Annotated in this window: 62 protein-coding genes and 1 tRNA gene (1 of these 63 running past the window's edge); 35 read left to right on the top strand and 28 right to left on the bottom strand. The window is 35.4% G+C overall.

Annotated elements, in window-relative coordinates; all coding sequences use genetic code 11:
• The 13 genes from PLI06_03905 to PLI06_03845 form a co-directional block, all read left to right on the top strand.
• A protein-coding gene (locus tag PLI06_03905; protein HOI76740.1) for an HAD-IC family P-type ATPase crosses the window boundary here: on the top strand, window positions 1-978 show its final stretch. Its footprint begins 1,755 nt before the window's first position; the window shows 978 of its 2,733 coding nt (coding positions 1,756-2,733); its start codon lies off the left edge, out of view; it ends in the stop codon at window positions 976-978.
• 257 nt (window positions 979-1,235) lie between these two features.
• Window positions 1,236-2,792: a 2-isopropylmalate synthase gene (locus PLI06_03900; GenBank protein ID HOI76739.1), complete on the top strand. Its 1,557-nt coding sequence runs from the start codon at window positions 1,236-1,238 to the stop codon at window positions 2,790-2,792.
• Window positions 2,789-4,504: a biosynthetic-type acetolactate synthase large subunit gene (gene ilvB, locus PLI06_03895; GenBank protein ID HOI76738.1), complete on the top strand. Its 1,716-nt coding sequence runs from the start codon at window positions 2,789-2,791 to the stop codon at window positions 4,502-4,504. The genes PLI06_03900 and ilvB overlap by 4 nt, the downstream gene beginning before the upstream one ends.
• Window positions 4,489-4,986, top strand: a complete 498-nt coding sequence (gene ilvN / locus PLI06_03890; GenBank protein ID HOI76737.1) for an acetolactate synthase small subunit — start codon at window positions 4,489-4,491, stop codon at window positions 4,984-4,986. The genes ilvB and ilvN overlap by 16 nt, the downstream gene beginning before the upstream one ends.
• 3 nt (window positions 4,987-4,989) lie before the next feature.
• The gene (gene ilvC, locus PLI06_03885; protein HOI76736.1) at window positions 4,990-5,985 is read left to right on the top strand and encodes a ketol-acid reductoisomerase; all 996 of its coding nucleotides are present in this window, start codon (window positions 4,990-4,992) and stop codon (window positions 5,983-5,985) included.
• Window positions 5,986-6,019: 34 nt separating this feature from the next.
• Window positions 6,020-7,276 carry a 3-isopropylmalate dehydratase large subunit gene (locus PLI06_03880; GenBank protein HOI76735.1) on the top strand — a complete coding sequence of 419 codons (1,257 nt, stop codon included), beginning with the start codon at window positions 6,020-6,022 and terminating at the stop codon, window positions 7,274-7,276.
• Window positions 7,276-7,788, top strand: a complete 513-nt coding sequence (locus PLI06_03875; protein ID HOI76734.1) for a 3-isopropylmalate dehydratase small subunit — start codon at window positions 7,276-7,278, stop codon at window positions 7,786-7,788. Before PLI06_03880 ends, PLI06_03875 begins: the two co-directional genes overlap by 1 nt.
• Window positions 7,760-8,884, top strand: a complete 1,125-nt coding sequence (locus PLI06_03870; protein ID HOI76733.1) for an isocitrate/isopropylmalate dehydrogenase family protein — start codon at window positions 7,760-7,762, stop codon at window positions 8,882-8,884. Before PLI06_03875 ends, PLI06_03870 begins: the two co-directional genes overlap by 29 nt.
• Window positions 8,885-8,893: 9 nt before the next feature.
• Window positions 8,894-10,462: a citramalate synthase gene (cimA, locus tag PLI06_03865; protein ID HOI76732.1), complete on the top strand. Its 1,569-nt coding sequence runs from the start codon at window positions 8,894-8,896 to the stop codon at window positions 10,460-10,462.
• The gene (ilvD, locus tag PLI06_03860; protein ID HOI76731.1) at window positions 10,459-12,108 is read left to right on the top strand and encodes a dihydroxy-acid dehydratase; all 1,650 of its coding nucleotides are present in this window, start codon (window positions 10,459-10,461) and stop codon (window positions 12,106-12,108) included. The genes cimA and ilvD overlap by 4 nt, the downstream gene beginning before the upstream one ends.
• A gap of 1 nt (window position 12,109) precedes the next feature.
• Window positions 12,110-12,481 carry a hypothetical protein gene (locus PLI06_03855; protein HOI76730.1) on the top strand — a complete coding sequence of 124 codons (372 nt, stop codon included), beginning with the start codon at window positions 12,110-12,112 and terminating at the stop codon, window positions 12,479-12,481.
• Window positions 12,482-12,513: 32 nt separating this feature from the next.
• Window positions 12,514-13,419, top strand: coding sequence for an archaeosine biosynthesis radical SAM protein RaSEA (locus tag PLI06_03850; GenBank protein HOI76729.1), 906 nt, complete (start codon window positions 12,514-12,516; stop codon window positions 13,417-13,419).
• 283 nt (window positions 13,420-13,702) lie between these two features.
• Window positions 13,703-13,906, top strand: coding sequence for a hypothetical protein (locus PLI06_03845; protein HOI76728.1), 204 nt, complete (start codon window positions 13,703-13,705; stop codon window positions 13,904-13,906).
• 75 nt (window positions 13,907-13,981) lie between these two features.
• On the opposite strand, the gene PLI06_03840 is transcribed toward PLI06_03845, so the two are convergent.
• Window positions 13,982-14,152, bottom strand: coding sequence for a hypothetical protein (locus PLI06_03840; protein HOI76727.1), 171 nt, complete (start codon window positions 14,150-14,152; stop codon window positions 13,982-13,984).
• A 209-nt stretch (window positions 14,153-14,361) separates the two neighbouring features.
• Here PLI06_03840 and PLI06_03835 point away from each other — a divergent pair, with 209 nt between their 5' ends.
• From PLI06_03835 to PLI06_03820, 4 genes are read left to right on the top strand one after another with little or no spacing between them, the layout of a single operon-like run.
• Complete coding sequence (locus tag PLI06_03835; protein ID HOI76726.1) at window positions 14,362-14,712, top strand: PadR family transcriptional regulator; 351 nt, start codon at window positions 14,362-14,364, stop codon at window positions 14,710-14,712.
• A complete protein-coding gene (locus PLI06_03830; GenBank protein ID HOI76725.1) occupies window positions 14,713-15,018 on the top strand; it encodes an AraC family ligand binding domain-containing protein in 306 nt (101 codons plus the stop codon).
• Complete coding sequence (locus PLI06_03825) at window positions 15,008-15,490, top strand: permease (protein ID HOI76724.1); 483 nt, start codon at window positions 15,008-15,010, stop codon at window positions 15,488-15,490. The genes PLI06_03830 and PLI06_03825 overlap by 11 nt, the downstream gene beginning before the upstream one ends.
• The gene (locus PLI06_03820) at window positions 15,487-16,020 is read left to right on the top strand and encodes a permease (protein HOI76723.1); all 534 of its coding nucleotides are present in this window, start codon (window positions 15,487-15,489) and stop codon (window positions 16,018-16,020) included. The genes PLI06_03825 and PLI06_03820 overlap by 4 nt, the downstream gene beginning before the upstream one ends.
• Window positions 16,021-16,054: 34 nt before the next feature.
• Here PLI06_03820 and arsM read toward each other — a convergent pair whose 3' ends face one another.
• Both arsM and PLI06_03810 read right to left on the bottom strand, forming a co-directional pair.
• Window positions 16,055-16,801 (bottom strand): arsenite methyltransferase, encoded by a 747-nt coding sequence (gene arsM, locus PLI06_03815; GenBank protein HOI76722.1) that lies wholly within the window; start codon window positions 16,799-16,801, stop codon window positions 16,055-16,057.
• The gene (locus PLI06_03810; protein ID HOI76721.1) at window positions 16,791-17,084 is read right to left on the bottom strand and encodes a metalloregulator ArsR/SmtB family transcription factor; all 294 of its coding nucleotides are present in this window, start codon (window positions 17,082-17,084) and stop codon (window positions 16,791-16,793) included. The genes arsM and PLI06_03810 overlap by 11 nt, the downstream gene beginning before the upstream one ends.
• 88 nt (window positions 17,085-17,172) lie before the next feature.
• Between PLI06_03810 and PLI06_03805 the strand changes: the two genes are divergently transcribed.
• Both PLI06_03805 and PLI06_03800 read left to right on the top strand, forming a co-directional pair.
• Window positions 17,173-17,367 carry a hypothetical protein gene (locus PLI06_03805; protein HOI76720.1) on the top strand — a complete coding sequence of 65 codons (195 nt, stop codon included), beginning with the start codon at window positions 17,173-17,175 and terminating at the stop codon, window positions 17,365-17,367.
• Window positions 17,298-17,987 carry a DUF1638 domain-containing protein gene (locus PLI06_03800; protein HOI76719.1) on the top strand — a complete coding sequence of 230 codons (690 nt, stop codon included), beginning with the start codon at window positions 17,298-17,300 and terminating at the stop codon, window positions 17,985-17,987. The genes PLI06_03805 and PLI06_03800 overlap by 70 nt, the downstream gene beginning before the upstream one ends.
• A gap of 92 nt (window positions 17,988-18,079) precedes the next feature.
• On the opposite strand, the gene PLI06_03795 is transcribed toward PLI06_03800, so the two are convergent.
• The 3 genes from PLI06_03795 to PLI06_03785 form a co-directional block, all read right to left on the bottom strand.
• The gene (locus PLI06_03795; GenBank protein ID HOI76718.1) at window positions 18,080-18,571 is read right to left on the bottom strand and encodes a hypothetical protein; all 492 of its coding nucleotides are present in this window, start codon (window positions 18,569-18,571) and stop codon (window positions 18,080-18,082) included.
• A gap of 124 nt (window positions 18,572-18,695) precedes the next feature.
• Window positions 18,696-19,664, bottom strand: a complete 969-nt coding sequence (locus PLI06_03790) for an aromatic aminobenezylarsenical efflux permease ArsG family transporter (protein HOI76717.1) — start codon at window positions 19,662-19,664, stop codon at window positions 18,696-18,698.
• 24 nt (window positions 19,665-19,688) lie between these two features.
• Window positions 19,689-20,195 carry a nitrophenyl compound nitroreductase subunit ArsF family protein gene (locus tag PLI06_03785; GenBank protein ID HOI76716.1) on the bottom strand — a complete coding sequence of 169 codons (507 nt, stop codon included), beginning with the start codon at window positions 20,193-20,195 and terminating at the stop codon, window positions 19,689-19,691.
• A gap of 186 nt (window positions 20,196-20,381) precedes the next feature.
• On the opposite strand from PLI06_03785, the gene PLI06_03780 reads away from it, so the two are divergent.
• The 3 genes from PLI06_03780 to PLI06_03770 are packed head-to-tail and all read left to right on the top strand — an operon-like array spanning window position 20,382 to window position 21,230.
• Window positions 20,382-20,654: a metalloregulator ArsR/SmtB family transcription factor gene (locus PLI06_03780; GenBank protein HOI76715.1), complete on the top strand. Its 273-nt coding sequence runs from the start codon at window positions 20,382-20,384 to the stop codon at window positions 20,652-20,654.
• A gap of 19 nt (window positions 20,655-20,673) precedes the next feature.
• On the top strand, window positions 20,674-20,892 hold the full coding sequence (locus tag PLI06_03775; GenBank protein HOI76714.1) for a thioredoxin family protein: 219 nt from the start codon (window positions 20,674-20,676) through the stop codon (window positions 20,890-20,892).
• A 14-nt stretch (window positions 20,893-20,906) separates the two neighbouring features.
• Window positions 20,907-21,230, top strand: coding sequence for a carboxymuconolactone decarboxylase family protein (locus PLI06_03770; protein HOI76713.1), 324 nt, complete (start codon window positions 20,907-20,909; stop codon window positions 21,228-21,230).
• Between the two features lie 8 nt (window positions 21,231-21,238).
• On the opposite strand, the gene PLI06_03765 is transcribed toward PLI06_03770, so the two are convergent.
• The 4 genes from PLI06_03765 to map form a co-directional block, all read right to left on the bottom strand.
• Window positions 21,239-22,345 carry a permease gene (locus PLI06_03765; GenBank protein ID HOI76712.1) on the bottom strand — a complete coding sequence of 369 codons (1,107 nt, stop codon included), beginning with the start codon at window positions 22,343-22,345 and terminating at the stop codon, window positions 21,239-21,241.
• Window positions 22,346-22,487: 142 nt separating this feature from the next.
• Complete coding sequence (locus PLI06_03760; GenBank protein ID HOI76711.1) at window positions 22,488-24,305, bottom strand: aldehyde ferredoxin oxidoreductase family protein; 1,818 nt, start codon at window positions 24,303-24,305, stop codon at window positions 22,488-22,490.
• Window position 24,306: 1 nt separating this feature from the next.
• Window positions 24,307-24,708 carry a 4Fe-4S dicluster domain-containing protein gene (locus tag PLI06_03755; GenBank protein ID HOI76710.1) on the bottom strand — a complete coding sequence of 134 codons (402 nt, stop codon included), beginning with the start codon at window positions 24,706-24,708 and terminating at the stop codon, window positions 24,307-24,309.
• Window positions 24,709-24,951: 243 nt separating this feature from the next.
• Window positions 24,952-25,848, bottom strand: coding sequence for a type II methionyl aminopeptidase (gene map, locus PLI06_03750; GenBank protein ID HOI76709.1), 897 nt, complete (start codon window positions 25,846-25,848; stop codon window positions 24,952-24,954).
• Window positions 25,849-26,330: 482 nt separating this feature from the next.
• On the opposite strand from map, the gene PLI06_03745 reads away from it, so the two are divergent.
• Window positions 26,331-27,674, top strand: coding sequence for an orc1/cdc6 family replication initiation protein (locus PLI06_03745; protein HOI76708.1), 1,344 nt, complete (start codon window positions 26,331-26,333; stop codon window positions 27,672-27,674).
• A 23-nt stretch (window positions 27,675-27,697) separates the two neighbouring features.
• Here the strand turns inward: PLI06_03745 and PLI06_03740 are convergent, their stop codons facing one another.
• Together PLI06_03740 and PLI06_03735 are read right to left on the bottom strand one after the other, a co-directional pair.
• Window positions 27,698-28,159, bottom strand: a complete 462-nt coding sequence (locus PLI06_03740; protein ID HOI76707.1) for an Hsp20/alpha crystallin family protein — start codon at window positions 28,157-28,159, stop codon at window positions 27,698-27,700.
• Window positions 28,160-28,565: 406 nt separating this feature from the next.
• Complete coding sequence (locus PLI06_03735) at window positions 28,566-29,771, bottom strand: serine hydrolase (protein HOI76706.1); 1,206 nt, start codon at window positions 29,769-29,771, stop codon at window positions 28,566-28,568.
• Between the two features lie 116 nt (window positions 29,772-29,887).
• Between PLI06_03735 and PLI06_03730 the strand changes: the two genes are divergently transcribed.
• The 4 genes from PLI06_03730 to PLI06_03715 all read left to right on the top strand — a co-directional run bounded on the left by PLI06_03730 (window position 29,888) and on the right by PLI06_03715 (window position 37,016).
• Window positions 29,888-31,621 carry a glutamate--tRNA ligase gene (locus tag PLI06_03730; protein ID HOI76705.1) on the top strand — a complete coding sequence of 578 codons (1,734 nt, stop codon included), beginning with the start codon at window positions 29,888-29,890 and terminating at the stop codon, window positions 31,619-31,621.
• 8 nt (window positions 31,622-31,629) lie between these two features.
• A complete protein-coding gene (gene priS, locus PLI06_03725) occupies window positions 31,630-32,568 on the top strand; it encodes a DNA primase catalytic subunit PriS (GenBank protein HOI76704.1) in 939 nt (312 codons plus the stop codon).
• Between the two features lie 53 nt (window positions 32,569-32,621).
• Window positions 32,622-35,723, top strand: a complete 3,102-nt coding sequence (gene ileS / locus PLI06_03720; protein ID HOI76703.1) for an isoleucine--tRNA ligase — start codon at window positions 32,622-32,624, stop codon at window positions 35,721-35,723.
• Window positions 35,724-35,849: 126 nt separating this feature from the next.
• Window positions 35,850-37,016, top strand: a complete 1,167-nt coding sequence (locus tag PLI06_03715) for a 50S ribosome-binding GTPase (protein HOI76702.1) — start codon at window positions 35,850-35,852, stop codon at window positions 37,014-37,016.
• On the opposite strand, the gene PLI06_03710 is transcribed toward PLI06_03715, so the two are convergent.
• Genes PLI06_03710 through PLI06_03690 form a run of 5 tightly spaced genes read right to left on the bottom strand, consistent with a single transcriptional unit; the run spans window position 36,981 to window position 41,703 of the window.
• Window positions 36,981-38,192, bottom strand: coding sequence for a cation:proton antiporter (locus PLI06_03710; protein HOI76701.1), 1,212 nt, complete (start codon window positions 38,190-38,192; stop codon window positions 36,981-36,983). The two genes, PLI06_03715 and PLI06_03710, sit on opposite strands and share 36 nt — an antisense overlap.
• Window positions 38,185-38,967: a DUF1638 domain-containing protein gene (locus tag PLI06_03705; GenBank protein HOI76700.1), complete on the bottom strand. Its 783-nt coding sequence runs from the start codon at window positions 38,965-38,967 to the stop codon at window positions 38,185-38,187. Before PLI06_03705 ends, PLI06_03710 begins: the two co-directional genes overlap by 8 nt.
• A gap of 6 nt (window positions 38,968-38,973) precedes the next feature.
• Window positions 38,974-40,167, bottom strand: a complete 1,194-nt coding sequence (locus PLI06_03700) for an ABC transporter permease (protein HOI76699.1) — start codon at window positions 40,165-40,167, stop codon at window positions 38,974-38,976.
• The gene (locus PLI06_03695) at window positions 40,157-41,056 is read right to left on the bottom strand and encodes an ATP-binding cassette domain-containing protein (GenBank protein HOI76698.1); all 900 of its coding nucleotides are present in this window, start codon (window positions 41,054-41,056) and stop codon (window positions 40,157-40,159) included. The genes PLI06_03700 and PLI06_03695 overlap by 11 nt, the downstream gene beginning before the upstream one ends.
• Window positions 41,057-41,064: 8 nt before the next feature.
• The gene (locus tag PLI06_03690; protein HOI76697.1) at window positions 41,065-41,703 is read right to left on the bottom strand and encodes a hypothetical protein; all 639 of its coding nucleotides are present in this window, start codon (window positions 41,701-41,703) and stop codon (window positions 41,065-41,067) included.
• A 93-nt stretch (window positions 41,704-41,796) separates the two neighbouring features.
• Here PLI06_03690 and PLI06_03685 point away from each other — a divergent pair, with 93 nt between their 5' ends.
• Window positions 41,797-42,399: a methyltransferase gene (locus PLI06_03685; protein HOI76696.1), complete on the top strand. Its 603-nt coding sequence runs from the start codon at window positions 41,797-41,799 to the stop codon at window positions 42,397-42,399.
• Here the strand turns inward: PLI06_03685 and PLI06_03680 are convergent.
• Window positions 42,355-42,795: a GIY-YIG nuclease family protein gene (locus tag PLI06_03680; protein ID HOI76695.1), complete on the bottom strand. Its 441-nt coding sequence runs from the start codon at window positions 42,793-42,795 to the stop codon at window positions 42,355-42,357. The two genes, PLI06_03685 and PLI06_03680, sit on opposite strands and share 45 nt — an antisense overlap.
• 3 nt (window positions 42,796-42,798) lie before the next feature.
• Window positions 42,799-43,386, bottom strand: coding sequence for a hypothetical protein (locus PLI06_03675; GenBank protein HOI76694.1), 588 nt, complete (start codon window positions 43,384-43,386; stop codon window positions 42,799-42,801).
• A gap of 162 nt (window positions 43,387-43,548) precedes the next feature.
• On the opposite strand from PLI06_03675, the gene PLI06_03670 reads away from it, so the two are divergent.
• The 3 genes from PLI06_03670 (at window position 43,549) to PLI06_03660 (ending at window position 45,170) form a co-directional block, all read left to right on the top strand.
• Entirely contained in the window at window positions 43,549-43,842 is a 294-nt protein-coding gene (locus tag PLI06_03670; protein HOI76693.1) for a hypothetical protein, read from the top strand.
• Window positions 43,843-44,085: 243 nt separating this feature from the next.
• Window positions 44,086-44,829: a ParA family protein gene (locus PLI06_03665; GenBank protein ID HOI76692.1), complete on the top strand. Its 744-nt coding sequence runs from the start codon at window positions 44,086-44,088 to the stop codon at window positions 44,827-44,829.
• Window positions 44,829-45,170, top strand: coding sequence for a hypothetical protein (locus tag PLI06_03660; GenBank protein HOI76691.1), 342 nt, complete (start codon window positions 44,829-44,831; stop codon window positions 45,168-45,170). The genes PLI06_03665 and PLI06_03660 overlap by 1 nt, the downstream gene beginning before the upstream one ends.
• 60 nt (window positions 45,171-45,230) lie before the next feature.
• On the opposite strand, the gene PLI06_03655 is transcribed toward PLI06_03660, so the two are convergent.
• The 8 genes from PLI06_03655 to PLI06_03620 all read right to left on the bottom strand — a co-directional run bounded on the left by PLI06_03655 (window position 45,231) and on the right by PLI06_03620 (window position 52,909).
• Window positions 45,231-46,847 carry a cobalamin B12-binding domain-containing protein gene (locus PLI06_03655; GenBank protein ID HOI76690.1) on the bottom strand — a complete coding sequence of 539 codons (1,617 nt, stop codon included), beginning with the start codon at window positions 46,845-46,847 and terminating at the stop codon, window positions 45,231-45,233.
• Window positions 46,844-47,989 (bottom strand): NAD/NADP octopine/nopaline dehydrogenase family protein, encoded by a 1,146-nt coding sequence (locus PLI06_03650; GenBank protein HOI76689.1) that lies wholly within the window; start codon window positions 47,987-47,989, stop codon window positions 46,844-46,846. The genes PLI06_03655 and PLI06_03650 overlap by 4 nt, the downstream gene beginning before the upstream one ends.
• Window positions 47,990-48,069: 80 nt before the next feature.
• A tRNA-Pro gene (locus PLI06_03645) sits at window positions 48,070-48,144 on the bottom strand.
• 38 nt (window positions 48,145-48,182) lie between these two features.
• Window positions 48,183-48,764 (bottom strand): 6-phospho-3-hexuloisomerase, encoded by a 582-nt coding sequence (gene hxlB, locus PLI06_03640; GenBank protein HOI76688.1) that lies wholly within the window; start codon window positions 48,762-48,764, stop codon window positions 48,183-48,185.
• Window positions 48,764-50,329 carry a CTP synthase (glutamine hydrolyzing) gene (pyrG, locus tag PLI06_03635; GenBank protein HOI76687.1) on the bottom strand — a complete coding sequence of 522 codons (1,566 nt, stop codon included), beginning with the start codon at window positions 50,327-50,329 and terminating at the stop codon, window positions 48,764-48,766. Before pyrG ends, hxlB begins: the two co-directional genes overlap by 1 nt.
• Window positions 50,330-50,416: 87 nt before the next feature.
• Window positions 50,417-50,767 (bottom strand): cupin domain-containing protein, encoded by a 351-nt coding sequence (locus tag PLI06_03630; protein ID HOI76686.1) that lies wholly within the window; start codon window positions 50,765-50,767, stop codon window positions 50,417-50,419.
• Between the two features lie 12 nt (window positions 50,768-50,779).
• Window positions 50,780-51,784, bottom strand: a complete 1,005-nt coding sequence (gene arcC / locus PLI06_03625) for a carbamate kinase (GenBank protein HOI76685.1) — start codon at window positions 51,782-51,784, stop codon at window positions 50,780-50,782.
• Between the two features lie 42 nt (window positions 51,785-51,826).
• A complete protein-coding gene (locus PLI06_03620) occupies window positions 51,827-52,909 on the bottom strand; it encodes an ornithine carbamoyltransferase (protein HOI76684.1) in 1,083 nt (360 codons plus the stop codon).
• 303 nt (window positions 52,910-53,212) lie between these two features.
• Between PLI06_03620 and PLI06_03615 the strand changes: the two genes are divergently transcribed.
• Window positions 53,213-53,572 (top strand): DUF1622 domain-containing protein, encoded by a 360-nt coding sequence (locus tag PLI06_03615; protein HOI76683.1) that lies wholly within the window; start codon window positions 53,213-53,215, stop codon window positions 53,570-53,572.
• A gap of 26 nt (window positions 53,573-53,598) precedes the next feature.
• Here the strand turns inward: PLI06_03615 and PLI06_03610 are convergent, their stop codons facing one another.
• Window positions 53,599-54,117, bottom strand: a complete 519-nt coding sequence (locus tag PLI06_03610) for a universal stress protein (GenBank protein HOI76682.1) — start codon at window positions 54,115-54,117, stop codon at window positions 53,599-53,601.
• 269 nt (window positions 54,118-54,386) lie between these two features.
• Here PLI06_03610 and PLI06_03605 point away from each other — a divergent pair, with 269 nt between their 5' ends.
• From PLI06_03605 to PLI06_03595, 3 genes are all read left to right on the top strand, one after another.
• Entirely contained in the window at window positions 54,387-55,607 is a 1,221-nt protein-coding gene (locus tag PLI06_03605) for a tyrosine-type recombinase/integrase (GenBank protein HOI76681.1), read from the top strand.
• Window positions 55,608-55,818: 211 nt separating this feature from the next.
• Complete coding sequence (locus PLI06_03600) at window positions 55,819-57,081, top strand: PQQ-binding-like beta-propeller repeat protein (GenBank protein ID HOI76680.1); 1,263 nt, start codon at window positions 55,819-55,821, stop codon at window positions 57,079-57,081.
• Window positions 57,082-57,311: 230 nt separating this feature from the next.
• Window positions 57,312-57,581 (top strand): hypothetical protein, encoded by a 270-nt coding sequence (locus tag PLI06_03595; protein HOI76679.1) that lies wholly within the window; start codon window positions 57,312-57,314, stop codon window positions 57,579-57,581.
• Window positions 57,582-57,671 lie beyond the last annotated feature (90 nt).

Below are 57,671 nucleotides of genomic sequence, written 5' to 3'. Positions count from 1 at the left end.
GAAATCTCAGAGATGACAGACGATCAACTTTTTGAAGTAGTTAATGATTTCTCAGTGTATGCAAGAGTTGAGCCAGAGCATAAATATAGAATAACAAAACAACTGCAAAAAAGAGGGCATATAGTAGCAATGACTGGAGACGGGGTAAACGATGCCCCCGCATTAAAAGCAGCAGATATTGGTGTTGCTATGGGTGTGGGAGGAACTGAGGTAAGTAAGGAAGCGTCGGATATCATATTAACTGACGATAATTTTGCTACAATAGTTGATGCTGTTGAAGAAGGTAGACATGTATATGATAATATCTGGAAAGTAATCCTCTACATAATGCCAACTAATGGAGGCCAAGGACTAGCTATGGCAGGAGCTTTATTCTTAGCACCTTTTATACCTCTTTTTAGCCATAGACTTCCCATAGAGCCAGTGCAGATATTGTGGGTCAACTTAATAATTGCTATTGCTTGCGCAATTCCTTTGATATGGGAGCCAGCGGGAAATGGATTATTAACTAGACCACCAAGAGACCCTAATGAAAAATTATTCAACAAATTTTTCATTCAAAGAGTTGGGATAGTATCCGTTGTAGAAGTGACAATGATCTTCTCAATGTATTTACTCTTCTTCAAGTCGGTGGGTAACTCTCTGGAATTTTTACCACAAGCCCAGACAATCGCATTCACAACTATAATAATGATTGAAGTTGGGTATCTGTTTACTGCAAGGTCACTTAGAGGCACAGCATTTAAGATAAATCCATTTAGAAACAAATGGTTAACAATTGGTGCTCTGACAACTTTGGTCTTACAAGTCCTCTTAGTCTATTCTGAGCCTCTGTTTGGAACAAGCCCTTTCAGAACTGCGCCATTTCCAGCTATCTGGTGGATTCCATTATGTATAGTGGCGACTACAAGCTTTTTTGTTATAGAAATAGAAAAGTTTATCAGAAGAAGACTAGAAATTAAAAAAACTGTAATATAATCTTATATTTTTTATTTTCTATTAAATTTTATTTAAAAATAACCGAAACATTTAAAAGGAAATAAATGGGCTTTAAAATGCATTAGGTGCATACTATGGAGTTAGTAATAATTAGGGGGGGTGCATTTTTGCCCCTCGCAAAGGTATAAATTCTTAATAAAGTTTCTCCGTAGTCTTACCTGTAACGTTCAAGTTGTAAGTGATTTTTTTTCATTTGAGAGAACTTACTATATAATTTATTTTGATAGGTGGATAGCATGGAAGAAGTTATTTGTGTAAGCGACTATAATAAGAAAGTATTAGAAAAGATGAACATACAAGGTATCAAGATATTTGATACAACTCTAAGAGATGGAGAGCAGACCCCTGGCGTAGCATTTAACGTAGAAGAAAAGATGAAAATAGCAGAAAGCCTCGATCTATTAGGAGTTGATGCTATTGAGGCAGGGTTTCCCATAACATCTGCCGGAGAAAAAGAAGCTATTAAAAAAGTATCTGATATGGGCTTAAAGGCAAAAATTTGTGGCCTTGCAAGATCCAATAAAAAAGATATTGATATCGCATTAGATTGTAATGTTGATAGAGTTCACACATTTATTGCTACTTCTCCAATACACCGAGAATTTAAACTTAAAATGTCAAAAGAAGACATCATGGCAAAAGCAATAGAAGGTGTTGAATATGCTAAGGATCACGGAGTTGAGGTAGAGTTTTCCTGTGAAGATGCAACAAGAACTGAGCTTGAATATCTTAAAGAGATGCATCGAGCTGTACGAGATGCAGGTGTAGACTATATCAATGTGCCAGATACTGTTGGTACAATAATGCCAAAAGCAATGAGATATCTAATAAAAGAGCTAGTTAACGATATCAACGTACCCATAAGTGTCCATTGCCACAATGATTTTGGTCTTGCTGTCGCAAATTCACTTGCAGCAGTTGAAAGTGGTGCCAAACAGATACACTGCACAATTAATGGTCTTGGTGAGAGGGCAGGTAATGCTTCTTTAGAGGAAACTGTGATGAGTCTAATGGCCCTTTATGGTGTCAGGTTTTCTCTCGATACAACAAGACTTACCTATATATCCAAACTAGTTTCAAGAATATCTGGCGTTGTTGTTCAGCCAAACAAGGCAATTGTTGGTGAAAATGCATTTGCCCATGAATCAGGTATTCATGTTCACGGAGTATTAAGCAAAGCTTTCTGCTATGAACCCCTTACACCAAAGTTAGTCGGAAGGGAAAGTGAGATTGTTGTCGGAAAGCACACAGGTCTCCATGCAGTTGAAAAGAAGCTTAAGGACTTCGGAATTGGATTAACAAAAGAACAGGTATTAGAGATTGTTGATGAAGTCAAAAGAATAAGGGAAAGCGGAAAGAAGATTACTGATGAAGATCTAATAGCGATAGCAGCTGGATATGTTGCAAAAGTTCCGGATGAAGAAAAGGAAGTAAAACTTGAAGAGATGTCTATAATATCAGGACTTCATATTACGCCAACAGCTACAGCTATACTAAACATAAATGGAAATAAAAAAATAGGTTCAAACATAGGGAATGGTGCAGTTGATGCAGCATTAAATGCTTTAAAGTCAGTTGTTCCAGAAAAGATAACGCTTGAAGAATACAGACTTGAAGCAATAACAGGTGGATCTGATGCTCTGTGTCAGGTATCTGTGAGAATAATAAATGAAGATAATATAAAAGCAATTGGAAAGAGTGTTGGCTCCGATATAGTCATGACAAGTGTCAATGCAACAATTGAGGCCATAAACAAACTAAGAAAGATAAGTAAAGAGGGGAAAACGAAATGAGCGAAGGTTTGAAAGGAACAGAAATCGTTGTAAAGTGTCTAAAAGAAGAAAACGTAAAGAATCTATTTGGTTTCCCAGGAGGCCAATTAATACCCCTCTATGATGAACTTTATGAAGAAACTGATGTCAGAAGTATTCTTGTAAGACATGAACAGGGAGCAGCTCACGCTGCGGATGGCTATGCTAGAGCTTCAGGGGATCCAGGAGTTTGCATGGCAACTTCAGGCCCAGGTGCAACAAATCTAATTACTGGATTACTGAATGCAACAATGGATTCAATTCCTGTTGTTGCTTTTACAGCTCAAGTTCCTACTAAAGCCATAGGTACAGATGCCTTCCAAGAGGCAGATACTTTTGGAATCACAATGCCCATAACAAAGCATAACTTTCTAGTCAAATCAACAGATCATTTATCTTGGACAATCAAAGGCGCGTTCAAGATTGCAAATACTGGAAGAAAGGGAGCAGTGGTTATAGACCTTCCAAATGATGTCCAGCAGAAGAAATCTAAAGAGTATCATCATGGAGAGGTAAAGTTTGCCGGATATAATCCGAGCATAGTTCCAAATCCTCTTCAGCTAAAGAGAATTGCACAAAAACTTGTAGAGGCTGAGAGACCCTTAATCCTTGCAGGAGGAGGAGTAATACTTGCAAACGCCTCGGAAGATTTGAGACTACTTGCTGAGTATCTTGGTGCTGGTGTAGCTACAACTCTAATGGGAAAAGGTGCGATACCTGAAAATCACCCTCTTTCTCTTGGAATGGTAGGGATGCACGGGAGACTTGGCGCAAATAAGATGATCAATAGCTGTGATGTTTTATTAGTCATTGGATGTAGATTCTCAGATAGAACAACAGGATGGGGGCTTGAATCCTTTGCTCCGGACGCAGTAAAAATTCACTGCGATATAGACTCATCAGAATTAAACAAAAACATAACAGTAGATTTCCCACTTGTAGGGGATGCCAATCTTGTAATAAGGGATCTAATTAAGTTTATCAAAAAATTTGAAGATGTTAAAAAAGACACAAACATCTGGAGGAAACGAGTTAATCAGCTACATAGCATGTGCGAGGAGTGTGAAACTGTTAAACCTAATGGCAAACTTACGCCAGAAATTATAATAAAGACAATTAATAATTTCCTTGATGACAATGCCATTGTCACTACAGAGGTGGGGCAGAATCAGATGTTTGCTGCTCACTACTATATTACAAAAAAGCCAAGGCAGTTTATATCCTCAGGTGGTCTTGGAACGATGGGATTTGGATTCCCAGCTGCGATTGGGGCAAAGGTTGCAAAGCCAGATAGTCAAGTTTTGGATATTGCGGGCGATGGTTCATTCCTAATGGTATGTCAAGAATTAGCAACTGCAATGACTGAGGACATACCTGTAGTTGTTGGAATATTAAACAACTCATTTCTTGGAATGGTTAGACAGTGGCAGGAACTGTTCTGGGATAAGAGGTATTCCGGAACAAAACTTGGAACAATCCCAGATTTTGTAAAACTTGCAGAATCCTTCGGCGCATATGGAGAAAGAGTTGAAAATTCTAGCGACATCGAGAAAGCACTAAAAAATGCTTTTGATTCTGGTGTCGTTTCAGTCCTTGATTTTAAGATAGAATCTGAAACTAATATTCTCCCAATGATCCCGCCTGGGGGCAGGGTTGATGAGATGATAGGGGTGGGAAGATGTCGACACAAATAATATCGGTTCTAGTAGAAGATGAAGCCGGATCTCTAACGAGGATGAGCGGCATGTTCTCTAGGAGAGGTATTAATATTCATTCCTTAACAGTTTCTCCTTCTGAAAAGGAAGGTATGAGCCGGATGACAATAGTAACGACTGGAGATGAAAGAGAAATCGAAAAGATAGAAAAACAATTGAACAAGCTCATAGAAGTTGTAAAGGTAAATATCTTGGATAAAAATACTTCAGTTGTAAGAGATCTTTGTCTAATGAAAGTTTATGCAGACAAGGAAAATAGAGCAGAGGTTTTAGAAATAGCCAATGCATTTAAATCAAATATAGTAGATATTAGTATAAGAACAATAACCCTAGAGATAACAGCAGATCCGCTAGATATAGACAGATTTGTTGAAACAATGAAGAACTTTGGCATAAAAGAACTCTTTAGAACAGGAGTTACTGCCATTTCTAGGGATATTGAAAAGAAAAGTGGAGGTTAAATTATGGCAACAATGTATTATGATTGTGATGCAGACCTTAAGTATTTACAAGGTAAAAAGGTAGCCGTAATAGGTTATGGGAATCAAGGAAGGGCGCAGGCTCTGTGTTTGCACGATAGCGGTATTGACGTTGTCGTCGGTGTAAATGAAGGGGGAAAGTCTTGGAACTGTGCTAAAGATGCAGGGATTAAGACGATGAGTGTTGAAGACGCTGCAAAGGCGGGAGACATTGTTCACATCTTGATACCTGATGAAGTCCAGCCACATGTATATGCAAAATACATAAAAGACAACCTAAAGGAAGGAGATGTTCTAAGCTTTTCTCATGGATTTAACATTACATTCAATCAGATCAAGCCACCAGAATATGTTGACGTAGTCATGGTCGCACCTAAAACACCAGGTAGTGAATTAAGAAGGCTTTACAGAGAAGGTTTTGGAGCTCCAGCTCTACTAGCCGTTGAGCAGGATTACACTGGAAAGGCTAAGCAGACAGCACTCGCAATGGCAAAAGCTATGAACTTAACAAAAGCTGGAGTAGTCGAAACTACATTTGAGGAAGAAGCAATTACAGACATATTCGGAGAGCAGTGTGTTCTCTGTGGTGGTATTACAGAACTCATTACAGCAGGCTTCGAAACATTGGTAAGTGAAGGCTACCAGCCAGAAATTGCTTATTTTGAGTGCCTAAACGAAATGAAGCTAATAGTAGACTTATTCTATGAAGGCGGTCTAGAATTGATGTGGGAGAGAGTATCAAACACTGCAGAATATGGTGGAAGAACTAGAGGTCCAATGATAATCGATGACTCAGTCAGGGAAAGAATGTATGAAGTTCTTGACAATATTAAATCAGGCGAATTTGCAAGAGAGTTCATGATGGAAAACTACACAGGCAGACCAGTGCTAACAAGAGCAAGGAAAGAGGGCAGTGAAAAACTCATAGAAGATGTTGGTAAAGACATCAGAAAGATGTTCTTAAAACCTGAAAAAAAATAATATAATTTAAATTTTTATTTTTTAGTTGATTTTTATGGGAAAGACCATATCAGAAAAAATAATCGGAAATAAGGCTGGAGTAAATGCTGAGGCTGGCCAGATAGTTGAAGCTAATGTTGATTATGTAATGGTAAATGATGTAACTGGACTCCCAGCATTTGAGCAGTTTGAAAAACTTCCAAAAGGCACAAAGCCGTATAAAGAGAAGATAGTGCTTATTCCAGACCATTATGTTCCTAACAAGGACGTTGCCTCCGCTGAGCAGGCAAAAAGAATGAGAGACTTTGCAAAAAAATACGAAATAGAAAACTACTTTGAAGTTGGGAGAGGTGGAGTATGCCACCAACTTATGATTGAGAAAGGTTTTGTTGCACCGGGAAGATTGATCGTAGGTGCAGATTCACATACATGTAGTTACGGTGCTTTAGGGGCATTTTCAACAGGTATTGGATCTACTGAAGCTGCTGCTGTAATGGCAATAGGAAAACTTTGGCTAAAAGTACCTGATAGTATTAAAATAACAGTCAATGGAAAACTTGACAATTATGTTTATGGGAAGGATATAATCCTAAATGTAATCGGGGATATTGGAGTAGAGGGTGCATTATACCAAGCCATGGAGTATTATGGGAATACCATTGAAAATTTAACACTCTCAGACAGGATATCCATTTCAAATATGGCAATAGAAGCTGGGGGCAAAGCCGGTATTATTCCTCCAGATGATAAAGTCTTTGAATATCTTCAGGGAAGAGTTAGAGGAAGCTACAATCCAGTTTATTCTGATAAAGATGCTTATTATATTGAAGAGTTAAAATATGATGCGTCAGATATACCGCCTACAGTTGCGAAACCATTTTTACCGAGCAATACTGCACCGGCATCTGAAGTTGATGTGAAGATAGATCAGGCCTATCTTGGCTCTTGTACAAACGGTAGAATCGAAGATCTAAGGATAGCAGCTGAAATTTTAAAGGGAAAGAAAATCAACTCTGAAGTTAGAATGCTTGTTGTTCCTGCGACAAAGGAAGTCTTTAATCAAGCATTAAAGGAAGGGCTGATTGAAATCTTTGAGAAGGCTGACTGTTTTGTATGTGGGCCTACATGTGGGGCATGCCTTGGTGGTTACATGGGCATACTTGCTGACGGCGAAAAATGTGTTGCTACAACAAACAGGAATTTCATAGGGAGAATGGGCCATAAAAACTCTGAGGTTTATCTGGCAAATCCTGCAGTAGTTGCCGCTTCTGCACTTGAGGGAAGGATCGTTGATCCACGAGAGGTGCTATAATGAAGGAGATCCTTGAAGGAAAAGTCATAAAATTCGGAGATAACGTTGACACTGATCAGATTATCCCTGCTGAATTTTTAGTTACTGGTGATCCCAAAGAACTTGCAAAAAACGCCTTTGTAAAAGTAAGGCCAGAGTTTAGAAATATCGTGAGAGAGGGCGATATAATAGTTGCTGGAAGAAACTTTGGATGTGGATCGTCCAGAGAGCATGCGCCAAGAGCGCTTATGGGCGCAGGTATATCGTGCGTTATTGCAAAAAGCTTTGCAAGAATATTTTTTAGAAATTCTATTAATTTAGGTTTGACCTTAATTGAATATGATGTTAGAGCAAATGAAGGCGATGAACTTTTAGTCGATCTGAAAGGAGGAACTATAAAGAACAAAAGATCTAATGAGGTCTTTGAATTTAAACCGCTGCCTGCCTTTTTACTCAAGATAGTAGAGAAGGGTGGCTTGATGGAATATGTAAAGGAGGTTCTTAATGAAAAAAATAGCCATAATGCCCGGTGACGGCATAGGACCTGAGATAATCGAAGAAGGAAAGAAGGTAATAGACGCAGCTTGCGACATAACAGGATTAGACATCGAATGGGAATACTACCAAAATGGGTCTGAACAATATTTAAAAACTGGAGAATTGATTACAGAAGATACACTAAAGGAACTTAAGAAAAAGGATGCAATATACTTTGGCTCTATTGGGGATCCAAGAGTTGCCCCTGGTGTACTTGAGAAAGGTATCCTCCTAAAAATGAGGTTTTATTTTGATCAGTATGTAAATTTAAGGCCTATTGTATCCTATCCAAATGTTCCTTGTCCTTTGAAAGATAAATCCTACAAAGATATTAACTTTCATGTGATTAGAGAAAACACAGAAGATTTCTATATAGGCATTGGTGGAAGATTCAAAGGAAGAAAAAACAAAGAGGAACTTGAGGTAATAAGAGACCTTTACGAAGTAAAGTTCAATATGGGTATTGATATCGATAGACCTGAAGAGATAGCCTATCAGATAGGGATGATATCCAGAGCAGGTTCTGAGAGAGTAATAAGATATGCCTTTGAACTTGCTAAGATGAAAGGTAAGAAAAGAGTAACATCTGTTGATAAGGCCAATGTCTTGACAAACATTTACAGTTTATGGCGAGATGTTTTTGAAGAAGTGGCAAAAGAATATCCTGGTTATGAAACTGAATTTGCATTTGTCGATGCAATTACAATGTGGTTTGTAAAACAGCCACAGTGGTATCAAGTCGTTGTTGCTCCAAATATGTTTGGAGATATAATTACAGATCTTGGAGCTATGATACAAGGAGGTCTAGGTCTTGCAGCTGGCGGAAATATTAATCCTGATGGTGTTTCAATGTTTGAGCCAATACACGGCTCTGCACCGAAATACAAGGGAAAAAATGTTTCAAATCCTCTTGCTACAATATTGAGTGGAGTCATGATGCTAGAAACTATCGGAGAACCAAAAACAGCAACAATAATTGAAAAGGCTGTAATCAAAGTCTTAGAAGAAGGAAAGGTAAGGACACAGGACCTTGGAGGAACTTCAAAGACAACTGAGGTCGGAGACGAAATAGTCAAGAAGATCAAACAATAGGAGAAAAAAATGATAAGGCTTTTTGATACAACCTTAAGAGACGGAACACAGGGAGAAGGTATATCCTTCTCCGCTAATGATAAGTTGAAGGTATGTGAAAAGCTTGACGAACTAGGCATACATTACATCGAGGGCGGATGGCCAGGCTCAAATCCAAAGGATGTGGAGTTCTTCAAAAATGCCAAAGCTCTTTCATTATCTACTTCAAAGATTTGTGCCTTTGGGAGTACTAGAAGGGCGAAGCTAAAGGCCGAAGATGATCCTAATCTAAAGGCTATTATTGACGTAGACACAGAAGTTGCATCGATTTTTGGGAAGAGTTGGGATTTCCATGTCATTGAAGCATTGAAGATTCCACTTGAAAAAAATCTAGAGATGATATATGATTCTATAGTTTTCCTAAAGGAACATGGAATTGAAGTCATCTACGATGCAGAGCATTTCTTTGATGGATTTAAGAGAAACAAAGAATATGCTCTATCAACGATTAAAGAAGCTGACAAAGCTGGCGCAGACTGCATATCTTTATGCGATACAAATGGAGGGAGTCTGCCCTTTGAGATTGGAAACATTATTAATGAAATTAAATCTGAAATTAAAAGTAAAATTGGTATTCACGCTCATAATGATTCAGAATGTGCTGTTGCAAACTCACTTGAAGCGGTCAAAAATGGGGCTGTGCATGTCCAGGGAACTATTAATGGATATGGAGAAAGGTGCGGTAATGCAAATCTTTGCTCAATAATCCCTGGCCTTAAAATTAAGATGAAGCTTGATTGTATATCGGATGCACAACTAGGTAAACTAAAAAATGTCTCAGCATATATAGCAGAGCTTGGAAATATCTCCCCTGAAATGCATCAGCCATATGTGGGTGCAAGCGCATTTGCACATAAAGGTGGAATCCACGTTAGTGCTATTCAAAGACACCCCGATACCTATGAGCATATTAAGCCAGAGCTTGTTGGAAATAGAACAAGAGTTATAGTATCTGAATTATCCGGCAGAAGTAACATTATTTTTAAGGCCAAAGAGTACGGAGTTGATCTAGAATCTGCTGATGCTAAACTAGATTTCATTTTAGAAAAAATAAAGAAACTTGAAAACGAGGGTTATCAGTTTGAAGGTGCAGAGGCTTCATTTGAGCTTCTTATGAAGAAAGCTCTAGGAACTTACAAGAAGTTCTTTGATCTTGAAGGATTTAGAGTTGTTATTGACAAAAGAGGCGATATGGAATCTCGCTCTGAAGCTACAATAAAGCTTAAGGTAAATGATAAAGAGTTCCATACGGCCGCTGAAGGTAACGGTCCTGTTAATGCGCTTGACAAAGCACTTAGAAAAGCTCTAATTGGCGCTTATCCTGAGATAAAGAACTTCAATCTCACCGACTATAAGGTTAGGGTCCTTGAAGGCGAAGAAGGAACTGGTTCGGTTGTAAGAGTTTTAATAAGAACTCATGGCTACAACAAGATGTGGGATACTGTTGGAGTATCGGAGAACATCATAACTGCTAGCTGGTACGCACTTGTGGATAGCGTTGAATATGGATTATCAAAATTTGTGGATGTGAATAAGTGAGAAGTTCTATAATTAAAGAGGATGTTGATAAGGCAGGGGCAAGAGGCTTATTGAGAGCTGATGGGCTAAAAGATGAGGACTTTAAGAAGCCGTTCATAGGTGTAGCCTCAGCTTACTCTGAAATAGTACCAGGCCACATTAATCTTAGAAAACTAACAGACCTTGTAAAGAAAGGCATTAGAGATGCGGGTGGTGTCCCATTCGAATTTGGTATGCCCGGCATATGTGATGGAATTGCAATGGGGCATCAGGGTATGAGGTATTCTCTACCATCAAGAGATATTATTGCTGATTCTGTTGAGCTAATGGTTTCTTCTCATCTATTTGATGGATGGGTTGGAGTTACAAATTGTGACAAGATAACGCCAGGTATGCTTATGGCCGCGGGTAGAATAAATATCCCGGCTGTTATGGTCACTGGTGGCCCAATGGAACCAGGAAAATATAAAGGAAAACAACTTGATCTAATCTCTATCTTTGAAGCTATTGGAAGTTATAAAAATGGAGATGTCTCTGAAAAGGAGCTTAGAGAAATAGAGAAGAGGAGTTGCCCTGGTGCTGGAGCATGTGCAGGTCTATTCACAGCAAACTCTATGGCCTGTATGACTGAAGCATTGGGTCTTTCCGTCCCAGGGAGCGCTACTGTTCATGCAACTGACAAGAGAAAAGAAGAAATAGCTTACCAAACAGGGAAGCTTATAGTTGAACTTGTTAAGAAGGACTTGAAACCAAGAGACATAATCACTAAGATGAGCTTTGAAAATGCAATAAGAGTTGATATGGGAATAGGCGGATCATCAAACACTGCACTACATCTGCCAGCAGTTGCTAATGCATTTGGAATTGTCCTTCCCTTGACATTATTTGATAAGCTCTCTAAAGAAACACCGCACCTTGTAAATTTAAGGCCAGGTGGACCCTTCTTTATGAGAGACTTTGATGATGCAGGCGGCATCCCTCAGATATTAATTAGATTAAAAGATAAACTAAATCTTGAAACAAAGACAGTTATGGGAAAAACACTTGGTGACGTACTGAAGAAAGTCAAGCTCGTCAAATCAGACACAATTAGAGATATTGATAATCCTTATCACAAGCAAGGTGGAATAGCCATACTCAAAGGAAATCTGGCCCCTAATGGTTCTGTTGTGAAGCAGACAGCAGTTAGCGAGAAGATAATGAAGTTTGAAGGTAAGGCCAAAGTCTTTGAAAGTGAAGAAGCGGCTACAAAAGCCATACTCTCCGGTAAGATTAAGTCAGGCATGGTTGTTGTCATAAGGTACGAAGGGCCAAAAGGTGGGCCTGGAATGAGGGAGATGCTAGAACCAACAAGTTTGATAGCAGGTATGGGGCTGTCTGAATCGGTGGCCCTAATTACAGATGGAAGATTTTCTGGAGGAACAAGAGGTCCTTGTATAGGTCATGTGGCCCCAGAAGCATTTGACAAGGGGCCGATAGCTGCTGTAAAAGATGGAGATATAATCAAAATAGATATACCTAAAAGAAAACTTGAGGTAGCACTAACTGCTAAAGAGATAGAAGAAAGACTAAAAGTTGCAAAGCCACCAAAGAAGAATATTCCAGGTATGCTTTTGAGATACAGAAAACTTGTTTCCTCGTCCGAAAAAGGTGCTGTGCTGGAATAAAATGGGGCTTGAATCTCTAGGATTTCATTACTCAATTTTAAGTTCTATCTTAAGCTCTTTTTTAATAATTTATTCCCTTTTTTTAAGAGACAAGGATTACAAAAAGGCAGAAGAGTTATTCATTTTTGGTGTCATTTTTATAGGTATCAGCTGGAGCGGTATTGAATGGTCACTTTATTTGGTGGGATATAATCTATTCTTACTTCTTTCAAGACCTATATTCCCACTGCTTTGCTATTTTTTAGCTACTTCAGCTTTTATTGTTTATATTTCTGAAAGATATTACAGAAGAAGAATCTGGGTTATCTTTGCAATATTAGCTTTTATTATATCAATCATAGCTGTAAACTGCATGAACTGCCTCTTTGAGTGAAGTTTTTAAACAGAATTTAATAATAGGATTTAATGTTCTTTTATAACAGGGAAAATGTTCAGGGCGAGGAAGCGAAAGCACTTTCTATCATACTGCCTACTGTTGGGTGCAGATGGAGAAGGTGTAATATGTGTTCATACTTTGAGGATTCTCCTAGCGACTCTTCAATTGATATATTCAGCATATTTGTTCAAGAGTTTAACAGTGCTTATGATGAAGAAATAAAGAAGGTCAAACTATTTACATCTGGAAGTTTTCTTGATCCTAAAGAAGTTGATCATGCTTGTGCAAAGAAAATTATTTCTTTTCTATCTGAAAAAGGAATCTTAGAAGTAACATTAGAATCTAGGCCAGAATATGTTGAAGAGAGTTACTTGAAAGATTTAATCGGGAATAATGATCTTCAAATTGAAGTTGCAATGGGATTGGAATCATCAAATAACAGGATACTAAAGCATTCTATTAACAAGGGATTTACCTTTGAAGATTTTCTTTCTGCGAGTGAGATTCTAAAAAAGCTGGATATTGTAAATAAGGCCTACTTGATGATTAAGCCTCCATTTCTAACTGAAAAAGAAGCTATCCATGATGCTATAAACTCTGCAAAAAGTATAGAGATGATTGCTGATGTAATTTCGTTTAATCCTATGACGGTCCATAAGAATACATTTGTGGAGCACCTCTGGAACAAGGGAGAGTATTCACCACCTTGGGGATGGAGCATATTGGAAATCCTAAAAGAGACTGCAAAATTAAGGCCAGATGTAATTTGCCATCCAGTAGCATTCGGCAGATCACGTGGCCCTAAAAATTGCAAGAGTTGTAACAGGGAAATTGAAAAAAAGATTTTAGAATTCTCAATTAATAACGATGTAAATATATTAGAGTCCAATTGTGATTGTAAGAAAGAGTGGGAAGAAGAACTTATGAAGTTTTGAAACTGACCCTATTTTAAGAATAAAAATAACTGTGCCATCGAGATTTATTTTATAAAGAAAAACATCCAAAATTTCTATAAGGTAATTTTTACCTATTTTTGAAATTATAAAGAATGATTATTGAATTAATTATCAATTTTTATTTATTTTAACATTTATATATTGTGTTAGGGGACTAGAACAATTTTATGCATTCCTATAATTGCCGATATTTATAATTTTTTTTAATGCAATCAACGAAATATTTATAAATATATGATAAATAATAGATACGTGGATATAAATGGCAGTAGAAAAAAATTATTCAGATTGGTTGCAAGTAATCCGAGAGAATAAATCAAAAACTAAACCTAATGACATGAAAGGTGAAATTGGCATAGCTTTGAAGACTATAGACAAGATGTATGGTAGTGGTGCGGCAACGAGAGCAATGGCACAATGCGACTTACCTGAATTAGGTTGGAAAACATTTGAAGAATTGAAATAATCTATTTTATTATCTTATTTTAACAATCTCTAACACAAAAATATTTTGTATTAACCCTTAAAATGCCCTACTCTTTCATACATCTCTTGCAGTTATATCTTGGAGCATTGGGACACACCTCACATCCCCTAAAATAAATTCGCCTTTTTGGGAGTTTTCTAAAAGGCCGTGTCCGGGAATTCCATAGACAATTACAACTATCTTTTCTAATCCGCATTCCGGACATTTTGGTGCATTAGTTATCATGATAATAAGTCTTGTATGAATCTTATATCTATATTTGACTCAAGAAAATAATAATCTCCAAAAATATTAATAACTTAGTAAGCATTTAAAATAATAAAAATTGGAAGAGGTGGATTAGTTATTTAGAGTTTTTGCATTAATACAAAGTAATTCTATTTAATATTCAAAATGTAGAAATCCTTATATATAACAATGTTATATAGTATATTGTGAGCGTTGAAAAGGGTCTAGAGAGAGGGTGGCTACAGTTTCTTATATTGAGGGTAGTCTGTGAAACTCCTTCGTATGGCTATGAAATCATTAAAAAAATAGAAAAAATGAGTCGTGGACGACACATAGTCAAAACTGGAACAATGTATACTACTTTGAGAAGAATGGAAAATAGCGGGCTATTGTCTTCAACTTGGGAAAAGAATCAAGATGCACCAGATAAAAGAATTTATGAGCCAACAAAAGAAGGTGAAGAATTTCTTAAGAAGTGGTTTGAAAACCTAATTGAGAGTAAATCAATAATCGATAGTATGATCGAGTTTTACAATAATAAGTTTGGAGGAAGATAGATGTATTTTAATAATTTAATAGAAAATAATTATTTTTCTGACAAAGAGCCTAATAAAAAAGATCTTATCAAATCAGGAAAATTCAATATTGTAACTGTATACTTCAAAGTTGGTCAAGAGATACCACCTCATCCGGAACCGTATGCTGTATTTTTTTATGTGATGAAAGGTAGAGGAATTTTCTCAAATAAAGAAGGTAAATTTGAACTCAAATCTAATCAAGGTATTTTTGTAGGCCAAGATGAAATTCGTGGTATAAAGTGTCTTGACGATATGGTAATCATGGGGGTTCAGGATGGCCATTGATTTTCTTATCTTGAATCTCTTAGTACTGGTGGCTCTGGGCATTTCATTTTTTAAATCAAAAGAAAAGACATCAAAGGTAGTAAAAATTGCATTTAAGTCATTAGTTAATACTGCACCGTATATCATAATAACAATTGTAATTATAGGCATCATGCAGGGATTTATCCCAAATAGATTAATAGCAGAATATCTAGGAGAAAAATCAGGCATTTCTGGCATTCTTCTGGCATCTCTTATTGGGGCCATCTTGTACATTCCTGCTTTTGTTTCATTTCCATTAGTGGCTTCCCTAATTGAAAAGGGAGCGAGTGTGATGATCGGAGCGGCATTTATCACAAGTCTTACAATGATAGGTTTCACATCCATGCCTCTCGAAATAAAAGAATTTGGGATTAAGTTTACAGCTATGAGAAATATATCAAGTTTCATTGCTGCTATATTGATAGCAGTTATAATGGGTGTATTAATATGAAGGACAATAAAATGATGAAAGAAAACGATATATCAAAAATTATCAAGAGCTATGCCGGAGTTCTAATATTTGCAGCACTGTTTATTGGAGTAGTAACATTATTTCCTGAAAGAAAAGAGATAATTGTCAATGAATCTTCAAAATATTTTATAGAAATGCTATTGATTATCCCGGCGGTAATGCTTTCTATAGGATTATTCAGTGTTTGGGTGTCTAAAGAACAGACCAGTAAATATTTGGGTAAAGAATCCGGCATTAAAGGGGCGTTGATCTCAATCATTATTGGATCTCTTCCTACGGGGCCACTTTACATGTCCTTTCCTATTGCATCATCTCTTTTAAAAAAAGGAGCCAGTATGTTAAGCATTGTAGTTTTTTTGGGAGCATGCGCATGCCTAAAAATACCCCAAGGGTTAGTTGAATTAAAATTTATGGGACTAAAGTTTATGGCAATACGATGGAGTTTCAGCATTCTCTTAATTATTCTAATGGGATACATAATAGAACGAGTAATTGATGTAAAAAAATAGATATTGCCAGAAATATAAAATAAGAAAAATATTTTTATTTTTTCTTTGCTACAATGCTCAAGCTTTCAATAGGCAAACCGTAATATTGCCTTATGCTTATTTCTTCATCACTTGATGTAGTTGAGATTTCAAATCCTGTGTCCTTGATTATTTTAATATAGTCTTCTTTTAATATTGAGCCGGCGATACAGCTAACGAGAAGCATCTCATTTTTTCTTAAATCATCACTTAGATTTTGAAGCAAGACTATGTCAGATATGTACATTCTTCCTCCTTTCTTTAGAACTCTGTGAGCTTCATTGAAGGCTTTGGCTTTATCAGGCACAAGATTAATCACACAATTGCTTAATATCACATCTACTGAATCATCATCAATTGGAAGATTTTCTATGTCACCGTGTCTAAATTCAACATTCTTATATCCATATTTCTTTGCATTTTGCGTTGCTTTTTGAACCATTGTCTCAGTGAAGTCAACACCTATGACATTTCCTTTTTCTCCAACTTTATCTGCGGCAAGAAAACAGTCAAGTCCTGCCCCTGAGCCAAGATCTAGTACAGTTTCTCCTTCTTTTATCTCGCCAAGAGTAGTAGGATTTCCGCAACCTAATCCAAGATTGACCTCAGATACATTTCCGATCTGTGTATCTGAATAGCCCAATGATTTAGCAATTAGTTCATTATTATTACCGCCGCCGCATCCGCAACTGCAGCCACAGTTGGAAGATGCTATTTTAGAATAATTTTCTTTTACAATTCTCTTAATATCTTCATCTCTCATATTTAATCCCCTCACAACAAGCCATTCCTTCAATGCCAAAATTTTTTAACATGTCGATTGTGGCCTTATCTTTGATACTGTAGATAATATTCCTGCCTTTCTTTTCTGATTTTAATATGCCAGCATCGACTAAAATCTTAAGATGCCTCGAGATTGTAGTCTGGTCTTTTTGGATATCAAACGTGAATTCGCATGCACAATACTCTTGGGTTAATAGGCATTTAACAATTTTAAGACGAGTTTCATCGCCTAGAGCTTTGAATACATCTACCTGAGCATCCATAATATTCATGTATATATGTGCATATATAAATATTTCTATTATAATAACAATTTTTTTAAATACACTCAAATATATCAAAACTGAGAGTATGAAGAGAATTGGTATTGTTGCTTGCGAGATCTTTGAAGAAGAGTTGTTAAAGCTCTTATCTGAATACAATTACATCAATAGAATTATACTTGTTTCTAATGATTCTTCAAAAGAGTTTCAAAAATGCTTGAGTCTAAATATAACTATGAAAAAATCTCTATTGCAAGAGAACTGTGTTCAACAAGATTTCTAAAAAGACAAGAGCCTCTAGAAGTTGTTGTGAATATCCTGCCTTTTGCCCTCCATCTTTATGCAGAAGATATCAAAAGAGAAGTAGTTGCAGCGTCAAAAGAAATTGAAAAGCATGTTGATTATATTTTATTACTATATGGATTATGCGGTAATGCTTTAGGTTCTATACGAGAATTATTAATTAATAACAAAATAAAAGTTCCTTTTGATATTCTAACTAATGAAAAAGGGGAGATAATGGATGACTGTATATGCGCCCTTTTAGGGTCAAGTGAAAAATATCTAAAAGAATTAGAACAAACTACAAATATTTTTTTTATGACTCCCGGGTGGACAAAACTTTGGCCAAGGCTTTTAGAAGAAAAGACAAAAAATATAGATACAAAAAGAATGGCCGAGTTATCTGAAATGGATGTTAAAGAAAAGTTTAAAATGGCCCTTGGAAGCTCCGACTATAAGAGGGTAATAGGAATAGAACTTGATTTTATTGATAAATTTAATTTTAGGGCCAGATGCAAAGAGTTTGCATCGCATTTTAATAGTGAAATTGTCATAAGGGAAGGAACTATTGATACTTTAAGAGAATCATTCGAAAAAGCTATGAAAGAAATAGAAAAATAATTTATGATTGATTCTATAAGTTAGTATACCTATATCCTGTTTAAAAAATTGATTTTACTATTAATAAAAAATATAAATATTTAGTTAGAGTGTTACCCACCACTGCATTTACTGCAACCACCAGAACTGCTTCCGCCTGCAGAGTGTACTGGTACGAGGCCCATTGTATCGTAGTCTAATGCAAACAAGTTTGATTTTAATGTACTAACAGGCCCATGCCCATCATTTGTCCTAAACCAGTATTCTATCTCCCAGCCTCTTGCCTTCGGAGCTAATTTAAATAAATCTTCCTCTGACAATGGGAGTGTGTATAAAATCCCATCTTTTGAATTATTATCTGTGATGTCTTGCTTTTCCATTACCCTTCTAGAACCATTAATGTAGACAAACATATAGGCAGGCAAGTCTCCGTCAGTATCTTTGTAAATCACTTGAAATTTGTATGAAAAGGTATTTCCTTCAAAAGTATATAACAAAACTCCGCCTTCAAGGGTTGGTGGTGTATTTTGGGCAGCAGAAATAGGCGTTATCAATATTGAAACGGCAAATATAATTGCTGCAAATATCCCAAATAGTTTTCTCATATTTTTACCTCCAAACATAGGTTATTAAACTATTAATATTAATTATAAAAGTCTTTTTATTATAGATTAAACAAATTACTATCTAATAAACTTATTATTTCTAAAAGTTGATAAATCTTTAGAATTATCTCCATATAAGGAATATATAGTAAATTCCAACTATTATAAATATCACTGCAACTGCCTTTCTCATCCACTTTTCAAATGTCTGGACTTTCTTCATGACCTCGCCCATTTTTGAAACACTAAAAACTAATAATAGTGAGAATATGATCACTGGCAATCCTGTTGCAATTGCAAAGATTGAAGGTATAATAATTGGATCACTATTCTGAAGTGCTAAAGGAATAAGCATGCCAAAGTAAAATACACCACTTATTGGGCAGAATGCCAGAGCAAATAACATGCCTAACAATAGGCTGCCAAATAATCCTTTTTCAGATAAATATTCCTTAAGTTTAGCTATTCTTTCACTACTTTTTCCAAAACTTATATTGAATATATTAAGCATTAATATACCAAATAATAGCATAAGTGGTCCTAATAATACTTTTCCGTATTTTTGAAGTCCGATAGATATTGAAAATGTACTAATGCCTACCCATACAATGACTGCTGCTATGCCAATATATACAATCATCCTGCCAATGGTATATAAAATTCCAACAAGCAATGTATGTTTGCTGTTTCCAATTTTTTTAGATGCGTATGCTATAGCAGTAATATTAGTTGCAAGTGGGCATGGACTTATTGTAGTCATTAGTCCTATGAAAAAAGCAGCTATTAATGGAATATTACTTCTGCCTAATGATTCAAATAAAGGCATTAAAGATATAGTACTACCTTTATTGTATAATAAGTAAACAGCACTAATGAGAACAAAAAATAATGGAATAATGAAGTAGAGTTTATTTGAATATTTTCTTTTGGGTGGAATATCTTTAATAGATTCCTTAAGAGTAATTGAATACAAATCCATGATTTCTTTTTTTCTAGCTTCGAATTCGTCTTTTGATATTGCGTGGGACATATATAACTTTGTCAGTTGTTGTATTTTATCATCCAATGCTCTGTCATGATTAGACTGAATCATTTTATCACCAATAAAAAGAGAGAATTATATTTTGGTAAGGTCCCCACTAAGTCTCATATCAACAAGTTGTTTTACATAGTTCATGAAGTTGTCCTTGTTCTCAATTCGGTACCAAACACCAAAATTTTCTTCAATATAAAGGTGGCCTTGGTCATCATATACCCCAATGCACAATGCGGATCCTGGGGGCCTGTATAGTAAGACAAGTTCTTGATTTTCAGGGAGCTCATAGTTAACGTGTTTAAAGGTAATTCTTCCATTGCTTAATTCCTTAGAATAGTATTTGTTAATAGTTTCTTCTGCATATTCCCCCAAAGTCTTACAGCTATAACATTGGACTTTTGGGTGGAAGTGGAGAATCTCAACCTTCAAAACATTTACTTTTTCGGGAGATACATTTGTATTTCCTTGATTTGTATTTGTCTGCGTGGTCGTCTGCTGTGATTGCTCTTGAACTGCACTATTACTGACACAAGCAGAAAAAAGGACTAAAGAAGCGATTAATAGGATAATAAACAAGAATTTTTTCATTATATATGCCCCCATATTATAGTACCACATATAAACATATAAGTAGTTATTTATAGTATATTTATAAACATTTTGGTAGTATGAAATATTCAAATTTTTTTTACTAATCTTATAGAATAAAAATTAAAAAATATCTCACAATCAATCTTTAAAAAAGTTTATATATCAATATATAAATAATCACACATGGTAATTGATGAAAAACGAAATATTTCACTCCTTAAAGCAATGGGGGAGAGTACAAGGTATAAAATTCTTAGCGTGCTTGTTTTGGGGGAACGGTGTGCTTGCGAAATTCCGGGATTAATAAAAAGGTCTCAACCTAACACATCAATGCATCTCGCAAAATTACAGGATTGGGGGATTATACAATCAAGAAGAGACGGCAAAAGAATACTCTACACAATTAAGGATTCAAGAGTTAAGAAAATTTTAGAAATTGTGAATAAGGAGGATTGATTCTATTAAAGTAAAAGTTTTGGGAAGCGGATGCGCAACATGCAAAAATCTATATGAAAAAATAAAAAGATTAGCAAGTGAGGGAAAAATTAATGCAACTGTTGAATATAGTTCTGATATAAATGATCTTATTAATGAAGGAATAATGGGAAGCCCGGCGATACTAATAGATGGCAAAGTTGTAAAAGTTGGAAATCCCTCAGAAGAGGAGCTTAATAAAATTCTTGGCATAAAATAAGTGGAGGGTTATATATGAGAATGTTAGAAGAATTCTTCCCCGAATTTACAAAAAAATTAGATGAGATGGATGAGCTATACAAAGATAAAAGAACAATAGATGATAAGACCTATCAGTTCATATGTTTTGCACTTTCTATTAAAGCCAGATCAAAGCCGTGTGTATTAAAACATTTCAAAGGGGCCCTTGAAGCCGGAGCTACAGTAAAGGAATTAAGTTACATTTTTGCTTTGGTAATGAGAGAAGCTGCTGGGGCCGATGACTGCTGGACACACGACGTAATAGGGGATTGGAAAGAGATACTAAAAGGCAATATAAACTGTGAATGTAAAAAATAATTATTTTATTATATATTTCCAAATATTAGTCCTGCTATAGTAGAATACAATATAACTAGCATTACATAAACTATAGTTCTTTTTGAACCTAACACTTTTCTAATCACGAGCATATTAGGTAAACTCAGACTGGGCCCTGCTAATAATAAGGCCAAAGCTGGACCTTTTGCCATTCCTTTTGCGATAAGTGCTTGTAGTATAGGAATTTCAGTTAATGTGGAGAAGTACATAAATGCCCCAAATATAGAAGCTATCAAATTTCCCAAGACATTATTTTTTCCAACTATCTGTTCAATTAAATATTGGGGGATTAAAGGCATTATGAATCCAGCTATAAAGACACCAATAAACAAGAGAGGAATCAACATCTTTGAAAAATGCCAAGTTTCTTTAAGCCATGATGTAGAAGTTTCTTTAGAAAATTTGAAAATTGCTATTAAAGCTACAACTAATGTTAGAATTCCCATAGTGATGTATTTCAAAGATGGCCCTATTGATAAACCATTTACGACAAGCATCATTACCAGTGAAAAAAAGAATCCAATTAGAATTTTTGAAGAAACAGATACATCAGCACTTTCTTCTAAATATAGTTTACCACCTTCAGATCTTTCTCTAAAAATTAAAGCCATTGAAATCCCAACTATAATCGAAAGACTAACCGCAGAGATAACTCTTGCAAGACCTATAGAGAAACCTAAAACACTAAATGTTAAGAATATAGCTGCAATATTAATAGCTGGACCAGAAAATAGAAAAGTAACAGCGGGGCCAAGACCTGCCCCCCTTTTTCTTATAGATGCAAATAATGGAAGTATTGTGCAAGAGCAAACAGCAAGTATAGATCCAGATACTGAGGCAATACCATAGGATATTAATTTATTACTGTCACATCCAAGATACTTTAAAACAACGTCTTTTTTTACAAATATACTAATGGCGCCGGCAATGAACATGGCAGGAACTAAACACGTCAAAACATGCTTTCTTGCATAATCGTGCAAGAGATAGACGGCACTAAATAATGATTCCTGGAAAAGATTATTTGTGATAGGCATGAAATAAAATCCCAAAAAGAGGATAATTAATATCAAAAGAATATTCTTTTCTTTCATAACGAGCCCTTTGCTATCAATTTATAATTCTAAACATATAATTATTAATTGATATATAAAGTTTTCTACATTAATATAAGAACAAATAATTGGCCTTAAAAATAGCTAAATTAAAAATTAATTAAAATAGAAAAATATATTTTTAAGAGTACTCTTCGAGTCCTAGCCTCTTTAATGTTGCCTTTGTTGGAACTCCTTTTCTATCCCAACCTCTGAGGTCATAATATTCATCGAGCATTGTGTCAAGCTCTTTCTGTGGTGTGTACATTCCTTTTGAAGCACCAGATGGAATTGGCTCGTTCAAAGCTCTCCATGGAATTGTGTCGCCTGTTCTTGCTTTACCCGATTCTCTGATTGTGAATAATCTCTCCATTGTGTAAATTCTTTCTGCAATTAACTTGATTTCGTCTAAAGTTGTGTTCCATCCTGTTACTGCGTTTATCCAATCGGAATGAGCTTGAGCTACTGATGTTCCATAAATTTTTTCAGCAAAGTGACAAACAACAAGTGAGTCTCCTAAGCATGTCCAGTTTTGAGTATTAAAAGCATTCAAAGCCCTTCCTTCTGTTGTTTTTCTCTTCTCTGGGGGTAGTCCATATTCAATTGGTCTTGCATCGTGATGGCTTCCTCCCCTTGGAGATGTTGCGTAACCAACAGACATAGTCTTTTGTGCTCTTGGAGAGTGACCTGCAGGTTCAAGACCTTTGACATGGAACGCATATTTGTATGCATCCCCACCTAATTTTTCTGCAATTGCTCTTGTTCCCTTACAAATCAAGTCTCCAAATTCCCCTCGTCTCTCGGCTATTATTCTAACAAGCTCAAGAAGGTCTTCACCGTTTCCAAATTTAAATGTACGGCCACCTGTATCTTTTTCTGTTAAGAGTCCTCTTTCCATTAATTCCATAATCATTGAAGCTGTTACACCTGCAGATATTGTGTCTAGCCCATATTCATCAGAAAGTCTATCTGCCTCAATCACGTAGTCAACGTCACCTATAGCCGGCATACTACCAAAAGAATATTGAGTTTCATATTCAGGTCCTTCTGAAACGTTGTCCCACTTGTTAACTTTGAAATCTTTTGCGCAGTGAATACAGCAGCTGAAGCATGACCTATGTCTAATTAAATGTTCGGTATTGAGTATTTCTCCACCAATCTTATCAACATGTTCAAATGTTTCTTCCTGCATGTTTCTTGTTCCCATTCCCCCAAATGCATTAATGCTTGCAGGAAGCCCTGTAGTTCCATACTTAGAAAGACCCCCTAAAGTTTCTTTGGCTTTCTGAGCGAATTCTCCGTATAAGGCCTTTACTTTTCCCATGTCAGCTACTTTAACGTCTTTGTCACCGTATATAGCAATAGCTTTAAGGTTCTTTGATCCCCAAACTGCCCCATTACCACTTCTTCCAGCAACTCTTGTATCGGTGATAATTGAAGTCATAGGTACTAATTTTTCCCCTGCTGGCCCAATACATGCAACTTTATATTCATGTGTAAGTTCTTTTTTAATTCTGTGTTGTGTTTCTATTGTTTTAAGGCCCCAGAATCTTTCTGCCTCTCTTATTTCAACTTTATCGTTGTTTATAACAATCATTACTGGAGAAGCAGCTTTACCTTTAATTACAACGGCATCATATCCTGCATATTTCAACATTGCAGCGAATCCTCCACCAGCACTACTGTCTGCAAGAAGCCCAGTTTGGGGAGATTTTGCTCCAAAGTGTGTTCTTCCTGCTCCATGCGCTAAAGTACCGCTCAAAGGACCTGATGCAAATACAGAAACTGCTTCAGGCGAAAGTGGATCTATACCCTTTTTTACTTCGTCATAAAGATATTTTATTATGAATCCGTTTCCACCTAGCCATTTTCTATAAAAATCTTCATTTGGAGTTTCAACTTCAATTTTACCTGTAGTTAGATCTATATGTAAAATTTTACCAGCATAACCATAAACCATTTTAATCACCTACCGACAATGCATTTTTTGGACAAATCTTAACACATTCTGGTTCCCCTTCACATAAATTACATTTAATTGGGAGTTTGTAATCTTTATGCCAATAAATACCATCGTATGGGCAGGCTCTAACACATAATCTGCAACCAATACATTTATCTTCTATGAGAACAACTCTTTCTAGATCTTGATCAATTATAAGGGCATCTGTTGGGCAAGCTTCAACACATGGGGCATCATCACATTGTAAACATACATTGTATTTTGGCGCAACATAGTCTTCCGTCTTAATTCTAATTCTAGATTTTTTTGGGTTAAATGCATCGTACCACTTAGATGAACAAAACAGTTCACATAAATTGCATCCAGCACATTTTTTTTCATCAAAAACTATATGTTTCATTTAAAATACCCTCCTAGGATTGTTTCTGTTAATATTTATTCATATAAAAGATTTTCGGAATTATCGATATGTTTAAATAAATATAACGAAAAAATATATTTATTTAATTTTTTTACCAGTTTTTATACATTCTTTGCAAATTTGCCCTTCTAATACACATGATATACATATTGTTCTTCCACAAAGTCTGCATATATATGGGTAAACGACATGTTTTCCACAAATCATACATATCATAGCTATTTAGGTGTAAACTTCACAACCATTTGAAGTTACAATCAAGCTATTTTCAGCCTGAGACACCAAACCTCCTTCGCTGTCTAATAAAACATTGTAAGGATAAATTGCATTTGCCCTAATAAGATTTCTTAAAGAGAAGTTAATTTTAAGGCCAGTATAGTTTTTTTCTAACCATCTTTCTGCAAATGGTAAAGTTTTATAATTTTGTTTTATAACATTCAATAATTTCTTAGAACTAGGATCTCTTACAGGTCTGTCCTGAAGATATTTGAAAATATACACCTCTTCTGAAGATTTTAGCTTACCTGCCTTTGTAGATGCAAAAGGTTCTATCGCCATAGTATCCCCTTCTTTTAACTTTGTTCCAAGATTACTGTTGTAATTTGGAATAGTAATCCCAGAATGAAGAACATACGGTCTAAGTCCATGACCACAGAGATCTTTTATAGGATTAAAATTAAAATCTTTGATTGTTTCTTCTATTATTTTGCCGATATAATTAGTCTTTACTCCAGGCTCTACCACAGCGATTGCATTTTTTAGTGCTTCTTGTGTTGCTTTTATGAGTTCATCGTCGCTTTCATCAACTTTGACGGTATATGCTGAATCAGCAATACATCCTTCAACATGGCATCCTATATCGACCTTCACATAATCACCACTCTTAAGAACAAGGTCAGCACTAAGATTAGGTGTGTAATGCGCAGCGACACTATTGATAGAAATGTTACATGGAAACGCTGGAAATCCGCCCATTTCGATTACTCTATTTTCTATAAATTCAACAAGATCAACTAATTTATATCCACTAACAACTAATTTTCTTGATTCCTCTTTAACAATTTTAAGTATTTCTCCAGCTCTTCTATAGCTTTCAAAGTAATTTTGATCGTCTTGCATAGAACAACAATTGAATATCCATTTAAATTATTATTTACGGAGATACCCCTTTACTTCCAGTGGAAACTAAATTTTTATAATTCTTCTTTTATATTAATTAAAATTTTTATAAAATCCCATTATTCTATCTTTTTTTAACTATATAAATTTTTCCTCTAATTTAATTCATTTGAGCAATCAAAAACACATATGATAAACATGATCTTATATTTCAACTAAAACATGCAATTTAGAATAAAGCTTAATTAACCTTTGTTTTGTTATAATAGTACAAATTAATTTCCTTTTAATTTGATTTTATTAATTAAAGTAAATCTCCAGTGGAAACAAAGGGGTGGGAGAAATATATAAAAAGGATGGTCATAACATAGAATAGTAGAGTGATACAATTGAATGATGACGAAACACCTTTGAAGTACGATGCAAATACAAAAGCCAAGAATTTTTCTGAAGTTTCTGATAAAGATGAGCTCCAATATACTATTGCTTCAACTGTAGAAGATTTTGTTTCAAATAAACAATCATCACTTGATGATTTGTTTGACGAACTTCTTTTATCAAATTCTATCTTTAAAAATAAAGAAGTTTTGCGACATTCTTATACCCCAGACATATTGCCACATAGAAAAAATGAAATAGAAAAACTTGCTGCAATTTTGGTATCTGCCCTTAAAGGAGAGACACCTTCAAACATATTTGTTTATGGTAAAACTGGAACTGGCAAAACTGTTGTAGTAAAATACGTTGGAAATGGCCTTGTTAAAAAAGTTGGTGGTAAGGCTTTTTTGAAAACATCTCCAACAATTGATTGTAATACAGGCCTTCCGAAACCAGATCTTTGTTCAAATATGAAGATGGACATGCCAATTACTTTTATTTATATTAATTGTGAAGTTGTTGATACACAATATAGGCTTTTATCAAAATTATCTGAATACTTTGGTCAGTCAGTTCCTTTAACGGGTTGGCCAACTGATAAAATTTATGATGTTTTCTCTCAAAGTCTTGATAGTGAAAAGAAACTTGTTATTATTATTCTTGATGAAGTTGACCAGCTCCTCAAAAAAGGAGGGGATGATGTTCTTTATAATTTAACGAGAATTAATGGGGACTTGGAAAATGCTAAGGTTAGCATAATCGGCATTTCAAATGATTTGAAATTTATTGAGTTTTTGGATCCTAGGGTGAAGAGCTCTCTTGGTGAAGAAGAAATCATATTTCCACCATATGACGCTCCACAACTTATGGATATCTTGGAGGACAGGTCAAAAATTTCTTTTAATGAGTCGGTAATTAATCCTGGTGTAATCCCTCTTTGCGCTGCTTTTGCTGCTCAAGAACATGGAGATGCACGAAGAGCCCTTGACCTATTAAGAACTGCTGGTGAAATAGCAGAAAGACAGAATGCTAAAAAAGTTACAGAGCCCCACGTCAGAGTTGCAAAGGATAGAATCGAACAGGATAGAATATCTGAAGTAATTAAAACACTTCCAACTCAATCAAAACTTATACTCTATTCTGTATACCTTCTTGAAAAATACATGCCTGGAGAAATTATCACAGGGGATGTTTTCAACATATACAAGGATTTAAGTAACATCTTAAAAATTGACATACTTACTCAAAGAAGGGTATCTGATTTAATATCTGAGCTTGATATGCTTGGGATATTAAATGCTAAAGTTGTAAGCAAGGGGAGATATGGGAGGACAAGAGAAATATCCTTAGGTGTCCCGCCAACTCAGATTAAATCCCTACTTGAAAATGACTTTAAAATCAAGAAAGTATCTGGATATATCCCGCCAATTCAACACAGGCTTATATAGATTAATTAAAAAGAAAAAGTAAATTATTTGATATTTACTTTTAATGCCTTTTCTTTTTCTTCTGTTTTCTTCATTATAATCTCAAGTACGCCATTGTCAAATTTGGCTTCAGTTTCTTCAGGCTTAATTCCCGAAGGCAAGGGAATTGATCTGTAAAAGCCCTGATACCTTCTTTCTTGAAAGAAATATCCTTTTTTCTCGTCCTCTTCTTTCTTTTCATAATTCTTTTCGGCTTTTATTTCAATTGAGTCTTCTGTTACTTTTATGTCAATGTCGTCTTTTGTAATACCTGGCATTTCTAGCTCCATTATAAATTCATTTTCATTTTCTTTTAAGTCTGTCAAAGGTCTTCTATATCTAACTACTTCTCCTTCTTTTGATTCGCCTGGGCTCAATAAGGGAGTTCTTCTCCAAAATTCAGGAAAAGCCCTCTCAATTTCTTCCTGCATTTTTCTCATATCTTCCATAATATCAAACCAACTCATTTAACTCACCTCTTGTATTTCCTAAACTATATGTTAACCTAACTTTAAGTATATAAATCTTTCGCTTTCAATTTTTATTAGTGTATTTGTACTAATTAATAATTTAATGAGAGAATAGATATATTATATAATATGTGATAAATAATTCACGGAAATTATTATAAATATTAATGCTTTGTGTTTTTTTATGGATGAAAAATCTTCTACAAATAATGGTGCGTCGTGTTCAACTACAGGATGCCCCCTCTATGTACTAGAGACGGTATGATACTAGCTGGGATAGGTTTAGCAGTGGCATTTCTGATGCCGCCGCCATTTGGTTTTTTAGGATTTATAATACTAGGATTAGCCTATTTTCTGCCATCAATTAAAGCTAAAATCAAAAAATAATCTTAATTAATCTTTTTTATTCAGATGGGAACTGATTTGCAAACTGGTATAGTACAATAGGCCACCAATTAATATTTTCGCTGTCCATATCCTTTCCATAACCTATACCGTTTCTAACAATTATCAAATTTTTTTCAGGTGATACATAGATATATTGTCCGTGATTTCCGGCAGCATAAAAATCATAACTTGTATCCTCCCTCTGTATGCCCCACCACATAAGAGAGTAATATCCAAAATAATCTTTGAAAAATGTTTTATCTGGATAATAGTTTTTATCTTCAGGAAAATAAGGTGCTGTAGATGCCACTACCCACCCTGAGGGGATAAGCTGTTTCCCATTCCAATTTCCCTTTCTTAGATATAATCTTCCAAATTTTGCAAAATCTATTGCCTTGCAATTTATTCCGCTTTCCATCTTCTCAAAATCATTTGCGTCTATGCTCCATGAGCCGTCAAACTCCATCCCAACAGGCTTCCATATCTTTTCTTCTATGTATTCTGATACTGTACTATTTGTAGATCTCTCGATAATCATTCCTAGAAAAAGTGGGTTATAATTATTGTATAAGAATTTCTCACCTGGGCTCTCTTCAATTTTAGTTTTTTCTAGAGCTAACTTCCTCAAGTTGGGGGCATAATAAGTATAGATGTCATCGGGCGGTTCGTTATATTCCAATCCTGATGACATGTGTAGAAGATCAATTATTTTTATCTCACTAAATCTTATATCTCGCTCCTTTAATTCAGGGAGATAATCTGTTATGGGGTCATATAAAGATTTGATATATCCTTCATCAATTGCAATACCTATTAGCGCCGATACAAATGATTTAGCAACAGAAAATGACGTGACAGTTGATTCTCGGGTATAACCATTATAATACCTCTCAAATATTATATTATCTTTGTAGATTACAATAAATGATGTCGTATCTGTTTTTTCAAGGAACTCATCCAAGTCCCCTATCTCATTATCTCCGTATTTGACCTCGGCAAAACGACTCTTTACAACACTCTCTAAGTTATTTTCACCAAATTTGAATATTGGCCCTTCATTAGAAAACTCATTATATGGAAAAGCTTTGTAATGATTTACGTTGGCAGGCCCATATCTTAACACCCTTCCTATTGTGGTATTAGAGTAGCTTAAGACAAAAAATACCAGAACAAGAAAAACTAAAATAATCAGTTTTTGTCTCTTTTTGAACATATTATTCATTTCCAAATTTTAAAGGTTTTAGTTAAAGATATTTAAAAATCTATCTCACTAAAGTATTAAGCCCAAACCGATTGATAACCTTTTAATATTGAAATAATATTATCATTTGTGGTAAAATGAGTGAAGATTTGAACAAACTTGCGCTTAAATATGCTCTTATTAACGCCTTTCAATACGGGGGCACTCCAAATTCTAAGGCCGTTACCGGAAAAATCATGGCTGAAATGCCTGAGGTAAGAAAGCAGGCAAAAGATGTAATTTTAGCTGTGGAAGAAGCTATTAATCAAATTTCAAAAATGTCTAACAAAGATATTGAAAATAAATTAAGAGAAGTATACCCTGAACACTTTTTAGAAAAACCAAAGGAAAAAGAAGCTCCCAAAGTGCTCCCTCCACTCGATGGTGCAGAGATGGGAAAGGTAGTGACAAGGCTTCCGCCAGAGCCAAATGGGTATCCTCATATAGGGCATGGCATGTCATTTTACTTCAATTATTATTATGCTAAAAAATACGATGGTAAAGTTATTCTAAGATTTGACGATACCAATCCTAAGAAGGAAAAACTTGAGTACTACGATGCCATAAAACAAGATCTAAAATGGCTCAAAATAACTTGGGATGAAGAGCGAAACATGTCTGATGACATGCAACTTTACTATAAGTATGCTTTAGATCTTATTAACATGGGAAAGGCCTACGTCTGCAACTGTGATTCAGAATATGTATCTAAGCTTAGATATGACTCAAAGGATTGCCCATGCGTTTCAAACTCAGTTCAAGATAATCTCTCTCTTTGGAAGGAGATGGAAACAGCGGAGGAGGGGAAATATTCTCTCAGACTCAAAGGGGATATGACTTCCAAGAATACAGTCATGCGAGATCCAACTATGATGAGAGTTGTTGACCACCCTCACCCGATACAAGGTGACAAATACAGGCTATGGCCAGTTTATGACTTTGCTTGCGCAATTGAAGATTCTGTGCTTGGTGTAACACATGTACTTAGAAGCAATGAATTTGCATTAAGAATAGAATTACAGGATTATATCCGGGGGCTCCTAAATTTAAGAAATCCGAAAATAATTGAATATTCAAGATTCACCGTCAAAGGAGCGCCTACTTCTAAAAGACTAATTAGACCTTTAATAGAAGAACATGTGGTATCTGGATGGGACGACCCACGACTTGTAACAATTCGTGGCCTTAAAAGAAGAGGCATAACTCCAGAAGCTATTCATATGGTCGCAGAGGAGATTGGACTTTCAAAATCAGAACCAGAAATTGATTGGTCCCTTATAGAATCACTCAACAGGAAGGTAATAGATTCAACATCTGATAGATACTATTTTGTCTCAGACCCTAAATCTCTTGAGGTTATTGATGCTTCTTACCAGACTATCCAATTAAAGCGCCACCCAGATTTTGATAGAGGTTTTAGAGATGTTCATATAACAGATAAATTTTTCATATCTGGAAATGATTTCGCGGGTATAACTAATGGGCAAATACTCAGATTAAAAGATCTATTCAATATTTTCATAATAGATACTACCCCTAATTCGATTAAAGCTATGCACACAGACGAAAAAATCTCTAAAGATGAACTTTCTAAAATAAAAAAGATTCAGTGGGTATCCGACAAAAATGTGAAAGTATCAGTTATAGTACCTGGAATCTTATACGAAGGGGAGGATATCAATCCAAATTCTCTTACTACGATAAACGGTTATGGGGAAGAAGGTATTGCCAACCTAAAAGTAGATGACATTGTGCAATTTGAACGCTTTGGATTTGTAAGAGTTGACAAGATAGACCTCAGTGGAGTTACTGTCATTCTGACCCACAAATAAGGTGAGTTATGGATTTTAAAGAAGCCTCTCTGAGGGAGAGGAAGATATACTACCATGAAGAATGGAAAGAAAAAGATGTTCCCGATTTTATAGTCGAGCGGATAACTGAAAGGGAATTTGCTTTCGACCACGACGGTAATGGATATAATGATAGATACAAAGGCTTTGAAAATGTTAGTCTGTTTTCAGATTTTTTAATTAAGAATTTTCCATATGCCGTCTGCACAAGCGTTTCATATTATTCAAAACCTAAAAACAGAGAAGACTGGAAGGGCGCCGAACTAGTTTTTGATATAGATGCCAAAGACTTAACAGTCAAAAGTTGTGACTGTAAAGAAGGGCACGTTTGTGAAAAATGTTTGTCTGAAGCTAAAGAAATTGTTTTAAAAATAAGAGACACAATGATTGGAGATTTGGGCATAAAACAATTAGTCCTTGTATATTCTGGCAGGGGGTACCACTTGAGGGTAGTAGATAAAGAGGTACTTCCACTAGAGAGAAGATCAGAAATACTTGAATATGTCACAGGCTCTAAGAGACCAAAAGACCTTTTTTTATCTCATGGATATCCTGCTGTTTACAGAAAAATGTTTACCTTGACTTTTAATAAAATGAAGGAAAAAGATCTCCCTTTTAGTAAAAATATTGTTGATACTCTTCTCGTAGAAAAAGAATCAATTTTATCGAAGCTAAATACTTACCATGCCGATTTTCTAGATATTAAAGGTATAGGGGATAAGACAAAAAATGAATTTTTGGGCCATATAGAGCGAATAAATGCATCTTTAGTCGACGGGAAGGTTACTGTCGATGTAAAAAGAATATTGAGGCTGCCTTCCACGCTTCACTCTAAAGTTTCTATGAAATGTGTCGAAATAAAGGATATTGAAAATTTTGATCCATTAAAACAAGCTGTTCCAAAGTTCGTTTTAGAGAGAAAAGATTAGATTTACCAAAAGCCTTTAAAACATTTATAGTTATTGACTTCATGGTTTCCGAGGTGCCCGAAGACTACAATCCTGTTTCTTTAGAAACAAAAATACTAGAGGACTGGAATGACATAGATATCTATGCCAAATTAAAGCAGTTAAGATCAAATGGCCCTAAATATTTCTTTCTAGATGGGCCACCCTACATGAACGGAATGCCACATATAGGTCATGCTAGGACAAGGGCTTTGAGAGATCCCGTCTTAAAATATAAATCAATGAATGGGTACAATGTATGGCATCAACCAGGATTTGATATGCATGGGCTTCCTATTGAGGTAAAAATTGAGGAGTTATTAGGCACCAAAACAAAGAGTGATATTGAAAAAATAGGAACAGAAATTTTCATAAAATCATGTAAAGAAAGGGGCTTATCATTCCTTAAAATATGGATTGATTTTTACAAGAGATTTGGAATGATAGGTGATTTTGAAAATCCTTACATGACATTATCTAATTCATACATAGAGGCCTCTTGGTATTTCTTTAAGAAAGCTTGGGAAAAAAATCTTTTGTATAAAGGCAAGGCCACAGTTGCCTGGTGTCCGAGATGTGAAACGCCACTCTCCGGCTATGAGTCAACTGATGAGTACAAAGATGTAGAAGATGACTCAATTTATGTTAAATTCCCCTTAGTTGACAGAAAAGATGAATATATTATTATATGGACAACAACTCCATGGACTATTCCAGCAAATGTAGCTGTTGCAGTAAATCCAAAGTATGATTACGTTAGGGTAAAAGCAGGAAATGAAGTATGGATAGTTGCAAAGGAGCTTTTGGATAAACTAATGACCTTGTTTGAAATTGATGATTATCAAATTATTGAAACTTTGAAAGGAGAGGCTCTATTAGGCCTTAAATATAGGCATATATTTGATGATGATGTACCCGTACACAAACAGTTCAAAGAGCCAAATGCACATACAATTATTCTTACAAATTATGTAACATTGGAGGATGGTACAGGTTGTGTACACACAGCTCCAGGGCACGGGCCTGATGACTACAGTGCCGGGGTAGAATTTAAGCTTCCAATATTTTCACCTGTAAACGAGACCGGAAACTTCACAGAAGAAGCTGGAAAGTATAAGGGCATCTATATCAAAGAAGCCAATGATTTAATCATTGATGATATTGAAGACAAAGGCTTCCTTGTCTTTAGAGATTCTATCTTCCACAGATACGCTCACTGTTGGAGATGTAAATCTCCTTTGTTATATAGGGCTTCTGACCAGTGGTTCGTAAAGGTAGAGGCTATCAAAGATCAGATATTAATAGAAAATAAGAAAGTAAAATGGGTACCCGATTGGGCAGGTGAAAAGAGGTTTCACAATTGGATTGAAGGTGCAAGGGATTGGTGTATTTCAAGACAGAGGTTCTGGGGCATACCTTTACCTATATGGGAATGCACATGTGGAAACATTACTGTTGTTTCTTCTATTGATGAGATAAAATCTTTAGGGGGAAAGGTTCCAGAGGACCTGCATAAACCATATATCGATGAAGTTTCTCTAAACTGCCCTAAATGTTCTGAAAAGATGAAGCGTGTTCCTGATATAGCGGATGTCTGGTTTGATTCAGGAGCTTCAACATGGAGTTCTCTAGGATACCCTCAAAACACTGAGAAATTCAATGAACTTTTTCCAATGGACTTCATAACAGAGGGGCTTGATCAGACCCGAGGTTGGTTTTATACATTAATGCTTGAAAGCTTCATAGTTTTTGACAGGGCACCATACAATCAAGTTTTGATGAATGATTTCGTCTTGGATCAATTTGGGCAGAAGATGTCAAAATCACTTGGAAATGTAGTTGATCCAAAGGATGTCATAGCAAAATATGGTGCAGATGTCACAAGATTCTACTTACTATGGGAGATTGCACCTTGGGATAAATTAAAGTTTAACTGGGAGAATGTTGAAAGTATTTACAGAACCTTTAACATATTATGGAATGCCTATAAGTTTGTTACCCTTTACATGTCTCTTGATAAATTTGATGTCAATACACCCCTAAAAGATGTAAAAAAATACCTAAAAGACGAGGATAGGTGGATACTCTCAAGAATTAATACTCTTACAAAAGAAGTTGAAGATAACTTTGATACACTTGATTTACATTATATACCTAGAAAAATAAAGGAATTCATCTTAGAAGACCTTTCAAGATGGTATATCCGTCTTGTAAGAGAAAGAATGTGGCTTGAGGGTGACGACAAGGAAAAGATAAGTGCTTACGTTACTTCATTTTATGTATTCAAGAGATTATCAAAGCTATTAGCACCTGTATCCCCTTTTATTTCTGAAGCCATATACAAAAACTTTGTCGGGGAATCCTCAATCCATCTTTCAGACTGGGACGTACATGACTCTTCATTAATTGATTCCGAGTTGGAATCAAACATGTCCATACTTAGAAACATAATTGAGGGTACTCTTCACGCCAGACAAAAAGCTGGCATTAAACTAAGATGGCCGATTTCGAAGGCCATAGTTGAAACTCAAGATGAGAATGTGAAAAGAGCTGTTCAATCCTTATCTGGCATAATGAAGAAACAGATTAATGTTAAAGAGATAGTAATTGGTGAAGTAATACAGGAGCTTGAGATACTTCCAAATCATAAATCAATTGGCCCTAAATTTAAGGGAGATGCAAAAAAAGTTGTTGAGCTACTAAAGACTCATAATCCTTGTCTTATAAAATCTGGATTTGAAAAGGACGGCTTCTTCAATGTCGATGGATTTGAAATATCTCCTGAAGATGTTAACTTTAATTATCTTATACCTCAAGGGTACGAATTAAGCGAGTTTGAGAATGGAAGAGTCTACCTTTACACAGTAATTACAGAAGAACTGAAGTCTGAGGCCATAGCAAGAGAAGTTATACGAAGAATACAGGAAATGAGAAAACAGGCAAATCTAAATGTAGAGGAATACATCAACTCTTACGTTGAATCTAGCTTTGAATCGGACTTAAAGAATCATGAAGACTACATTAAGAGAGAAACAAGAAGCAAAATCTTACTTTTTTCCAAAGATAATAACTATATTGATAAAGAATGGGAAATAGACGGCGATAAATTCCTGATTGGAATCAAAAAACTGAATTAACATAGGTATGTTTGAATGTTTTACTTCTTCTCTATTTCTAAGCTACACTATATCTTATAATCTCAATTTTTTTAAAGGGGTATAACTAAGTTTTTTATATCAATATGAATACACTGGTTTGATATCATGCCCGCAAATGTTACCCCTGAATACCTAAAGGCAGAAGACGCATATAAATCTGCTAAATCTCCCAAAGAAAGACTAGTTGCTCTCGAACTTATGCTTAGTACTATTCCCAAACACAAGGGTACAGAAAAGATGCAGCTTCAGATAAAAAGAAATTTATCAAAACTAAAAAAGGAAGTCGAAAAGGAAAAGGAACTTAAGAAGGGCGGTTCTGGAGGGGCTAGTTTTTTTGTTAGGAAAGAAGGTGCAGCTCAAGTTGCTTTAGCAGGACTTCCAAATTCAGGGAAATCAACAATTTTAAACAAACTTACAGGAAAAGATGTTGATATTGGGCATTACGCTTTCACTACAGTTAAGCCGACACCCGCAATGCTTCAATACAAAGGTATACAGATACAGCTTGTTGACATGCCTGGTTTAATTGAAGGAGTTTCTCTTGGTAAGGGTATGGGCGGCCCATTGATTAGTGCAATAAGAGCCGTCGATGCAATAGTAATTCTAGTTGATTTGTCAGTTGATCCTGTAAAAGACCTTGAACTAATATTAAAAGAACTTGAGGCTAAAGGCTTGAGGATTAATAAAAAAGTTCCCAACATAGAAATCCAAAAAATCCCAACTGGGGGCATTGAAATAATTGGTGAGAATTTTTTAGTTGAATGCAATTCCCAAGACGTTAAAAAAATCCTTCAAGAAGAAAGAGTTCACAATGCCATAATAACTATAAAAGAGCCTGTCACTTTAACTGATATATTTGAAGTCTTGGATAGCTCTTTAGAATATAAAAAAGCTATTATAATTGGAACTAAGGGTGATTTGCCTGGGAGTAAAGAAGGCCTGGAAAGACTCAAGATACATGTAACTAATTTCAAAGTTATCCCAGTTTCTGCAATTAACAATGTTAACCTTGATATCTTGCCCTTTGAAATATTTTCTATTTTAGGAATTATTAGGGTATACACACGTTCTCCAGGTAGAGAAATTGACAACGAGGCCATGCCAATGAAAATAGACTCCACGGCCCTCGATGCAGCCAAAAAAGTTCATAAGAATCTCTACAAAAACTTCAAGTTTGCCAGGGTTTGGGGAGATTCAGCAAAATTTGACGGTCAGAGGGTAGGGCCAGAGCATGTATTACGGGACGGAGACATCATAGAAATCCACATCTGATTCCTTTATTAATCTACCAAATAAGATTGGTGTAATTATTATAGAAAGCAACGTAACTATTACTATTGATGAGTATAAGTCACTTGATATAACGCCGTTAGAGAATCCATACCTTACAATTGCAAGCTCTAGAGATCCTCGACCACACATTCCCACTCCAACGAGAAGTGAATTTCTGTTGTCTATCTTGCAAAGTTTACTGGCTAAACCGCATCCTATTATCTTTCCTCCCATTGCGCCTAAGAATAATAAAATTATGAGTGGAATATTTATCTGAGTATTTTCTCGATTAAACAAAAGCCCGATATACACAAAAAATAGTGGCATAAATAAAAATCTCATTAATGTATTCATCTCACTAGTTACCTCATTAAATCTAATCCTAAAAGATAACATTGGGTCTTCTTTTTCCTTTATTCTGCTTAGCACAAGGCCGGCAAGGAATGAACCAATGACTTCATGGAGCCCTATAAAAGAAGCGAAAAGAGCGAAAACTAGCGTGAAAATGAATACAATCATAATGGACTGGTGTTGGTCGCCTTCAACTAAATATTTCACAATCCTTCGACCTTTTGAAGATATCAAAAATTCACTTATCAGAATAGTAATTACAAAAAAGATGACAATTTTTAGGGTTACGTTTCCTATATCTACTAGATTAAACGTTGATTGATTAAGCGTAATTGTTGACAACAATCCAACTAGATATATGGCAATTATATCATCAAAAAAAGAGGCTCCAAGGAGGATATGGGATACATTCTGATTGCTTTCATTTGCTACCATCCCCCCTATAATTTCAACAGCAGTGTTTGTTAGAATTATTCCAACAAATAAGGAAGGAATTAATCCAAATCCTAAAAACCAAGGTACTGAAAAGCATAGAACAAAAGATGTAATGACGCCGAATATCCCAATAATAATTGCTGTATACTTGGCCTTTAATAGTTCCTTATATTCACTTGTAAGCCCAGCATAAAGCATTATCACTAAAAGCCCGATATCGGCAAGAACTTCTATTTCTTTGCCTGGATAAATTATCCCCAATAAAAATGGCCCAAATGCTATACCACAAATGACATGACCTACAATACTAGAAATATTTTTCCTCTCTGCTATATCTCCAAATATCTTTGCAAATAAAAATATCAACAAAATATTGGTAAGGTCAATCATCTAATACCTCTTTTATAGCCTTTCCAAGAGCTTTCTTTAATATATTTATATCTCCTTTTTTATAACAAACTGGGAGATTGAAAATCTCAGAAAACTCTTTACACCTTTCATAATAAATCTCTTTGTCCCCAAAATCTAAATCTACCGCAACAGTTCTTTTGTATCCTGTTTTGTCAAATACAAGCTTCATTTTATTGATGTCAAAGGACCCCACAGTCTCGCATGATAACTCTCTCCAATATTTTGCCCAGCCGTATGTCATAAACCATGTACCAGGTTCCTCATTTATAGTTTCTATGTAGCCGTTTCTTGATCCGATCAGTGCACAAACACAATCATCGACAATTTCACCTTCATTATCTTTTAATATAACAACTGGAACTTCTACCTTGCTTTCTTTCATTAAAGCTACAACATCTCCAAGAGAATTCCCGCAAAGTCCAAAAAACACTACGAGGTAATCTACATGTTTTTCTAAATCTTTTGCCGCTGATGCCACTTCTTTTTTTATCAACGGAGGATCTACATGCAAGGCAAGCGGGAGTAGGTACAAAATCACTTCAACGTCATTTTCTCTCTTCAAAAATTTCACAGAACATAACTCTCTTACTATCCTAAATTTTTCAGGAGGGAGATTTTTGGTAGCTATATCCTGAAATGCTTTAGAGGCTTCATTATTATAAATCAATATTTTGTCTATTTCAGGGAAACTCCCAAGTATTTCTAATAATTCATCCTCGAATATCTGGCATACTACAATTCCTATTCTTTTCATGAGGATCTATCCCCTAACCCACCTTAATACTTCGTTAAAACTGGGCTTTGTACCATATCTCAATATGCCTATTTTGAATATTTTTGATGCAATTTTTACTGACACTATCAGAGAAATAGAGAGAATGAGTAATGAGATGATTATGTCAACCACTGGAACCTCAGAAAGCAGAATCCTCATCATCATTATCGTTGGAATAAAAGGAGGTGCCATACCAAGTAATCTTATGAACGCCATATTTGGATTCTGGACTATTCCAAAAAACAATAATAGAGGTATAAAAACTAAAAACGATACCAATGCAGATATCTGCTGAGAGTCTCTAGTACTAGTTGAGATAGAACCGATTATTGCAAATATTGACGAATAGAACAGGTATCCCAAAACGAAGAATACCATAATTAAGATGCCTTTCTCGAGAGAAACTAAGGGAATTTTTAAGAATGAAGTAATGACTACTATTCCACTCATCCAAATACTAACCTGTAATATACCTAAACCCCCTAAGCCCAAAATCTTTCCTGAAAGAAGTTCATTAGACGATATTGTGGAAAGTAAAACTTCAACTACCTTGTTTTCTTTTTCTTCGATTATTCCATTTAGGAGATACCCCCCTGCATTCATAATCGACATGAACAAAAATAGTGGAAGAAGGTAATTCCCAACAAAAGAAAATGGCGTTTCAACTTCTTCACCTTTCTTAGTTACTGTAATCCTTTCCATTTCAATCGGATTCTTAATTTTTGCTATGATTTCTTTTGAAATGCCCTTTTCTTCAAGGAGGCCTTCGATAACTATGTCAGAGAGTATAGTCTCAAGATTCATATTAGCCGATGAGAATGAAGATAATTGAACTTTTGAATAGTAAGAAACTTTCCCAACTTCCAAAAAATCACTTGGGATTACTATATAGCTGGATATATTATTATTCTCAAGAAGTTGTTTGGCTTCTTCAGCACTTAATAGGTCTTTTATAATATAGTCATTATACCTTTCCTTAAGAATTGGCAAAACAACACCTGTTTCATCGACTACCCCAAGAGTTTCCTTCTCGTGAGATATCGTCTGCATGAAAAATACTGGGATAACCATTGACATTACTAGTATTAAAGGAAGAAGAAAGGTAAGAATAATAAATTCCTTTCTTTTTACATTAGTCAAAAATTCAGTTACTGCAACTATTTTTGTTTTAGATCCCATTTGTCACTACCTCAACAAAGATGCTCTCAAGTGAAGATTCTGATATTTCATACTTAGTTATATCCCCCTTGATCAATAGAACCTTCAAAAGATCATTATAATTAGTATCTTTTCTTAATTCTATCTCAGCTTTGTTACCCTCAAAATAAACATTTTGTATAATGTCTATATCTTCAAGTTTTGTTATTTTATTCCTAAACTCAACAGAAACAAAATTTTTTGAATATTTCTTTTTTATTTCTTCTAGCGACCCATCAATTAATTTTACCCCTTTGTTGATTAAAAATATATGATCGCAAAGTCTTTCAGCTTCATTCATCTGATGAGTAGAAAAAATTATTGTTTTCCCCGATTCCTTCAACGAATAAATGATTTCCTTCATATTCCTTGTGTTGATTGGGTCAAGCCCCATAAACGGCTCATCTAGAATAACAAGGTCTGGATTATTAATTAGAGATACAATAAGCTGAACGTTTTGTTGCATTCCCTTAGAAAGTTCTTCTATCTTGCTATTGGCCCTATCTTTAAGGCCAACTCTATCAAGCCATATCTCTGTATTTTTTCTGGCTTCCTCTAAACTCAATCCTTTAAGTCTTCCAAAATAAAGTAAAAGGTCAGATACCTTGTATTTTCTATAAAGTCCTCTCTCTTCAGGGATATAACCAATCTTTTTCTTACTTTCTTCTGAAAGTTTTTCCCCAAAAACTTGTATGCTTCCCGAATCTGGTTCTATTATCCCCATAATCATTCTGATTGTAGTTGTCTTCCCAGCTCCGTTTGGCCCTAAAAATCCATAAATCTTACCACTCTCGGCAGTAAAAGAAAAATTATTCACCGCTACCCTATCATTATAATTTTTTGTAACATTGTTTAGTTCTATTACCTTCATTTTACTACCTATAATTGTCTATTAATTATTTGGGCCACATTATCTGCATCTTCGGGTATTTTTTTTAATATCGCAACTATGCCCTGAAATGTCTCAGATAAATTATCTTTTTCAGTTTTTTTAATATAATTATTTAACAATGAATCAGATAATTCTTCTGCTTCATTCTTTTTCTTTAGTATTTTCTTAGAAAACCTATCTATTCTATCATTATCTGCATCTTCTATTTTTTTCATCATAAGGTATATTTCCCTTGTAATGCTTTCGTTTGTCTCAACTAATTTTACTAAATCTTTAATTAACTCATTAGAAAATTTCTCTTCTTTTAAATTAACTAGAATGTCTGAAACTGATTTTGTTTTCTGACCTATATTGCCTATGAGAATAGATATTTCACCATATTTCGTTCCATTTGGCCCTAATAACAGAGCTTTATCAAGGTTTTGTTTTAACTTATCTTCGTAAGATCTCGCTTCGTTTTCTAATTCCAAAACTATTTTGCACTTGTCTTTCATTTCTGGTATACATTCTTTTTCTAGAAGCTTTATAGCCTCTTCAAGTGTTATGACTGAATCTTTTACACACTTAATTTGATGATTAAAATCATTAATATACTCTTTTGAAAAAACATTATTGAACAGGTTCATTTGAAGCCCACCATTTCATCAGCCTCTATATATGACTTATTATTCCGTTACATTTATAATTTTAATTAATTTTTAGATGTCTTATGTGATAAGATGGAGATATCAGACTTTAAAATAGCTCAAGATGAAAATGTATACCCTCCTAGTGAAGATTCATATCTATTGATTGAGGCTATAAATCCAAATAATTCCCGAAATGCCCTTGAGATAGGTATAGGAAGCGGTTTTATTTCTCTGCATCTTGCAAAGAAAATAGATACAGTCTTTGGCTGTGACATAAATCCATATTCATTGTTTTTATCTCGTCAAAATGCTTTAGCCAACTCAATAAATAACATTTATCTCTTTTCCTCTAATATTTTTTCTTCTATTAAAACTGGAACTTTATTCGATCTTATAGTGTTCAATCCTCCCTACCTACCTGTTGATTCGCCGCCAAAAAAATTAATTGATTTATCATACCACGGAGGTATCGATGGAGGGGATCACATACGTGCATTCTTGAAGAGCCTAGGGTTATTTTTATCTATCAATGGAACAGCTTATCTACTTCAATCCTCTCTCTATTCATTGGAGAATACTACCGATTATTTGGATAATAATAATTTTAAATATAACATTAAAAAAACATTAAAATTAGATTTTGAGACCTTATATGTTCTTGAAATCAGCTTTTTCAAAAATAACAAATTTTAGCCCTAAACTTTCATAGATAACTTCTACATCGGGTAATTTTTTGAAATAAAGAAGATGAGATTTACAGCCTTTGTTACAATCAGAAGACCCAAATTTGATTACTGGAATCTCGGCACCTTTTTTACTAGCTAGGCTCTTAGAAAGATAATGTTCTTGATTTATTTTAACTTCAGAAGTGATAATTTTGATTATTTTGGCCTTATCGATTAAATAATCTATGTGCCACCTTTTACTCTTTTTTTCTTTTAGATGGTACCTTACCCTACCAAACCCACCAAGAGCGCTACCGTTATAGACATAATACCCTTTTTTGAATAAATAATTTCCTAACTTACCAATTTGTATATATTGATCATTTTCAACTAGTAATATCAATGAGTAGATCCCTTTATGCATTAATTATAGTGTGGAATATTTCTCTATAAACTTATCTTTAAGCGAAATCCATTCTTCAAGCTTTTCAGGTATTTGATCAACATAGTATATTTTTTTATCTCCGGCACTTTCTTTGATGAATTTAACGTTTGAATCATTTAGTAGCTCTTCCACAACCTTGTCCCTATCCATTTTATCGTATCTTTTCATCCATTCTGGCACTTTTTCACCGTAAATCTTATCCATGAATTGGAGATTAATTCTGGAACAATAAACAATTATTTTTTGGCTCTTTCTTTCTAATGATTTCATCTTTAATATATCGATAGCCTCACTTAAAAAAAGACCCAGATCTTCCCAGGAATATACTTTTGTGCCTTCTAGTTCTCCTGTAATCCTGTAGTTTTTATCGAAATAATTTAATAGTGCAACAAGCTGCTTTGGTTCCTTAATAGAAATTTCGTTAGCTTTAATATTACCGTTATAGACAAACGAGAATTTTTTCATATCCCTCAAGTATTCTTTGAACATTTCAGGTAACAATTTAGTCGCAGGTTTGACTACTATTTTTATACCATTTTCTTCGACGTAACTATACACCTGTATCTTCAAATGAACACCAGATATATGAATTGGAATTAGTAATATATAAATTTATATATACAAGTGCATTATTTGTTAATAGAATCTATATATCCTTGAAAGCTAAGATTTATTAATTGAATAACTTCTTCTATTTCAAAATACAGAATTTTGAAATGCAGGGGGATAATATTGGATATAGAAACCCAATTATCAAAGAAATACGGTATTTCTAGAGAAGAACTGATAAGGGCAATTGAACGTGAAATTAAATTGATAGAATCTAAAGGAAGCGGAGGAAGAAAAAATAGGATAAAGCTTGTAGAGACAGAATTCGTTAAGAGACACTTTATTAGCCCTAAAAACGCTGAAAAATTCCTCAAAGAAGCAAAAAAGCGTATTTCCACAACTTCTTTTTGGAGATTAAGAAGAAATCTTGAGAAAAAAGGTATATTGGTAGATCCAGATGGGAACTTGATAGAATAACTTAATAATTAATAATTAATATTTATTATATAATAACTATTAATTAGTAACTTTTATCAATCATTTTGGGCCTATTTATATACCATCTCTAGATTCTCTTTTTTAGTCTAATTAGCCTACTCAAAACAGTGAAAAATATGCTCTTTTCAGGCCAAAACATTTATAAATAATCATAATAGTTAATAACTAATACATATAAGTTAATAGTTAATATCTATTAAATAATATATAATAGGTGATATCTTGGAATCTATTGCCATATACAATCAGAAAGGTGGAACAGGAAAAACTACTACCACTATAAACTTAGGGCATGCTCTTGCCCTTACAGGGAAAAAAGTACTAATAATAGATATAGATGATCAGGGAAATGATGCAGAATGCCTAGGGGTAAAATTTACCAAAAGTATTTATCATTTACTAAAGGACGAAGAACCTTTTGAAGAATGTATTACAAACGCTAGAAAAAATTTGGATTTGTTGCCTTCAGATGAAACTATATCTCAAGTGGCCTTAGAAATGGTAGGTTGGAGAAATAGAGAGAACGCTTTAAAGAAACGCCTTGAAGGTATTAATTATGATTATGTTCTAATTGACTGCCAAACTGGATTAGGTATACTAAATGAAAACGCCCTTAATTTCTGCCAAAAGCTGCTTGTACCTGTATCAATGGAGTATCTTTCTGTAAAAGGTCTTTTTAAAGTTGATAAACTGATTTATGATTTAAGAGAAGATTTTCAGAAAAACTTGAAGATAGACCTTATTGTTCCAACATTTGTCGATGAAAGGGTAAAAAGAACTAAAGAATATATTGAATTCTTTGAGAGCATGGACCACTTTAAGGATAGCATAAGTCCATATATTCGAATAGATACTAAATTATCTGAAAGTTTTGCTCACGGAAAGACAATATTTGAGTACTCTTTGAACTCAAGAGGAGCCTATGATTATATTCAATTATGTAAAAGAGTGTTGGAGGGAATTTGATGGCCTTAACCGAGGGATTAAAGAATGATTTGGAGAAGGAAATACAGAGAAGAGTAATTCTCACTAAAGAGGAAATTGATCACGAAAAAGAAAAAAAAGAGATAATGACTCAACGTTTTACCCATCAAGATGCAGATAAACCCCAATATAAAAAGAAAAAAGTGATAAAAAGTTTTTCCTTGGACGAAGAGCTTGTTAATGCTCTTGACACATTAATAAAAGACAAATTAGGCATCCCGAGATCAATCAAAATTTCTTTGAACACTGGGGAAAGAAGCTCAACAGTTGAAGAAGCAATAAAAGAATATATTGATAGAAGGGATCCTGCACTTTTAAAATAGATTATTAAATAATATATAATAATTAATAATTAATAGATATTACTTATTAATTAATAAATATTATATCTGTAACCTTTTTATTCTCTCCTTTTCAGAGATTACGGACCCCGTATCCTCATCAACACATTGAACAATTCCATCTATAATTACTGTTTTAATTTCTCCTTTTGCAGGATTAAAACCTTTCAAGTTTTCTGCGTCCATTAGGCCTATTTTGACTGCTTCATACAATGTGTTTGGATTTGTCAAGGCGTCTTGACTATCATCAAGTGACTTTATCGTTTCTAGAATCAATTTAGTATCTTTGAGTATCTTTTCCTTTCTTTTTATTATTTTTTTGTTATCTTCTATCCCAGGCAACCCTTTCAGACAATTTTTTATTACACCTTTGGTAATCTTTGAGCTTTCAACTATAACTTCTGGCGTTGCAACATTATAGGCTTCAGAATATCCGACAACATGAACAATATGTGGCTTCAAATACATACCAATCGTTACTGATGAAGCAAGCTCCCCTTTAGCTACATTTTCATCAACAGAAAGGGAGGCAAGTCCTGTTCTTATCATCCTTAGAATAGTAAAATCTTTATCTGATAATTCTGATATTATATCTATTTTTGCGAGCATTTTTGCTAAATCCATCTCAAGAGATATCTCCGGGGGAACATTCATCATAAACTGCTGGACATAATTCCTAACTCCCAATTTCTTTGCATTGTAAGTTGCGATATAAGCAGAGGCAACTTCAATCTGGTCGGAAGTTTTTCTAAGGGCCCATTGATGGGAATCATTAATTTCAATTGGCACATTATTTTCTGCGTGCCATTTTATAGTTTTTTGATTCTCACTGATTGCACTTACTAAATCCCTCTTAGATCTCCCATCCAGTTCTGAATACCAAAAAAGAGGTATTGCCCCCCACGCATTATTTATTGTCTCTTTTAACATAGCCCCCCATTTTATCAAGTCATTTGTGCCCGCATAACATCTCAAAAGAGGAAAGTTACCTATTCTTGAAGCTTCATAAATAGACTCTAGATCTTCTTTTTTTCTTAGAGGTACCCCTCCACCACCCTCAAATTCTTTACAAATATTTTCTTGATTAAAAAAACATTCTTGAGCGATTTGGTCTGGCCCTATAGATATAATATCAACTGTTTTACTTTCTGCAATCTCTTTAACACCTTCAATCGTTTTTTCAAGAGACGGTAGTCCGAAATGATGTCTTATTAGGGGAAATGGATAAAATTTTTCAATTCTTTCATAGAGATTTTGGGAGTATTCTAAAGGGTCATATTCTTTCTTTCTTCCAAATATCTTATCGAGAATCTCGTTTTGAGTTTCTATTCCTTTAAAAACTCCCTCAAATATTTGAACTTCTTCTGCTATTTCACACACTGCAGGTGTTCCTCCAAAGAAAAATCTTGATTTAATGTGATTTTCTCTAATAGAACTTTTCAACTTATTGAATAATATTTTAGCAGTTTCTGGCTCAAGCCTGTAACTTAGACCTACAATATCGGGGGTTTTTTCTATAATTATCTCAATGAGTGCGTCTATGTCAATGCAAACCCCAATAAATTCTGTGTCAATATTATTCTTATTCAACAAACTCTCAAAATTTTTAATCCCTTGCACGTGTATGCAGTTACCTATGGTTGCGAGAATAGCCTTCATACTATCTCCCCGGCCATAAGTCTCTTTATAGTTTTTAAATCAAAATTCATAATCCCCATATGATCTACAGTTCGCCCTTCACTCCAAAAATCTCTTTCCTGTTGGTAACATGCTATGTTGACAAGTGAATCAATGCACTTTGTTTCCACGCCAAACTTTTTACCTAATGAAGACATTGGAACAAGACTCATTGGAACATCTTCTAGAATGTACCTGTGGTGGATAGTTGAAGGGGCCATTACACCTTTATATGCAGGCGTAGTTTGGACTGATTCATAAAGATCCAAACCAGTTGAGCCATAAGAGAAATAAAGCCAGTCTTTCAATGAAGGCACTCTTATCCCCACAGCTTCTGCAATTTTTATTCTTTCCTTATCCACATGCTCTAATACTTTAGCAACACCGGGTGAAATTCCCTCAAGATAATATTCAAAATTACCGTGATTAGACTCAACCCACCCAGTATTTAGGAGCATCACACCCGGGTGAAACATAACTGCAACGTTTCCTAAACTTGTATGAAGAACGTCTGATGTGGGTGTAAACTGTGGAAATGCCATCCTTAATTTTTTAATAAGTTCTGGATTTTTATATGATCTAACAGCTGAAACTGGAACTGACCTTTTTATATCAAATATCCTAACTTTGTGCACGCCTAGTTTTCTTGCAACGAATAGAAATGTCTGGGCCTCAGCAAAAATAATATCTTCTCTTACTTTTCCCTGCTTTCTAAATATATTGTATAGCTCTAAAGCTCCACCAGTTCTACCTGGATTTAGAACAATAGTCTGACCTGGCTTTACATACTTTACTAGTTTTTCTCCAATTTCTTTGTGGCCATTAGCAGGCACGACTACCATTATTATATCTACATCTTCAATTGATTTCTGAAAATCTGTATCTATTTTATTTAATTCTCCAAATCCTTCAATTTTACCTTCAACCTCAATGCCACCTGCATTGGCCAATGCCTCCATTTTTTCTTTGTCTCTAGTCCATATATTAACAGAAAAACCATAAACAGCAAGATATCCTGCCATTGCAAGACCACCATTTCCAGCACCTATTACACAAAAAGAGGGCTTATTCCCCGTTGCATGTTTTATTTTTTCCATTATTTCATCTCTCAATTTATCAACCATCAAAATACACCTCGAGAGTATTTCTAATTTATAAAAATAGAATCCTTATTGATTTAGGAAGCTTGGATTTAAATAATTAATGGGACCGCCGAGATTTGAACTCAGGTTTCTGGCTCCCGAAGCCAAAAGGATGGGCCAAGCTACCCCACGGTCCCCTAACTTTATAAAAATCAATATTATTAAAATATTTCGTTTATTCAAGCACTGAATGCATTTTTTTCAGGTCTTCTTCTTTCCTATTGGTCCTTTCCATCAGAGACCCAATTAACCCTTCAAAGAATAAAAATGTAGAGACTTCAAAAAGCGTGCCTAAAGGAGCAAATGAAGGCACCTCATTATGGAATCCCTTCTGGACGAATCTTGCAGGGTCTGTTCTATGTTTAGCATCTATTATTATTGATTTGGTGGATTTTTTTGCTAATCTAGAATTTTTATTAGAGGTAATTCCAATTAGATTTCCTTTAATTGTCATAGCTATTTGTGATGCCAAACAAACACTTTTTGTTTCTCCGGAGTTAGATATTGCAATAAGTAAGTCTCCTTCTTCCATCGACGGAGTTATAGTTTCTCCCACAACATAAACCTTGAAACCTATCTGCATAAGTCTCATAGCAAAGGCTTTTCCCACAAGGCCACTTCTACCCGCACCAACAATAAATATTTTATTTGCTTTCAAAATCTCAGATATTACTTCTTCTATAGTATTCTCATCAATCTCTTCCATAACAGAACTTATTTCAGATATTATGTTCCTTACAGAGGATTTTACATTCATTATTTTTCACCCATTGCTTTTACAAGCCCATAAAATGTTGGGGCTACCGCCTCTACCCTTGATTTAAATTCAGGATGGAATTGAGTTCCTAGGAAGAACGGATGGTCTTTTATTTCTAGAACTTCCATAAGGCCATTTGGGGATCTTCCTGAAAATATAAGGCGCTTATCTTTTAGAAGCGCATCTATATAATCCCTGTTAACTTCGTATCTGTGTCTATGCCTTTCGTAAATCTTATCAGTCTTGTACAATGAATAGATCATAGAGTTTTTATCAAGAAGAATTTCTGAAGCGCCAAGCCTCATAGTCCCACCTTTAGATGAAATCTTCTTTTGCTCAGGCAGTAAATCAATGACAGGGTGTTCCGTATCACAAACTTCAGTTGTATTTGCATTTTTAAGGCCACAGACATTTCTAGCGTATTCTATGACGGCAAGCTGGAAACCAAGACATATGCCTAAATAGGGGATATCGTTTTCCCTAGCATATTTTATTACATTTATTTTGCCCTCTACACCCCTTGATCCAAATCCTCCAGGAACTAAAACACCATCGAATTTGTCTAGTTCATCTGATATCTTTTTATTTTCAAACTCCTCTGCCTCGATCCAAGATATATTTGTTTTATAACAGGTTTTAAATGAAGCGTGCTTTAGTGCCTGGGAAATACTGAGGTAAGAATCATGGAGGTCGGCATACTTACCTACAATCGCAAGATTGACATCTTTTTTATAATCTTTGCAAAGAATTGATTTCCACAGCGTAAGATTTGGTTTCCCGTCCATTTTAAATTGATCTAAAATTTTTTGCCCTATCTTCTCTCCATTAAAAATAAGAGGGATATAATGAATATCTTCAACATCAGGAGCGCTGATAACATGATCAACTCTCACATTTGTAAAAAGTGCAATTTTTTCTTTTGATTTTTCATTTAACTTTTCAACACTTCTGCAGACAATTATATGTGGGCTAATTCCGACTTCCCTTAGCGCTTTTACCGAGTGTTGAGTGGGCTTTGTCTTTGGCTCTCCGACAACACTTAGGTTCGGTACAAGTGTAACATGGATAAAAACAACGTCTTCTTCAATGGAAAGCTGTCTTAAAGCTTCAAGGAAGGGCATACTCTCGATATCTCCGACTGTTCCTCCAACTTCAATAACAGTTACATCATGACCTTTTGCAACATTCCTTATTCCAGCTTTTATTTCATCAGTGATGTGGGGGATAATCTGAACTGTTTTGCCAAGATAGTCACCCTTTCTTTCCTTTTCAATGACTTTAAGATATACTTTCCCTGTCGTGATATTATGTGCTTTGGTCAGATGTATATTAAGAAATCTTTCGTAATTTCCAAGATCTAGGTCTACCTCTCCTCCATCATCCAAAACAAAAACTTCTCCGTGCTCAAAAGGAGACATAGTTCCCGCATCAACATTAACATATGGGTCAATTTTAACAACGGTAACTTTGTGTCCCATTGATTGAATTATTTTGGATATAGAGGCGGTAGTCACACCCTTTCCCAGACCAGAAATAACTCCTCCGGTAACTACCACATATCTCATAGAAAGAGTTTAAATTTATTCCTTATATAGGTTTTTGTAATTGATATACGGGAAATAATTTTAATATCTATAAAATAAAAAATAAAATTATAAAGCTGGTGCGTTCATAGCTACAAGAGATAATTCTCCATCGGTCATATTCTTTAGTTTATGTTTTCTGCCCATTGGAAATATTACCATGTCACCAGGGCCGAGATCCGCATAGTTATCTTCACTATCCATCCAGACTCTTACTTTTCCCTTTATGACATAATAGGCTTGATCTGCACTTGCATGATCATGCCAGTCTGCCCAACCACCCTTTTTAAAATCAGACCTCAGGACAGACATAGTTCCAGTTGGCTCACCTTTCTTAAAATACCAACGAGAATCACAGTCAAAATGCAAGTTTGGAGTAAATATTGTCGTATCCTTCTCATATTTTACTATCATTCCCATAATTTACCTCCTTTAAGGAACAATGGTAGTCCCTGTTATTCCTTTTAGAGCATCTTCTGCCTTGTTAAGGGACGTAATAACGGCTTTCTTTCCCTTGGCTTCTTCTATGAATCTTATACATGCCAAGACTTTTGGCCCCATACTACCTGCAAGGAAGTGGCCCTCTTTCATATACTTTTTAGCTTCTGCAACAGTCATTTTGTTAACTGGTTTCTGATCCGGCTTCCCAAAATTCAAATAGGCGACTTCAACATCTGTAAGTACTAAAAAGATATCAGCTTCAACAGCCTCTGCAAGTCTCTCTCCGGCCTTATCTTTATCAATTACACCATCAATTCCCATTAAAATGCCATTTTTGTCCTCTACAACAGGTACCCCACCGCCACCTGATGCAATAACAATAACATTACTATCCACAAGTTTTTTAATCGCTACAGCTTCTGCAGGCCGTACTGGGTCTGGGGAGGGAACGACTCTCCTATATGGTTTATCCCCTGTAGGCTTTACTTTTTTTATCACGTGCCCTTTCATCTTCTTATCAATATGTTCTTGGCCTGGTTTTGGATCAATTACATATCCTGTTTCAGCAGCAATTCTTTTCGCCTCTGTTTCTGAGAAAAAATTACCAACAGGTTTTGAAGGGTCTTGGAAATCAGGGTCATCTTTGGATACAACTACTTGCGTAACAACAGTAGCAACTGGGATGTTCATCTTTTTCATCTTCATCATATTCTGAAGAGTCTGTTGTATCATATACCCAATCTGTCCCTGAGTCATGGCGCCTACAGCATCCATTGGCATTGGGGGGACAATAGCTACAGCAGCGTCCTGTTGAACCATTAAATTTCCTGATTGTGGACCATTACCATGTGTGATTACAACTTCGTATCCATCCTTTATTAATTTTAAAATAGCTTCACAAGCAATTTCGACGTTTCTAAACTGCTCTTCATGAGTTCCTTTTTCTTGAGCTTGTTTTATGGCGTTTCCACCAAGTGCAACAACAATAGTTTCTATAAAATCACCTTTTCCTATTTAAAAATAAAATAAAATATTAAATTATACTCTTCCGCCCAATACAGCTGCTAGAACACCCTTCTGTACGTGCAATCTGTTTTCTGCTTCGTCAATTACGATACTTCTTGGACCGTCAATAACTTCAGGTGTGACTTCCCATCCGTCTTTGACATCAGCAGGTAGACAGTGCATGTAGTAAGCATTGTTTGTCTTTTTCATCCTGTCGGCATTACATGTCCAGGATTTTTCGACTTCATACTTCTTGAGCAACGACATGATCTTTTCTTCGTCAGGTTTCTTTGTTGGGTCCTTCAATGTTGGAAGATGGTTAATACTTGTCCAACCTTTTGGATAGACAACATCTGCACCTTCAAATGCTTCATCCATATCGTGGACGATTTCAAAAGTTCTTCCACATTCTTCTGCGTTTTCTTTAGCGTTTTTAAGAATTCTTTCATCAAGAGGGAACTCTTTCGGATATGCTACGGTAACATCCATATCATATCTTGTCATAAGTTCAATATTGGAATGTGCGACGGCCAGGGGTTTCCATGGACTTGGGGCTGTTGCCCAGCTCATGACAAATTTCTTGCCCTTTAAATTGTGAGGGCCGAATTTTTCTCTTAAAGTCATAAGGTCACACAACGCTTGGTGCGGGTGGTACATATCACAATCCATATCTAGAACAGGTATAGAACAATATTTTGCAAAGTTTCTAATCATCTGGTTTCCAGCACCATAGACCATATTTACTGGCTTACCAAATACCCTAATAGCCAATCCCTCTCCATATCTGTCAAGAACTTGGGCTGTATCTTTTACTCTTTCTCTTCCAGGGGCTGATTCTAAAGCATCAATTGGTGTGTAGGATGCTGAAGAGTCCAAGAACTGGGCATGACCTCCCAATTGGGTCATTCCTACTTCAAAAGAATTTCTTGTTCTAAGAGAGGAGTTGTAGAACATCATAAAGAGTGTTTTTCTATCGAGAATCTGGGGCATGTGGCCACAGGCCCACATCTCTTTCAATCTGTCGGCAATTGCGAGGACTGTATCAAGTCCTTCTTTAGTCCATTCTTGAGTAGATATCATATCTTTTCCGGCTAACTTAGTTGCAGGACATACCATTTAAATTCCTCCATTTTCCTAACATGCTTTTGAAAATGGCATGTTGGACATCTTAATATAGTAATTGTTCTATTTAAGTCTTTCGTTCAATCCTGATTATATATTTAAAAAAGTAATTAATAATCGATATTTTATATTAAAAGCAATTTAAATTTACTAAAAACGATAATTAATGATTTTATATCATCATTTGTTTAACTAACTAGAATGTTCTTTACGGCTCTACATTTTTCCTCATATTTTTTGAGTAATAGTAAACGTAATATACCAAACTAGAGTATATAATCATTAAGAGATGATTTGATGTTTGTTCTTATTATTGAATATATTGCATGGACAATTGGGTTAATAGGCATATCTGTAATTGTCTACGGTAGTTTACTATCAATCATCAAATTTTTAAAAATTGAACTAAAAAGATTAAAGGCCAATATTTCTCTAAAAGACACTGATATACTTAGAGTAACACTTGGAACTTACTTACTACTGGGATTGGAGTTTCTTATCGCTGCCGATATAATTAGAACTATATTGAAGCCAAGCTTACAAGAAGTTGCAATCTTAGGTGCAATAGTTGCTATCAGGACTGTAATAAACTACTTTCTAGACATTGAGATTGATGAGGCGCAACGCCATAATCATAATACAAAAATTAAAATGTAGATAAAAAAAATTAAAATAATAATTATTTAAGCTACAACAGTGACTCTGCAATGAGCATATTGAGCTACGTCTTCTGCTGCATTCCCCATAACAATCTTTCTGATTCCAGTAAGTCCTGTCTTTCCAACAATTATCTGATCGCAATTTTCTTCTTCGGCTACTTGTATGATTGTATCTACAGTTTTTCCTAGTTTCATCATAGTCTTTGTCTTTACTTTATATTTTTCTGCATATTTGGCCATTTCTTTAAGGAGATTGCTACCTCTCTTGCAAACTGGATCTTCAATCATACAGCTTAGCTGTTCTTCAAAAAATGGAGAATATCTCTTAATATCATCTGTACCTTTAATTTTATCTTCCCACTCAGGTTGAAATCTGTCCATAGCTTCATAAGAAGTATTGAACTTACCTGCGTCAATTACATGGAGTAACATTATGCTAGCTCCAGTTTTACCAGATACCCAACCTGCATAGTCTAAGGCTTTCTGCGAAGCATTAGATCCATCCACAGGTACCAATATTTTTTTAATTAGCTCTTCAGCCATAATCTCACCATTATCTTAATCGTTATTTCAATTTATAAGTTTTTCGGTTATCCTAACTTTATTAGAATATGCTAATACATGATCATTATATTTTTATTAATACTAAACTATAGCTTACCTAAATCAAATAGAGACGATTAATTTGGCCTTAAAATTAACAAATTCTCTATAACCCAAAACCCAATAGAAATGATGCGGGGGAAGGACACGTTTATTTATTCCCAGTGCGTTAGGATAATGTATATATCACAAATGCCTATTCTCAATTTATGGGAATTTACAAAGAAAAGGTTTTGCTTTCGAAAGAAGAGGGGCGTTTGATTAATTCAGACATAACTGACTCCAATATTAATACAATTAGAGAGTTCAAAAGCTACCTGATTGCGGGCAGAATAGGCATCCTAAGGACTCTCCGCTATATGATAGATTTGAGGCTCATATGCCAGAGATACAAGGACAAGGACTTTGCAGCATGGAACTCCAAGGATATAATCGAGGTCATGGAAAAGGTCGAGATTGAGGACATCTCTGACTCATCCAAGAATGAGTACAGGAGGACATTGAGGAAGTTCTTCAAGTGGTTGAAAGGGGAAGACTGGCCTGAACTAAAAGCCCTAAAAGGAGAGAAAAAGCACTCAAGAAAGCCACAGATCCTCTCGAGGGAGGAGGTACTAAAGCTGATTGAATCAGCAACAAATCTCCGGGACAAGGCGGCAATTGCATTGCTTTATGACTGTGGCCTTAGAATTGGTGAGCTTGCATCAATCACCTTCAAAGACCTGACATTTAACGACTATGGCGGAAAGGTAAAGGTAAGGGGAAAAACTGGAGAGCGATTGGTTCCGTTTGTTATGGCTGAGCCCTACATAAAAAACTGGATTCAGATTCACCCCAACGTCCATCCTAACGAATCGCTTTTTGTCGGAACTGGGAACAAGAACTTTGGGAAGCCCCTCTTCTATGAATCATACAAGAACATGCTAAAAAGAGCAATAAATAACTCCAAAATTGAGAAGAAAGTAACGCCGCATATTCTAAGGCACACCAGGGCAACTCACCTGGCATCAAAATTGACCGAGTCTGAAATGTGCCACTATCTTGGATGGCAGCTTGGATCTGAGATGCCCAAGGTCTATGTTCACCTTTCCGGGAGGGACATCGATAAGGCCATCTACAGCAAGGTTTATGGCATTAAAACTGAGGAGTCCATGGACGATGGAAACATAAGGCCAGTAGTATGCCCGAGGTGCAGGGAGAACTGCGGCCCGACATCAGAGTACTGCTATAGATGCGGTATGCCATTAAAAGAAGAGAAAGTATTTGAGATGGAGAAGAAGAACAGGATACTGAGAGAAGAGTTCATCAACGAAACAATGGAGGACAGTGCAAAACTACATACTTTCAAGAAGATTATGGAGCTAATTGAAGCAATTGACTCAGACTCAGAAATAAAAAATGAGTTCAGGAATATGGCGGGCAAGGTAAAATAAGGGATAGTGCCGGGGGTTATTGCTCGTTGATTTTAATTATTTCCTTTCTTATTAAAGGATCCTTTAACATCTCCAGCTTCTATTAAAAGATAGGGCCATTTCGTTTAATGGAACTGGCCATAAAATTAGTGGCAAACGCCTTAGCCGAGTTAGGCGAAATACTTAAAAGGAATAAAAATTCATATTCTGCTAACAATAATGGTGACTAATTATGAATAAAAAAATAACAGCTGTTTTACTAGTTAGTATATTTCTAACGTCTTTCGGAGCGGTTCTTGCCGCAGATGGAGATTTAAAATGGGCCTACGAAACAGAAGATTACGTCTATGCTCCCCCTGCAATTGGTGCAGACGGGACAATCTATGTCGGAGACGGCGACGGATACTTTTATGCGATAACTCCAAGCGGTACTTTGAAGTGGAGATATGAAACTGGAGACTACATTACAGGTGCACCGGCAATAGCTCCTGACGGCACTATATACATAGGATCTCAAGATTATTCTCTGTATGCACTGACACCAAGCGGATCGTTAAAATGGACTTACGACACTGGAGACTATATCTGCTCTTCCCCTGCAATTGATTCAGACGGCACAATCTACTTTATCAGCCATAACGGTTACTTCTATGCTCTGACGCCTAGCGGTACTTTGAAGTGGAGATATGACATAGGTAGTGATGATTATGCCCACTCATCACCTGCAATCGGCGCAGACGGCACAATCTATGTTGGTAGCTATGACGGTAATCTTTACGCATTAACACGAAGTGGGGCATTGAAATGGACTTATGACATCGACACTGATTATGCTAGGTCATCCCCTGCTGTTGCAGCAGACGGAACGATATACATCGGAAGCACAGATTATTACCTTTACGCAATAACTCCAAGCGGTGATTTGAAGTGGAGATATGAAACAGATGACGGTATTAATCGTTCATCTCCTGCAATAGGTGCCGACGGAACAATATACGTTGGGAGCTCAGACGATTACCTTTATGCGATAACTCCAAGCGGTGATTTGAAGTGGAGATTTGAAACAGACGGTAGTATTCCATCCTCTCCTGCAATCGGTGCAGACGGTATAATCTATATAGGGAGCCAAGACGGATACCTTTATGCAATAAGCCCAAATGGCAGCGGTGATCGTACCGATTATAAGTGGCGATATTACATTGGATCGGGTAGGTCATCACCTTCAATAGGAGAAGACGGGACAATCTACATAGGGAGTAACGACTACAATCTTTATGCAATTCAAAGCAGTTCAAGATGGACATATGCGACATACCAGCAATCAATGAGCGCATATGCAAACTCCAACTGGCCAAAACATGGTCAGAACAATTACAACCTTTACAGGGCAATAAAAATAGCTCCAAAATCCCTCCCAATAGACAGATTCTTGAAGATACTAGATGAGAACAGGTGCAAGAATCACCCCGATGCCGAAGGGTGCGAAGTTAAATAAATTTATTTTTTCTTTTCTATTCTTTTCTTAATTTGATTAAAAGTTTTTTAAACTCTAATCCCTCCTTATAATTAATCCTAAATACATCTTCCCACTAGGATAGCGATAATATACCTGGCCCTAAAATTAAGGCCATGAGCAACAACTTGACGCAAACTAAACTTGAACTTTTTTATAGGATGCAGGTCCAGAAGACCATACCCGAGTATGTGAGCATCAGGAAGATGAAGGTGCACGACAGGTGCATAAGAATAGTATCGACACGGGACCGTTGCGGCACTATAGTCTGCCCACACGTCAAGAGATCACATGTCAGCAGATCATTCTCATACATCAGGTGCAACTATCAAGACAATTCAAAAAAACAAAGCCCTGGCCCCTGCTACATATGTCCCGTGAAAAAGATCAAAGGCACTTGGGTGCCAGTGAGGACTGAATGCCGGGATACGGAATGGCATGTGATGCCGAACAACAAGTTCTGGAACTGGCAGAAGGAATAAAATATTATTTTTTTGTATATTTCAAGCCGCCATAAATTAGTATTATCCCTATTACAATATTCAAAAAAGAACTATTCCTTAATGATTGAT

Source organism: Methanofastidiosum sp. (assembly GCA_035362715.1).
Taxonomy (GTDB): domain Archaea; phylum Methanobacteriota_B; class Thermococci; order Methanofastidiosales; family Methanofastidiosaceae; genus Methanofastidiosum.
Note: the sequence above shows the minus strand (reverse complement) of the source record. Positions and strands in the feature narration are given on the sequence as shown.

Excerpts from the sequence above, each read along its gene's own strand:
- map (HOI76709.1), bottom strand. The coding sequence starts at position 25,848 with ATGCAAGACGATCAAAATTACTTTGAAAGCTATAGAAGAGCTGGAGAA.
- PLI06_03710 (HOI76701.1), bottom strand. The coding sequence starts at position 38,192 with ATGATTGACCTTACCAATATTTTGTTGATATTTTTATTTGCAAAGATA.
- PLI06_03690 (HOI76697.1), bottom strand. The coding sequence starts at position 41,703 with ATGAACCTGTTCAATAATGTTTTTTCAAAAGAGTATATTAATGATTTT.
- PLI06_03615 (HOI76683.1), top strand. The coding sequence starts at position 53,213 with ATGTTTGTTCTTATTATTGAATATATTGCATGGACAATTGGGTTAATA.
- PLI06_03610 (HOI76682.1), bottom strand. The coding sequence starts at position 54,117 with ATGGCTGAAGAGCTAATTAAAAAAATATTGGTACCTGTGGATGGATCT.
- PLI06_03685 (HOI76696.1), top strand. The coding sequence starts at position 41,797 with ATGGAGATATCAGACTTTAAAATAGCTCAAGATGAAAATGTATACCCT.
- PLI06_03655 (HOI76690.1), bottom strand. The coding sequence starts at position 46,847 with ATGAAGGCTATTCTCGCAACCATAGGTAACTGCATACACGTGCAAGGG.
- PLI06_03660 (HOI76691.1), top strand. The coding sequence starts at position 44,829 with ATGGCCTTAACCGAGGGATTAAAGAATGATTTGGAGAAGGAAATACAG.
- ilvN (HOI76737.1), top strand. The coding sequence starts at position 4,489 with ATGTCGACACAAATAATATCGGTTCTAGTAGAAGATGAAGCCGGATCT.
- PLI06_03845 (HOI76728.1), top strand. The coding sequence starts at position 13,703 with ATGGCAGTAGAAAAAAATTATTCAGATTGGTTGCAAGTAATCCGAGAG.
- PLI06_03880 (HOI76735.1), top strand. The coding sequence starts at position 6,020 with ATGGGAAAGACCATATCAGAAAAAATAATCGGAAATAAGGCTGGAGTA.
- PLI06_03870 (HOI76733.1), top strand. The coding sequence starts at position 7,760 with ATGAAAAAAATAGCCATAATGCCCGGTGACGGCATAGGACCTGAGATA.
- PLI06_03700 (HOI76699.1), bottom strand. The coding sequence starts at position 40,167 with ATGGGATCTAAAACAAAAATAGTTGCAGTAACTGAATTTTTGACTAAT.
- PLI06_03760 (HOI76711.1), bottom strand. The coding sequence starts at position 24,305 with ATGGTTTATGGTTATGCTGGTAAAATTTTACATATAGATCTAACTACA.
- PLI06_03825 (HOI76724.1), top strand. The coding sequence starts at position 15,008 with ATGGCCATTGATTTTCTTATCTTGAATCTCTTAGTACTGGTGGCTCTG.
- PLI06_03795 (HOI76718.1), bottom strand. The coding sequence starts at position 18,571 with ATGAGAAAACTATTTGGGATATTTGCAGCAATTATATTTGCCGTTTCA.
- ilvC (HOI76736.1), top strand. The coding sequence starts at position 4,990 with ATGGCAACAATGTATTATGATTGTGATGCAGACCTTAAGTATTTACAA.
- priS (HOI76704.1), top strand. The coding sequence starts at position 31,630 with ATGGATTTTAAAGAAGCCTCTCTGAGGGAGAGGAAGATATACTACCAT.
- PLI06_03735 (HOI76706.1), bottom strand. The coding sequence starts at position 29,771 with ATGAATAATATGTTCAAAAAGAGACAAAAACTGATTATTTTAGTTTTT.
- PLI06_03765 (HOI76712.1), bottom strand. The coding sequence starts at position 22,345 with ATGAAAGAAAAGAATATTCTTTTGATATTAATTATCCTCTTTTTGGGA.
- PLI06_03605 (HOI76681.1), top strand. The coding sequence starts at position 54,387 with ATGGGAATTTACAAAGAAAAGGTTTTGCTTTCGAAAGAAGAGGGGCGT.
- PLI06_03730 (HOI76705.1), top strand. The coding sequence starts at position 29,888 with ATGAGTGAAGATTTGAACAAACTTGCGCTTAAATATGCTCTTATTAAC.
- PLI06_03785 (HOI76716.1), bottom strand. The coding sequence starts at position 20,195 with ATGAAAAAATTCTTGTTTATTATCCTATTAATCGCTTCTTTAGTCCTT.
- PLI06_03790 (HOI76717.1), bottom strand. The coding sequence starts at position 19,664 with ATGATTCAGTCTAATCATGACAGAGCATTGGATGATAAAATACAACAA.
- PLI06_03875 (HOI76734.1), top strand. The coding sequence starts at position 7,276 with ATGAAGGAGATCCTTGAAGGAAAAGTCATAAAATTCGGAGATAACGTT.
- PLI06_03650 (HOI76689.1), bottom strand. The coding sequence starts at position 47,989 with ATGGTTGATAAATTGAGAGATGAAATAATGGAAAAAATAAAACATGCA.
- arsM (HOI76722.1), bottom strand. The coding sequence starts at position 16,801 with ATGAGAGATGAAGATATTAAGAGAATTGTAAAAGAAAATTATTCTAAA.
- PLI06_03850 (HOI76729.1), top strand. The coding sequence starts at position 12,514 with ATGTTCTTTTATAACAGGGAAAATGTTCAGGGCGAGGAAGCGAAAGCA.
- PLI06_03770 (HOI76713.1), top strand. The coding sequence starts at position 20,907 with ATGAGAATGTTAGAAGAATTCTTCCCCGAATTTACAAAAAAATTAGAT.
- PLI06_03820 (HOI76723.1), top strand. The coding sequence starts at position 15,487 with ATGAAGGACAATAAAATGATGAAAGAAAACGATATATCAAAAATTATC.
- PLI06_03680 (HOI76695.1), bottom strand. The coding sequence starts at position 42,795 with ATGCATAAAGGGATCTACTCATTGATATTACTAGTTGAAAATGATCAA.
- PLI06_03755 (HOI76710.1), bottom strand. The coding sequence starts at position 24,708 with ATGAAACATATAGTTTTTGATGAAAAAAAATGTGCTGGATGCAATTTA.
- PLI06_03705 (HOI76700.1), bottom strand. The coding sequence starts at position 38,967 with ATGAAAAGAATAGGAATTGTAGTATGCCAGATATTCGAGGATGAATTA.
- PLI06_03740 (HOI76707.1), bottom strand. The coding sequence starts at position 28,159 with ATGAGTTGGTTTGATATTATGGAAGATATGAGAAAAATGCAGGAAGAA.
- PLI06_03810 (HOI76721.1), bottom strand. The coding sequence starts at position 17,084 with ATGGATGCTCAGGTAGATGTATTCAAAGCTCTAGGCGATGAAACTCGT.
- PLI06_03715 (HOI76702.1), top strand. The coding sequence starts at position 35,850 with ATGCCCGCAAATGTTACCCCTGAATACCTAAAGGCAGAAGACGCATAT.
- pyrG (HOI76687.1), bottom strand. The coding sequence starts at position 50,329 with ATGAGATATGTGGTAGTTACCGGAGGAGTTATTTCTGGTCTGGGAAAG.
- PLI06_03900 (HOI76739.1), top strand. The coding sequence starts at position 1,236 with ATGGAAGAAGTTATTTGTGTAAGCGACTATAATAAGAAAGTATTAGAA.
- PLI06_03830 (HOI76725.1), top strand. The coding sequence starts at position 14,713 with ATGTATTTTAATAATTTAATAGAAAATAATTATTTTTCTGACAAAGAG.
- PLI06_03780 (HOI76715.1), top strand. The coding sequence starts at position 20,382 with ATGGTAATTGATGAAAAACGAAATATTTCACTCCTTAAAGCAATGGGG.
- PLI06_03600 (HOI76680.1), top strand. The coding sequence starts at position 55,819 with ATGAATAAAAAAATAACAGCTGTTTTACTAGTTAGTATATTTCTAACG.
- ilvB (HOI76738.1), top strand. The coding sequence starts at position 2,789 with ATGAGCGAAGGTTTGAAAGGAACAGAAATCGTTGTAAAGTGTCTAAAA.
- PLI06_03630 (HOI76686.1), bottom strand. The coding sequence starts at position 50,767 with ATGGGAATGATAGTAAAATATGAGAAGGATACGACAATATTTACTCCA.
- PLI06_03800 (HOI76719.1), top strand. The coding sequence starts at position 17,298 with ATGCTTGAGTCTAAATATAACTATGAAAAAATCTCTATTGCAAGAGAA.
- cimA (HOI76732.1), top strand. The coding sequence starts at position 8,894 with ATGATAAGGCTTTTTGATACAACCTTAAGAGACGGAACACAGGGAGAA.
- PLI06_03695 (HOI76698.1), bottom strand. The coding sequence starts at position 41,056 with ATGAAGGTAATAGAACTAAACAATGTTACAAAAAATTATAATGATAGG.
- hxlB (HOI76688.1), bottom strand. The coding sequence starts at position 48,764 with ATGAATGTAAAATCCTCTGTAAGGAACATAATATCTGAAATAAGTTCT.
- PLI06_03620 (HOI76684.1), bottom strand. The coding sequence starts at position 52,909 with ATGGTATGTCCTGCAACTAAGTTAGCCGGAAAAGATATGATATCTACT.
- PLI06_03805 (HOI76720.1), top strand. The coding sequence starts at position 17,173 with ATGAAGAGAATTGGTATTGTTGCTTGCGAGATCTTTGAAGAAGAGTTG.
- PLI06_03855 (HOI76730.1), top strand. The coding sequence starts at position 12,110 with ATGGGGCTTGAATCTCTAGGATTTCATTACTCAATTTTAAGTTCTATC.
- PLI06_03840 (HOI76727.1), bottom strand. The coding sequence starts at position 14,152 with ATGATAACTAATGCACCAAAATGTCCGGAATGCGGATTAGAAAAGATA.